This is a genomic window from Bacteroides bouchesdurhonensis, from assembly GCF_900155865.1.
GTDB lineage: Bacteria > Bacteroidota > Bacteroidia > Bacteroidales > Bacteroidaceae > Bacteroides > Bacteroides bouchesdurhonensis.
On the sequence record NZ_LT707006.1, the window covers coordinates 1,496,920 to 1,554,590 of the forward strand.

General features: G+C 39.8%; 42 protein-coding genes (2 of these 42 only partly in view). 20 read left to right on the top strand and 22 right to left on the bottom strand.

The features are described 5' to 3' along the window. The 9 genes from CZ225_RS06020 to CZ225_RS06060 all read left to right on the top strand — a co-directional run. Nucleotides 1-2,015, top strand: partial view of a PEP/pyruvate-binding domain-containing protein gene (locus CZ225_RS06020; RefSeq protein WP_077153362.1) — the 3' portion only. Its footprint begins 961 nt before the window's first position; the window shows 2,015 of its 2,976 coding nt (coding positions 962-2,976); the start codon falls outside the window, past its left edge; its stop codon occupies nucleotides 2,013-2,015. A 264-nt stretch (nucleotides 2,016-2,279) separates the two neighbouring features. Continuing rightward, nucleotides 2,280-3,104 (top strand): DUF4493 domain-containing protein, encoded by an 825-nt coding sequence (locus tag CZ225_RS06025; RefSeq protein ID WP_077153363.1) that lies wholly within the window; start codon nucleotides 2,280-2,282, stop codon nucleotides 3,102-3,104. An 11-nt stretch (nucleotides 3,105-3,115) separates the two neighbouring features. Beyond that, nucleotides 3,116-4,435, top strand: coding sequence for a DUF4493 domain-containing protein (locus CZ225_RS06030; RefSeq protein WP_077153364.1), 1,320 nt, complete (start codon nucleotides 3,116-3,118; stop codon nucleotides 4,433-4,435). Nucleotides 4,436-4,452: 17 nt separating this feature from the next. Beyond that, the gene (locus tag CZ225_RS06035) at nucleotides 4,453-6,123 is read left to right on the top strand and encodes a DUF4493 domain-containing protein (protein WP_077153365.1); all 1,671 of its coding nucleotides are present in this window, start codon (nucleotides 4,453-4,455) and stop codon (nucleotides 6,121-6,123) included. A gap of 8 nt (nucleotides 6,124-6,131) precedes the next feature. Further along, on the top strand, nucleotides 6,132-6,863 hold the full coding sequence (locus tag CZ225_RS06040) for a hypothetical protein (RefSeq protein WP_025075173.1): 732 nt from the start codon (nucleotides 6,132-6,134) through the stop codon (nucleotides 6,861-6,863). Nucleotides 6,864-6,880: 17 nt separating this feature from the next. Further along, nucleotides 6,881-8,494: a PCMD domain-containing protein gene (locus tag CZ225_RS06045; RefSeq protein ID WP_083714594.1), complete on the top strand. Its 1,614-nt coding sequence runs from the start codon at nucleotides 6,881-6,883 to the stop codon at nucleotides 8,492-8,494. After that, the gene (locus tag CZ225_RS06050) at nucleotides 8,487-10,634 is read left to right on the top strand and encodes a DUF4493 domain-containing protein (protein WP_077155721.1); all 2,148 of its coding nucleotides are present in this window, start codon (nucleotides 8,487-8,489) and stop codon (nucleotides 10,632-10,634) included. The genes CZ225_RS06045 and CZ225_RS06050 overlap by 8 nt, the downstream gene beginning before the upstream one ends. Nucleotides 10,635-10,636: 2 nt before the next feature. Continuing rightward, on the top strand, nucleotides 10,637-11,311 hold the full coding sequence (locus CZ225_RS06055) for a DUF4493 domain-containing protein (protein WP_025075174.1): 675 nt from the start codon (nucleotides 10,637-10,639) through the stop codon (nucleotides 11,309-11,311). Between the two features lie 418 nt (nucleotides 11,312-11,729). Next, a complete protein-coding gene (locus CZ225_RS06060; RefSeq protein ID WP_083564689.1) occupies nucleotides 11,730-12,611 on the top strand; it encodes a M48 family metallopeptidase in 882 nt (293 codons plus the stop codon). 82 nt (nucleotides 12,612-12,693) lie between these two features. On the opposite strand, the gene CZ225_RS06065 is transcribed toward CZ225_RS06060, so the two are convergent. The 7 genes from CZ225_RS06065 to CZ225_RS06090 all read right to left on the bottom strand — a co-directional run bounded on the left by CZ225_RS06065 (nucleotide 12,694) and on the right by CZ225_RS06090 (nucleotide 22,245). Then, on the bottom strand, nucleotides 12,694-14,028 hold the full coding sequence (locus CZ225_RS06065) for an NADP-specific glutamate dehydrogenase (RefSeq protein WP_025075175.1): 1,335 nt from the start codon (nucleotides 14,026-14,028) through the stop codon (nucleotides 12,694-12,696). A gap of 163 nt (nucleotides 14,029-14,191) precedes the next feature. Continuing rightward, nucleotides 14,192-14,368, bottom strand: coding sequence for a hypothetical protein (locus CZ225_RS23250; protein WP_129585754.1), 177 nt, complete (start codon nucleotides 14,366-14,368; stop codon nucleotides 14,192-14,194). Beyond that, the gene (locus CZ225_RS06070) at nucleotides 14,365-16,656 is read right to left on the bottom strand and encodes an NADP-dependent malic enzyme (protein WP_077153367.1); all 2,292 of its coding nucleotides are present in this window, start codon (nucleotides 16,654-16,656) and stop codon (nucleotides 14,365-14,367) included. The genes CZ225_RS23250 and CZ225_RS06070 overlap by 4 nt, the downstream gene beginning before the upstream one ends. 94 nt (nucleotides 16,657-16,750) lie before the next feature. Continuing rightward, complete coding sequence (locus CZ225_RS06075; protein ID WP_077153368.1) at nucleotides 16,751-18,361, bottom strand: hypothetical protein; 1,611 nt, start codon at nucleotides 18,359-18,361, stop codon at nucleotides 16,751-16,753. A 3-nt stretch (nucleotides 18,362-18,364) separates the two neighbouring features. Then, the gene (locus tag CZ225_RS06080; RefSeq protein WP_077153369.1) at nucleotides 18,365-19,399 is read right to left on the bottom strand and encodes an HlyD family secretion protein; all 1,035 of its coding nucleotides are present in this window, start codon (nucleotides 19,397-19,399) and stop codon (nucleotides 18,365-18,367) included. A gap of 13 nt (nucleotides 19,400-19,412) precedes the next feature. Further along, on the bottom strand, nucleotides 19,413-20,732 hold the full coding sequence (locus tag CZ225_RS06085) for a TolC family protein (protein WP_077153370.1): 1,320 nt from the start codon (nucleotides 20,730-20,732) through the stop codon (nucleotides 19,413-19,415). 664 nt (nucleotides 20,733-21,396) lie between these two features. Next, nucleotides 21,397-22,245, bottom strand: a complete 849-nt coding sequence (locus CZ225_RS06090; protein WP_077153371.1) for a helix-turn-helix domain-containing protein — start codon at nucleotides 22,243-22,245, stop codon at nucleotides 21,397-21,399. A gap of 157 nt (nucleotides 22,246-22,402) precedes the next feature. Here CZ225_RS06090 and CZ225_RS06100 point away from each other — a divergent pair, with 157 nt between their 5' ends. The 4 genes from CZ225_RS06100 to CZ225_RS06115 are packed head-to-tail and all read left to right on the top strand — an operon-like array spanning nucleotide 22,403 to nucleotide 28,787. Further along, nucleotides 22,403-23,560, top strand: coding sequence for an efflux RND transporter periplasmic adaptor subunit (locus tag CZ225_RS06100; RefSeq protein WP_125040265.1), 1,158 nt, complete (start codon nucleotides 22,403-22,405; stop codon nucleotides 23,558-23,560). 3 nt (nucleotides 23,561-23,563) lie between these two features. Next, nucleotides 23,564-26,770 (top strand): efflux RND transporter permease subunit, encoded by a 3,207-nt coding sequence (locus CZ225_RS06105; protein WP_077153374.1) that lies wholly within the window; start codon nucleotides 23,564-23,566, stop codon nucleotides 26,768-26,770. A gap of 34 nt (nucleotides 26,771-26,804) precedes the next feature. After that, nucleotides 26,805-28,169, top strand: a complete 1,365-nt coding sequence (locus CZ225_RS06110) for a TolC family protein (RefSeq protein WP_077153375.1) — start codon at nucleotides 26,805-26,807, stop codon at nucleotides 28,167-28,169. A 9-nt stretch (nucleotides 28,170-28,178) separates the two neighbouring features. Then, nucleotides 28,179-28,787, top strand: coding sequence for a TetR/AcrR family transcriptional regulator (locus CZ225_RS06115; RefSeq protein WP_077153376.1), 609 nt, complete (start codon nucleotides 28,179-28,181; stop codon nucleotides 28,785-28,787). An 82-nt stretch (nucleotides 28,788-28,869) separates the two neighbouring features. Here the strand turns inward: CZ225_RS06115 and CZ225_RS06120 are convergent, their stop codons facing one another. Continuing rightward, complete coding sequence (locus CZ225_RS06120; protein WP_077153377.1) at nucleotides 28,870-29,838, bottom strand: hypothetical protein; 969 nt, start codon at nucleotides 29,836-29,838, stop codon at nucleotides 28,870-28,872. A gap of 621 nt (nucleotides 29,839-30,459) precedes the next feature. Between CZ225_RS06120 and CZ225_RS06125 the strand changes: the two genes are divergently transcribed. Both CZ225_RS06125 and CZ225_RS06130 read left to right on the top strand, forming a co-directional pair. Further along, entirely contained in the window at nucleotides 30,460-31,098 is a 639-nt protein-coding gene (locus CZ225_RS06125; RefSeq protein ID WP_077153378.1) for an HU family DNA-binding protein, read from the top strand. Between the two features lie 645 nt (nucleotides 31,099-31,743). Further along, nucleotides 31,744-34,404 carry an AAA family ATPase gene (locus tag CZ225_RS06130; RefSeq protein WP_159441753.1) on the top strand — a complete coding sequence of 887 codons (2,661 nt, stop codon included), beginning with the start codon at nucleotides 31,744-31,746 and terminating at the stop codon, nucleotides 34,402-34,404. 80 nt (nucleotides 34,405-34,484) lie between these two features. Here CZ225_RS06130 and CZ225_RS06135 read toward each other — a convergent pair whose 3' ends face one another. After that, a complete protein-coding gene (locus CZ225_RS06135) occupies nucleotides 34,485-35,762 on the bottom strand; it encodes an O-acetylhomoserine aminocarboxypropyltransferase/cysteine synthase family protein (RefSeq protein ID WP_077153380.1) in 1,278 nt (425 codons plus the stop codon). A gap of 186 nt (nucleotides 35,763-35,948) precedes the next feature. Between CZ225_RS06135 and CZ225_RS06140 the strand changes: the two genes are divergently transcribed. Then, complete coding sequence (locus tag CZ225_RS06140; protein ID WP_077153381.1) at nucleotides 35,949-37,019, top strand: N-acetylmuramoyl-L-alanine amidase family protein; 1,071 nt, start codon at nucleotides 35,949-35,951, stop codon at nucleotides 37,017-37,019. A gap of 534 nt (nucleotides 37,020-37,553) precedes the next feature. Then, nucleotides 37,554-37,877, top strand: coding sequence for a thioredoxin family protein (locus tag CZ225_RS06145; protein WP_077153382.1), 324 nt, complete (start codon nucleotides 37,554-37,556; stop codon nucleotides 37,875-37,877). 289 nt (nucleotides 37,878-38,166) lie between these two features. On the opposite strand, the gene pncB is transcribed toward CZ225_RS06145, so the two are convergent. The 3 genes from pncB to CZ225_RS06160 form a co-directional block, all read right to left on the bottom strand. After that, nucleotides 38,167-39,336 (bottom strand): nicotinate phosphoribosyltransferase, encoded by a 1,170-nt coding sequence (pncB, locus tag CZ225_RS06150; RefSeq protein WP_077153383.1) that lies wholly within the window; start codon nucleotides 39,334-39,336, stop codon nucleotides 38,167-38,169. Between the two features lie 249 nt (nucleotides 39,337-39,585). Beyond that, nucleotides 39,586-40,365, bottom strand: coding sequence for a 7alpha-hydroxysteroid dehydrogenase (hdhA, locus tag CZ225_RS06155; protein ID WP_077153384.1), 780 nt, complete (start codon nucleotides 40,363-40,365; stop codon nucleotides 39,586-39,588). Nucleotides 40,366-41,065: 700 nt separating this feature from the next. Next, complete coding sequence (locus CZ225_RS06160) at nucleotides 41,066-41,392, bottom strand: cupin domain-containing protein (protein WP_077153385.1); 327 nt, start codon at nucleotides 41,390-41,392, stop codon at nucleotides 41,066-41,068. A 233-nt stretch (nucleotides 41,393-41,625) separates the two neighbouring features. Here CZ225_RS06160 and CZ225_RS06165 point away from each other — a divergent pair, with 233 nt between their 5' ends. Further along, a complete protein-coding gene (locus CZ225_RS06165) occupies nucleotides 41,626-42,495 on the top strand; it encodes a DUF6845 domain-containing protein (protein ID WP_077153386.1) in 870 nt (289 codons plus the stop codon). 290 nt (nucleotides 42,496-42,785) lie between these two features. On the opposite strand, the gene CZ225_RS06170 is transcribed toward CZ225_RS06165, so the two are convergent. From CZ225_RS06170 to CZ225_RS06195, 6 genes are all read right to left on the bottom strand, one after another. After that, nucleotides 42,786-43,643, bottom strand: a complete 858-nt coding sequence (locus CZ225_RS06170) for an AraC family transcriptional regulator (RefSeq protein WP_077153387.1) — start codon at nucleotides 43,641-43,643, stop codon at nucleotides 42,786-42,788. A 335-nt stretch (nucleotides 43,644-43,978) separates the two neighbouring features. Then, complete coding sequence (locus CZ225_RS06180) at nucleotides 43,979-45,901, bottom strand: BACON domain-containing protein (protein ID WP_234983007.1); 1,923 nt, start codon at nucleotides 45,899-45,901, stop codon at nucleotides 43,979-43,981. A 51-nt stretch (nucleotides 45,902-45,952) separates the two neighbouring features. After that, nucleotides 45,953-47,152, bottom strand: coding sequence for a hypothetical protein (locus CZ225_RS06185; RefSeq protein ID WP_234983008.1), 1,200 nt, complete (start codon nucleotides 47,150-47,152; stop codon nucleotides 45,953-45,955). After that, nucleotides 47,085-47,438, bottom strand: coding sequence for a hypothetical protein (locus tag CZ225_RS24245; protein ID WP_234983009.1), 354 nt, complete (start codon nucleotides 47,436-47,438; stop codon nucleotides 47,085-47,087). Before CZ225_RS24245 ends, CZ225_RS06185 begins: the two co-directional genes overlap by 68 nt. A gap of 27 nt (nucleotides 47,439-47,465) precedes the next feature. Next, nucleotides 47,466-48,341, bottom strand: coding sequence for a hypothetical protein (locus tag CZ225_RS06190; protein WP_077153389.1), 876 nt, complete (start codon nucleotides 48,339-48,341; stop codon nucleotides 47,466-47,468). 244 nt (nucleotides 48,342-48,585) lie between these two features. Then, nucleotides 48,586-49,230 carry a hypothetical protein gene (locus tag CZ225_RS06195; RefSeq protein ID WP_077153390.1) on the bottom strand — a complete coding sequence of 215 codons (645 nt, stop codon included), beginning with the start codon at nucleotides 49,228-49,230 and terminating at the stop codon, nucleotides 48,586-48,588. A gap of 642 nt (nucleotides 49,231-49,872) precedes the next feature. Here CZ225_RS06195 and CZ225_RS06200 point away from each other — a divergent pair. Further along, the gene (locus CZ225_RS06200) at nucleotides 49,873-50,580 is read left to right on the top strand and encodes a TIGR02757 family protein (protein WP_077153391.1); all 708 of its coding nucleotides are present in this window, start codon (nucleotides 49,873-49,875) and stop codon (nucleotides 50,578-50,580) included. Nucleotides 50,581-50,852: 272 nt separating this feature from the next. On the opposite strand, the gene CZ225_RS06205 is transcribed toward CZ225_RS06200, so the two are convergent. Continuing rightward, nucleotides 50,853-51,425: a phosphatase PAP2 family protein gene (locus tag CZ225_RS06205; protein WP_077153392.1), complete on the bottom strand. Its 573-nt coding sequence runs from the start codon at nucleotides 51,423-51,425 to the stop codon at nucleotides 50,853-50,855. A gap of 188 nt (nucleotides 51,426-51,613) precedes the next feature. On the opposite strand from CZ225_RS06205, the gene CZ225_RS06210 reads away from it, so the two are divergent. Then, on the top strand, nucleotides 51,614-52,441 hold the full coding sequence (locus tag CZ225_RS06210; RefSeq protein WP_077153393.1) for a MerR family transcriptional regulator: 828 nt from the start codon (nucleotides 51,614-51,616) through the stop codon (nucleotides 52,439-52,441). Nucleotides 52,442-52,522: 81 nt separating this feature from the next. Here the strand turns inward: CZ225_RS06210 and ung are convergent, their stop codons facing one another. The 3 genes from ung to CZ225_RS06225 all read right to left on the bottom strand — a co-directional run. Then, the gene (gene ung, locus CZ225_RS06215) at nucleotides 52,523-53,185 is read right to left on the bottom strand and encodes a uracil-DNA glycosylase (RefSeq protein WP_077153394.1); all 663 of its coding nucleotides are present in this window, start codon (nucleotides 53,183-53,185) and stop codon (nucleotides 52,523-52,525) included. A 390-nt stretch (nucleotides 53,186-53,575) separates the two neighbouring features. Next, on the bottom strand, nucleotides 53,576-54,970 hold the full coding sequence (locus CZ225_RS06220; protein WP_077153395.1) for a glycoside hydrolase family 28 protein: 1,395 nt from the start codon (nucleotides 54,968-54,970) through the stop codon (nucleotides 53,576-53,578). 339 nt (nucleotides 54,971-55,309) lie between these two features. Then, nucleotides 55,310-57,671, bottom strand: the 3' portion of a protein-coding gene (locus CZ225_RS06225) for a hybrid sensor histidine kinase/response regulator transcription factor (RefSeq protein WP_077153396.1). 1,703 nt of this gene lie beyond the right edge of the window; the window shows 2,362 of its 4,065 coding nt (coding positions 1,704-4,065); its start codon lies beyond the right edge, outside the window; the stop codon is at nucleotides 55,310-55,312.

Genomic DNA, 57,671 nt, shown 5'->3' on the forward strand with positions numbered 1-57,671 from the left:
TCGGTGATTTCGTTTTCCGTAATCCGGAGACAGGAGAGGAGATTGCCCGCGTACGGAACTTGAAGGAACTCCAAAATATTCTGTTTGCTGTTCCTGCAGAGTCCTTTTTATACCATATCAGTCGTAATCACGTTTCCCGTTGGTTTTATTCGCGGGCTATGTTTCCTGTGGCGGAATTTCTTAAGCCGATCACCTGGAGTAGCCTTCAGGATGTAGATGCTCACCGAAAGATCATTTTCGAAGCCATTGTGAAATATCGCAAGATGAAGAATCAGGGAGTGGTGGCAGTATTCAAACGTGACCGTTTTGACCGTTATTCAAACTTTGCCCGTATTGGTGACGGTTCGCTGGGAGGAAAAGGACGTGGCTTGGCTTTCATCGATAATATGGTGAAACGCCATCCTGAGTTTGAGGAGTTTGAAAATGCGTCTATAGCTATTCCGAAAACGGTGGTTTTGTGTACGGATGTGTTCGATGAATTTATGGATACGAACAATCTGTATCAGATAGCTTTGTCGGACGCAGATGATGATCTGATCTTGAAATATTTTTTGAAGGCAAAGTTGCCGGACCGTTTGGTAGAGGACTTTTTTACTTTCTTTGATGTGGTGAAATCTCCCATTGCCATTCGTTCTTCTTCATTGCTGGAAGATTCGCATTATCAACCCTTTGCGGGAATATATAGTACATATATGATTCCTTATCTGGATGATAAGTATGAAATGCTCCGTATGCTTTCCGATGCGATTAAAGGAGTATATGCTTCTGTGTATTTCCGGGACAGTAAAGCCTATATGCAGGCCACATCAAATGTGATTGATCAGGAAAAGATGGCGGTTATCTTGCAGGAGGTGGTTGGAAATCAGTATGGCGATCGTTACTATCCTTCAATGTCGGGTGTGGCACGTTCGTTGAATTACTATCCGTTGGGTGACGAGAAAGCGGAAGAAGGTACTGTAAATCTGGCTTTAGGACTTGGCAAATATATTGTGGATGGGGGAATGACTCTTCGTTTCTCTCCTTATCATCCGAATCAGGTGCTTCAGACGAGTGAAATGGAAATTGCTCTTAAAGAGACTCAGACCCGTTTCTATGCGTTGGATTTGAAAAATGTCGGTCAGGACTTCTCAATAGACGATGGCTTTAACTTGCTGAAACTCCATGTGAAAGAGGCTGAAAGTGATGGTTCGTTGCGTTACATTGCTTCTACCTATGATCCATATGACCAGATAATTCGTGACGGTCTGTATCCGGGTGGACGTAAAGTGATCACTTTCGCAAATATTCTGCAACACGACGTTTTTCCATTAGCACGTATTCTGCAACTTGTATTGAAATATAGTGAACAGGAAATGCGTCGTCCGGTTGAAATTGAATTTGCTGCGACTTTGAGTCGCGATCAGGATAAAACAGGTACTTTCTACTTGCTGCAAATTCGTCCGATTGTGGACAGCAAAGAGATGTTGGATGAAGATCTGTCTTTGATTTCAGATGAAGAAGTGATTCTCCGTTCTGACAATTCATTAGGTCATGGTATTATGAATGAGATTTATGATATTGTTTATGTCAAGACGGATGGGTATAGCGCTTCTAACAATCAGGCGATTGCATGGGAAATTGAGAAGATGAATCAGAATTTTCTGAATGAAGGAAGAAATTATGTGTTGGTTGGTCCGGGACGCTGGGGAAGCAGTGATACATGGCTGGGCATTCCTGTGAAGTGGCCTCACATCTCTGCTGCTCGCGTGATTGTGGAAGCCGGATTAACGAACTACCGGATAGATCCAAGTCAGGGAACACATTTCTTCCAGAATCTGACTTCATTTGGTGTCGGTTATTTCACAATTAATGCTTTTATGAATGATGGGGTCTATAATCAGGACTTCCTGAACGGACTTCCTGCTGTGGAAGAGACGAAGTTTCTCCGTCATGTACGCTTCGAAAAACCTATTGTCGTCAAGATGGATGGCAAGAAAAAATTGGGAATAGTATTGATGCCGGGAGAGGATAAGTAGGTTCTAATTTTAATACCAGTAATGACAAAAAAAAGTACTGTTTTTCATATGAAAGACAGAATTTTTTTGTTATTATCATTATAGATGGTCTATTTTTAATATCTTAAAAACTATTTATGGCCTTATTTTCAGATTTTGAGGAATAAAAGGTGAAGGCTTATTTATTAAATATTGAAAACTATTATATTTGCCTGAGTTTTGTATAAAATATTAGTGGTTAAGTTATATAGTGTATAACTTTATATTAAATAATGAGAGGTTATTATGAAGAAAAGTTTTATTTTATGCTTCACGTTTTTCTCTTCTTTGTTTTTTATCGCTTGTGAAAGTAGTGAGGGGAACGATGCTTCAGCAGCAAAGGGAAAAATGATGATTGACTTAAATTCTGACGTGTCATATGCTTCAAAAGGGAGTAAGGCACGAGCTATGGATCTGACCCCGTATAAAAATGTAGCGAATTATACGGTGGAGTTGAAAGACGCTTCGGGAAATGTTCTTCAGTCAAAACTTTATTCCGAAATGGAATTGACTCAGGAAGTGACTCCCGGTACTTATACAGTACGTGCGTATTATGGTGAAAACGTAAATGCCGGATATGATAAGCTGTATATGGAAGGTGCACAAACCATTACGGTAGTGAAAGGAGATAATAAAACTGTTTCTTTTGCTTGTACTCCGGCAAATGTTAAAGTGAATCTGAAATATTCTGATGACTTCTACACATTCTATTCTGATTGTACGGTGGGATTGAAAACCCAATATCTGACGGAAGCTTTTGAGATGTCGCAGGCTGATGTAGATAAAGATTTGTTTTTGAAGGCAGTCGGTAACGAAAATCTTTCTTTGACTTTTGCTTTGAAGGATAAAAATGGTATTACCGTTACGCCTGCTAATTTCGGTGCTCAGACTGTGACCATCAAACCACGTGATTTTCTGACTATTACAGTAAAACCTAAATTGATAGATATTGAGGGTGGAAAAATCAGTGGTATCACTGTAACAATAGATAATGGAGTGCAAGAGGAGAATATAGATGTTACTCTACCAGATGAGTTTATGCCGGGCGAGGATATCACTGTTAATAATTAAAAGATTGCAGCATGAAACAAATTACCTATATATTGACGGGAATTAGTCTCGTGATTGGATTGAGCGCTTGTGAAATGCGCGATGAATTGAAAGGAAAAAATGCATTGAATGATAATGAAGGGTTAGTAAGTCTGGATTTATTGGCTCAGGACTATTCTAATATCATAACTTCTCGTGGAGCTTTTCCTGACGAGGAAGTGAATGTGGAAAATTATACGGTTCAAATTGTTAATGCATCTACTGACGGTGTGGTAAAAGAGACTTCCTATGGCGATTTAAGAGCAGAGGGAGGTTCAGTGAAGCTGACTGCCGGGAAGTATCGTGTGAGGGCTTACAATTATAATGGTGAAAATGTAGGTGCCTCGGAACGTCCGTATTTTAAAGGACAGACTGATTTTCAGATATTGCCGGGAAAGACAACAACGGTTAATACTACTTGTCGTTTAAGTTGTGTGGAGGTGAATCTGATTCTGGCTAAGAGTTTCGAAGAATACTTCAAAGATGATTATACGATCACCATTACGAACGGTGGTGCGGGCAACTACGTTTTTAAAAAGGAGAACGTGGGTAAGAAAATCTATTTTAATGTACCGGAAAATGCATCTAGCATATTGATGAGTGTGAAAGCGACTACTTCTACAGATGGTACGGATATTGCACAGTCTTATACAATTACTAAACCGGAGAACTCTGAAAATAGTAGCAAGTTGGAAAACGGGGACTCGTTTAAAGTGACAATCAATCCGGGAGATAATCCGGTCATTGATCCTGTGACGAAGATAAATCTGGGGATTACCGTTGATTTAACTTGGACTGAGACCGGAACGACTGTGGAGATTCCAACGGAAAATATTGTATTTAATCCCGGAGGAGATTCAGAAGGAGGAGATACAAATAAAGGAGAAATGAATGTTGTCGGCTTAGATAAAACATATTCATTTGTAGCTTTGTCAGAAGATGTTCCTACTGTAAAAGTTGATTTCTCGGTTCCTAATGGAATTAAGAAGCTGTTGGTAAGGATTAATTCTGATAACGAAGGCTTTATGGGGACTTTAGAAGGCTTTGGCTTAGGTGGTGAATTCGATTTGGCCAATCCGGGTGATTTACTGGGAGTATTGTCCGGCTCTTTGGAGACACAGGAAGGAATAGGATTAATTGATGCTAATGACCCTATCAAAGATAAAACAAGTTATTCGTTTGATGTTACTTCTTTTATGTCCTTATTGGGATTGTACGGTGCAAGTGAGAATACTTTTACTATTACTGTATCTGATGGTATCAATTCGGATATCCAAGGTGATTTGAAAGTGAATGTAACAGCGCAAGAATAACCTAAACTATAATCATAATGAGACGATTTATTTTTAGCACATTTACTTTGTGCTTGTTAGCTATTATGATAGCTTGTCAGGATGAGACTTCTTTGAGTGATGGTTACGGTTATCTTCAGGTTTCTTCTGTGGGATTAGATAAAAATGTAATACCACAGGCAAGAGCTGTAGAGAAGATGGGACTGGACATTTTGCAAGAGGGAACAGTAGTGAAGCACGTAGATGACTGGACGCTATTACAAAGTGAAAGTCTGTTGCTTCCTGTAGGCAATTATTTTTTGCGGGCATATTCAATGGATAAGGATTCCACGCAGCAAGGATTTGAGGTTACACCCTATTATCTCGGTGAAACACTTGTGAAGATAGAGAAAGACATTTCTCGCTCGGTGGAAATTGTTTGTTCTATGGTTCAAAGCATGGTAGCTGTCAGCTATTCACAAAACTTTAAAAATGCTTTCTCTTCATATGACTGTGTGGTTTCCAATGAATATGGAAGCATAGATTTTACATCTCAGGAAACACGTCCTGCTTATTGTCGTACTGGGAAATCTTTGAATGCTGTTTTGAAAGTGATAAATACCGATGGAAATTCCTTTACTTTTAATAAAGTGATAACAGAAAAGGCTGAAAAACGTTATTATTATAAGGTTAAGTACGATGTTACTAATGAAGGTAATGGTAGCTTTAATTTTACAGTAGATGAAACGACTCATGAGTATGAGGTAAATATAACTGTTCCTATGACATCTGATGCCGATCCGAATTTAAAGGTGACAGGTTCAAACGCATTTGGTAAGTTTGCTTATATGTATGGGGCTTCCACTTTGACCGGAGAAACTGAACCTATTGTTTTTCAGTATAAAAAATCATCAGAAGGAGTTTGGAAAAGTGTAAGTACAACAGTAGAGAACGGAGTATATAGCGCGAAAACTGAAGAATTGGAATTCGGAACGAGCTATGTTTATCGCCTTGCTTGTGGTACAAAGGTAGGAGCTACCGATATGTTCACTACCGAGGTGTATCAGGAAATACCGAATTTAAACTTTGATACCTGGTCGCAAAGTGGAAAGAACTATTTTGCAAACGCAGATGCCAGTGACTCATATTGGGCTACGGGCAATACCGGTGTTACTTCTTTCTTGGCAGGTTCTAAAGATCCAATTACTGTTTTTGTAGAAGGAGATGATGCTTATTCGGGTAAAGCCGCCAAATTGAGAACGATAACAGGGGTTACTTTAGTAAAATCTGCTGCTGGTAATTTATTTATCGGAAGTTATAAAACGAATATGTCTAATCCTTCTGCCAGTGTTACGTTCGGCCGTCCTTATACGGGAGCTCGTCCTGTTTCACTTTCAGGATATTATAAGTATAGTCCGCAGCCTATTAACGAAGGTTCCAAGCCGGGTACATTGACTACCGATGAATGCAATATTTATGTAAAACTGTGGGATGCTTCCGGTAACCAGATTGGTTTTGGAGAGTTTGTCGGAACAGAGACAGTTACATCTTATACGAGATTTTCTTTTGATATTACCTATACGGATATGACGGCAAAACCGGCAACGATTACAATTGTTGCAACGTCAAGTCATTATGGTGGAGATTTTAGCGGCTCTGCTGTTGTAGGGCAGGTTGGAAATGGTAGTACACTCTGGATAGATGAGTTTGAGTTGTCATACTATAAATAATTAACTGAATGAAGAAAAGATATGTCATCTTTTTCATTTCCCTATTGTGCGTGGCAACCGTCTGCGCACAACGGGGATTTGACCGTAAAATAAAATCCTCTCTTTTTGTTCCTAAAGGCACTTGGATGGGTGGCTGCTCCTTTTCCTATTCTGAGCAAACAAATGACAATTACAAGTTCTTAGTTCTGGATAATGTCAAAGCAAGCGGATATAATTTCAAAGTCAGCCCGTATGCCGGATATTTCTTTGCTGATAATATGGCGGCAGGAGCACGACTCAATTATTCACGCTCTTACATTGACATCGGCAATCTCGATTTGGATCTGGGAGACGATCTTACCTTTGATATAAAAGATTATAAATATTTGGAACATACTGTCTATGCTTCCGGATTTCTGCGTACCTATATGGGGTTGGGAAACAGCAAAATTTTCGGCTTCTTCAATGAACTTCGTTTGTCATATGGTTACGGACAAGGGAAAAACACTTCCGGAGTAGAGAATGATCTGACAGGTACATATCAGTATATACATCGCTTGCAGTTGGGCTCTGCCCCCGGATTAACAGCTTTTGTAACAAATAATATAGCAGTAGAAGTTTCCATCGGTCTTGTTGGACTTGATTTTAAATGGATAAACCAGAAAACCAATCAGGTAGAGAGTGGATATCGCAGGAATAGTTCTGCGAATTTTAAGATTGATATATTTTCGCTGAATATCGGAATGTGTTTTTATCTTTAATTCAAATGAGGAAAAAAATGAGAATACATATTTTGGGCATCGGTTTACTAGCTTTTCTATTGGGAGCTTGTATTGAAAATGATATTCCTTATCCCTATATTCCGGGTGAAATTCAAGAGTTTGAAATAGAAGGGCAGACTGAGGATACAAAGATTGATGCAACCAAACGTACCGTTGTACTTACTGTGGACGAGTTGGTGGAACTGGAAGAATTGAAAGTCACAAAGTTGGTGGCTAATTCTGAAGCAAAAATTCTTCCGGATGAAGCTGTTTGCGCTTCTGCCAAGCAGTTTCCTGATTTTAGTTTTACCTCTTTGAGTGATTTGCCCAGTAATGCCAATACAAAGATAAACTTCACGAATCCGGTTAAGATTCTATTACGTACTTATCAGGATTATCCGTGGACTGTTACGGTCAATCAAGTGATTAACCGTACTATAAATGTAGAAAATCAGGTAGGACAGCCAGTTATAGATGAACTGAACCATATTGTCTTGATCTATGTGTCAGCTTCTCAATCGCTGAAAGATGTGAAGATTAACGCATTGGAATTAGGAGGACGCAATGGGAGATTAGTGCCTGACCCAAGCGGTGTGAAGGATTTCAGACGTCCGCAACAGTTTGCTGTTTATCGCGGAGAAAAATATCTTGGTTTGTGGACTGTGGATGTTGTCCAAACTGAGACTACTTCTTCTGTTGGAGAGGTGGAGATCTGGGCGAAAAAAGCAATTGTGAGCGGTGGAGTGAAAGCTGGGAGTACGCCTATCATTGAATATAAGAAAGCGTTGGATAGCAGTTGGAGTCAGTTAGACGCATCTGCTGTAAATATGTTAAGTGCTACTTCCTTTAAAGCAACAATTGCAGGTTTGGAGGACGGTACGGTTTATCAGTGGCGCATTTTAGTAGATGGTGCTGCCGGCAGTGTGGCATCTTTTACTACAGAGAAGATAACAGTGGTTCCCAATCTAAACTTCGATACTTGGATACAGAGTGGAAAGAACTGGTTTGCAAATTCGATTGCTGATGATTATGAAGCTGCCGGAGCCTATTGGGCTACGGGAAATGAGGGTGTTACTTCTTCTTTGGCTGGTGGCAATGATCCTATTACTGTTCCGGTAGAAGGAAGTGACGCTTACAAAGGAAAAGCTGCCCGTTTACGTAGTATTACCGGAGTTACCTTGGTTGGTGCTGCAGCAGGTAATCTATTTATTGGGAAGTATAAAACGAATATGATGAAACCTTCTGCCAGTGTCACTTTTGGACGGCCTTATACGGGTGCGCGTCCCACAAAGATGACGGGATATTATAAGTATAAGCCTGAACCGATAAATAATGGAGGAAGCATTCCGGGTACTTTGACCAAAGACCAATGCCATATATATATAAAATTATGGGATACTGCGGGCAATGAATTTGCTTATGGGGAGTTTGTTGGTTCGGTAGAAGTAACATCATATACTAAATTTACAATTGATATTGATTATAAGAATTTGAATGCTCGTCCTGCTGCCATGACTATTGTAGCTACATCCAGTCGTTACGGTGGAGAATTTGAAGGAGCTAAAGTCGTTGGGCAAGTTGGGCACGGCAGTACTCTTTATGTAGATGAATTTGAATTGTTATATGAATAGAAGAATAAGGATAAAAGCTTTACATATAAGTTGTTTAGTCATTTTGTTTTTCGTGATTTCATGTCAGAGGGAGGAATTGATTTCTGAAAGCGGAAATCTGTCTATTACTCTAACGGATGGAGAAGCAGCTCTAAAAGTTCGTTCTTTACCGGATTTATCAGTTGAGACGGCAGGGCAATTTATTATTAAGATGCAAAATCTCGAGAAAGATAAAGTTGTTTTTGATAATACTCTTTCTGCTTTTAACGTTTCTGCACCTCATTTGTTTATGGCGGGGCAGTATGAAGTGGTAGCTTCGTATGGGACAAATCCGGAACTTGCATTGGATGCTCCTTATTATACGTCGAAAACGATTGCGTTTGATATAGAATCCGGTAAGACGAAGGAATTGACGATTCCTTGTTTTGTTGGCAATTCTTTAGCTTCTTTCAAATTTGGAAATCAGGATAAACTTGAGAAAGTTTTGAAGGATTATTATATAGAATTAGTGGTAGGTGACCAATCTGTGGTTTGGCATCCGGGTGATATAGAGAATCCTTATTTCAAGGCAGGTTCCACGGTTGAACTTTATTTGAAAGGAACGTGGATAGAGAATAATAAAGGGTATAGCAAGAACTTTGCTGTAATCATGCCGGCGCAGAAAGGTAAAAACTATGTGTATACGCTCAATATAGATACATCCAATATGACAGGTGTGATTTTTGATTTACAGATTGAAACCTCTGTTGAAACGGTTACGGTGAATGAAACTGTCCCCCAAGAGTGGTTACCAAAGCCTAAAGTAGAAGCAATCGGATTTGATGATTCTAATACATTGACATATGTAGAAACGGCTGATGCAGCTACTGCTAAAATTGCCTATAAAGCTGTACGTCCGGTAGAAGATGTTGAGTTTACTTTGAATTTTGAAGATGAGAAGCTTTCTTCACTGAATAAAACGTATTTATTGTCTACGCTTACAATAGACGAACGTACTTCATTGGAAGCTGTGAATATTATTTTGCCAACTTTGAATATGGTAGAGGGTGTATTGGATTTATCTGCAATGACTGCTAACTTACTGGCAAAGAATGAAGGCGATGTAAATAACCTAATTGGTGTAAAGGTAAAGGCCAACGGAAGATGGAGTGAAGAAAAAACGTATACAATAAGGACTTTAAAACCTGAGTTTGCAGTATCAGTTTATCCGGGCAATATCTGGACTAAAGAATTAACGGCTAATCCACTTATGGCAACCGATATAAAAACAGGAAATATTGATAAAATTGTAACTGACGTTCAATATCAATTTAGTACAGATGGTAATTCATGGATTCCTTTGCTTTCAGATTTGCGTAAAGAGGGACTTGCTTCCGGAACAACATACTATGTACGGGCTTTGTATCGTGATGAATTAACTAGTGGTGTTACAGAGGTAAGGACATATGAGGCTCTTACTATACCCAATGCTTCTTTGGATGATGGGTATGATACTACCAATCCTAAAAGTAAAAATCCGCTTTATACATTTCAGGGTGGATGGATTGGAACCAGAAATCCATTGACTTGTCATACTAACGGTGCGAATGCTTTTTATGTTTCAAAATCGAGTACTCTTCCTATTTCTGATAATGGAAGTACGGTAGCACACATGATGACAATAGGGTGGGGAGCCGGAAACTCTTGTAGTTTTGGGAACAAAAGTGGTAGTATCATAAATAACATTTCAGCTGGTATTGTTTGTGTGGGAGAATATAGCGCTTCTGAAGATTCTGTTTATGGTAAAGCGGCATATATCCGTCCTACCAGTCTATCTTTTGTATATAAAGCCTCTCCCTACAATGGAGATGAATATCAGGTAGAGGCTTATTTGGAGAATATAACTGATGGTAAGGTTGTAGTGATAGGAAAAGCCTTTCTGAAATCCGGCATTGCTTATTCTTCTTATCAAACAGAAACTCTGTCTTTTGATTATGATCCGACTCAGGAACGTTTACCGATCTCTCATTTGAGAATAATATTTAAAGCGGGAACGAAAGAAGATAAGGATCATTTGGAAGACAAGTTTACTAAGGAAGGAAGTGGATTTGTCTATTCTAACTATTATATCAGAGGTAGCCAATTTTGGCTCGATTCTTTTGAATTGCATTACGATAAATAAATATGAAACAGATTTATATTATTATAATCTTCTTATTGGTAAGTTTTTCTTTTGTATCTTGTAGTGAAGAGCAACATTATACCAATAAGTCTTTCGGATATTTTTCTATTTCGAACCTTTTCTTGAGTTGCGATGAAGAGGTTCATCCTTTGGTTCGTGCCGTGGATACATCTCTTCAGTTACAGATCTGTCAAGGGGGAGAAATCATAAAGGATTATGCTCCTGGAGAAGATTTATCGAAACGTATTGTGCTTCCAGTAGGGGAGTATACATTAAAAACTTTTACTCCAGATCAATCGGAGGCGGTTAATGGTCAAATAGGTGTACCTGTTTATGAAATAATTTCTTCCTTTGAAGTAAGGGAAGGAGATATAACTAGTATTTCTTTGGTTGTTCCACAAGTCAATGTAGGAGTTTGTGTTAATGTATCAGATGAATTTAAGGTGAATTTTCATAATTTATCTGTTACCATAGCTTCTGTGACTGGACGTTCGATTGTTATTTCAGATATAGATACTTTGTCTCCGTATTATTATTTTGCTATTCCTTCTGACGGAAAACTAAAATATACTGTAACGGCTTACAATGCAGATGAAGAAGAAATGACTTTAACAAAAGAAATAGTGGATATTGTTTCGGCTAAGAATTACTCCATTCATCTGGATTTGTCTAATTGAATTTGATTATTACAGGAGTAAAAGAAATACAGATTATAGAAAAATAAAGATTTGTTGTAATCTAAACAGTGTTAGCAAAGTAAGTGAAATTATTCTTTGTTGACACTGTTTTTTTATATTTCCGAATTCTTAGAAAAACAGTTGGTTTATTTAATTCTAATATGTTGCTTTGTCAATAGTTGTATATCTGTAATAAATAACTGTTTTATTTAGGTTTGCAATTACCGGAATATCTCTTGACCGACTATTGCACTTCTTTTTTCTAATTGATTATCATTTTATATCCAGAGACTTAAGGTTTCCGAAGTGAACTAAATATTTTGGATCTATTAAATCAAAATAAATTCCTGATTGTTCATTATTATAAAAGTGCTATTTTTGTTTAATGAAAAAAGGGTATTACTATAATAATATAATTATGAAAAAAGGAATTGTTGCTGTTTCTATGCTTTTGTTATTATCCGGATGCAGTAGCGTTGCTTTGACAGGACGTAAACAACTGCTACTGGTCTCTGATTCTGAAGTCATGAGCTTGAGTAATTCAAGTTTTCAGGATTATATGAAAACTGCGAAAGCCTCTACAAATGTGGCAAATACTGCGATGGTTGTCCGGGTAGGTAAGCGAATAGCCAATGCAGTAGAGACATATCTGCGTAATAACGGTATGGCTGATCAGATTCAGAATTTTGCCTGGGAGTTTCATCTGGTGCAAGATAAAGAACCGAATGCTTTCTGTATGCCGGGTGGGAAGATTGTGGTAAATGAAGGTATTTTGCCTTATACCCAAACAGAAGAAGGACTTGCCATTGTCTTGGGGCATGAAGTTGGTCATGCTGTAGCCAAACATTCTGCTGAACGGCTGAGCCAGCAAATGGTGGCTTCTTATGGCGGGCAAATATTAAATGGAGTGCTTTCTAGCAAATCTACTGCTACACAAGTTTTGGCACAACAGGTTTACGGATTGGGAGCACAATATGGAGTGATGTTGCCCTATTCTCGTAAAAATGAAAGTGAGGCTGATCATCTAGGGTTGGTGTTTGCTGCAATGGCAGGATATAATCCGGAAGCAGCTATAGGTTTTTGGCAACGTATGGCTTCAGCGGGAGCACAAAAAATACCGGAGTTTATGAGTACTCACCCTTCGGATGTATCTCGTATCAACAATATAAAGAAATTAATACCAGAGGCAATGAAATATTACAAAACGGGGCAAACACAACTGCCGGGGCAGTCACAAAAGCAAACTTCCGGAAAATCTTCCGATCAACAGCCCTATCGCTTTGAGAAAGTAACGAAATAAGAGATATGAAAATCCCCGCCTTCCTAAAAAGAAAGAACGGGGATTTATTAACTATAGCTTACTAAATTTGTATTGCGGCTGATTATAAAATACCTTGTGCCATCATTGCTTTTGCAACCTTCATGAAGCCGGCTACGTTAGCACCCTTCACATAGTTTACATATCCGTTAGCTTCTGTACCATATTGAACACAAGCTGCATGGATATTCTTCATGATGCTCTTCAGTTTTTCGTCTACTTCTTCAGAGCTCCAGCTCAGTTTGATTGAGTTCTGAGTCATTTCCAGACCAGATACTGATACACCACCGGCATTTGCAGCTTTACCCGGAGCGTAAAGGATTTGAGCTTCCTGGAATATACGGATAGCCTCAGGAGTAGAAGGCATGTTTGCACCTTCAGAAACAGCTATCACACCGTTAGCAATCAACTTCTTAGCGTCGTCGCCGTTGATTTCGTTCTGAGTTGCAGAAGGAAGAGCGATATCAGCTTTTTCTCCCCAAGGACGAGCTCCTTCTACATATTTGCAACCATATTTTTCAGCATATTCGCGAATACGTCCACGATACAGGTTTTTAAGTTCCATGATGTAATCCAGCTTTTCGCGGTCGATACCTTCCGGATCGTAGATATAGCCGTCAGAGTCGGACATGGTAACAACCTTGCCACCCAATTCGAGTACTTTTTCTACTGTGTATTGAGCAACGTTACCAGAACCGGATACCAGACAAGTTTTGCCTTTCAAATCCATGCCCTTAGTTTTCAGCATTTCCATCAAGAAATAGATGTTACCGTAACCAGTAGCTTCCGGACGAATCAATGAACCACCGAATTCGCGGCCTTTACCTGTGAATGTTCCGGTAAATTCGTGAGCTAACTTCTTGTACATACCGAACATGAAACCTACTTCACGACCACCAACACCGATATCACCGGCAGGAACGTCAGTTTCAGGACCAATGTGGCGCCACAATTCCAGCATGAATGCTTGTACGAAACGCATTACTTCAGCGTTTGACTTTCCACGTGGAGAGAAGTCGGAACCACCTTTACCACCACCCATGGGCAATGTAGTCAATGAGTTTTTGAATGTCTGCTCAAATGCAAGGAATTTCAGAATTGAAAGGTTTACAGATGAGTGGAAACGGATACCGCCTTTGTATGGGCCAATCGCGTTGTTGTGCTGAACACGGTAACCCATGTTAGTCTGCACGTTACCTTTATCATCTACCCAAGTTACGCGGAACTGGAATACTCTATCAGGAATACACAAACGTTCAATCAAGTTTGCTTTGTCGAACTCAGGATGTTTGTTGTATTCTTCTTCAATAGTTGAAAGAACTTCTTCTACTGCCTGATGATACTCCGGTTCATTGGGAAACCGTCTTTTCAAATCGTCTAATACCTTAGCTGCATTCATAATCTTTTTGTCTTTTATTGGTTGTTATAAATTCGATTATCTATTTCTCTAATGCGGTTGCAAAAGTAAAGATAAAAATTAAACTGGCAAACATTTTATAAAGAAAAATGCGATAAAATATCAAATTTGATATTTTATCGCATAAAAAATGGGAAAAAAGATATTATTTATTCTTTTTGATAGACTTATAGACAGGAATAAAAACTAATGCTGCCGAAATGATAAGCATTACTATTGTCATTCCGTCAATACGTTCGGCTTTTGTTAGAACCAAATAGCAAAGCGCCAGCCAAAGGAGGCTGACGCAAACTATTTGTGATTTGGATAATGGTTTTCTCATTGATCTCCTTTTTTCTTCTTTTCAACAATGGCATCGATCACTGCTACGGCAGTAATATTAACGATATCACGAACAGAACTTTCGAAGTCGGTGAAGTGAATCGGCTTGTTCAATCCCATTTGGATAGGACCGATAAATTCTGTATCAGGATCCATTGCTTGAAGCAATTTGTAACCTATGTTTGCCGAACTCAGGTTAGGGAAAACCAGCGTATTTACATCTTTACCTTTCAGACGTGTAAACGGATATTTAGCGTCACGAAGTTCACGATTGAGAGCAAAGTTTACTTGCATTTCACCATCAATGGCAAGATCAGGAAATTCCTTCTGCATAGAGTTGATTGCTTCGTGCACTTTTACAGGACTACCTGAGGTATCAGCTCCAAAATTGGAATAAGAGAGCATAGCCATAACAGGGATATGATTGAAAAAACGTACTGTTTTGTCAGCAAGTTTGGCTATATCAGTCAGAGTTTCTGTGTCTGGGTGACGGTTGATTAGCGTATCGGCAAGGAAGAAAGTACCTTTCTTTGAGTTGAGGATATGCATCGTACCGAAGTGTTTGAATCCGGACTGGATACCAATAACCTCTTTTGCTACCTTGATGGTGTTACTGTATTTGGTATAAATTCCGGTGATAAAAGCATCTGCATCACCAGTTTCAACCATCATCATTCCGAAGTAGTTGCGTTCGAACATTTTGTCATTGGCTTCTTCATAGGTAAAACCTTCGCGAGCACGTTTTTCTGTTAGAATACGAGCGTAGCGTTCACGACGTTCCAATTCGTTCGGATGACGGAGATTTACGATTTCAATACCTTCCAAGCTAAGGTCTAATTGCTGAGCCATTTTGGCGATCACTTCGTCATTACCTAATAATATAGGATGACAGATGCCTTCGGATTTGGCTTCGACTGCAGCTTTCAGCATATTGGGATGGCCACCTTCGGCAAATACAACGCGTTGTGGATTACGGCGAGCTGTGTCGTGCAATTGACGGGTTAATTCTGATTCATATCCCATCAATTCGCGGAGATGGACACGATAAGCGTCCCAGTCTTCGATTTCTATACGTGCTACTCCACTTTCCATGGCAGCTTTGGCTACGGCACAGGAAACTTCTGTGATGAGGCGCGGGTCTACCGGTTTCGGAATAAAGTATTCAGGACCGAATGAGAAATTGTTTACATGATATGCTGCATTTACCACATCAGGTACAGGTTGTTTTGCCAAATTAGCAATAGCGTGTACAGCTGCAATCTTCATTTCTTCATTGATTGCTTTGGCGTGTGTATCCAATGCACCGCGGAAAATATAAGGGAATCCGATTACATTATTAATCTGGTTCGGATAGTCGGAACGTCCGGTTGCCATCAATACGTCTGGGCGGGCAGCCATGGCGTCTTCGTAAGAAATTTCCGGTGTCGGATTCGCTAATGCAAATACGATCGGCATGGGAGCCATACTACGTACCATATCCTGATTCAGCACATTTCCTTTTGACAAGCCGAGGAATACGTCAGCACCTTTAATGGCTTCTTCCAAAGTATGAATGTCAGTACGGTCCGTTGCAAAATATCTCTTTTGTTCGTTCAGGTCAGTACGTGCTTTACTGATGACTCCTTTGCTATCCAACATCACGATGTTTTCCAGACGTGCACCCAGAGATACATATAATTTAGTACAGGAGACAGCAGAGGCCCCGGCACCGTTCACTACGATTTTCACGTCTGCAATGTTTTTGCCGGCCACTTGCAGTGCATTTACCAATCCTGCACTGGAGATAATGGCAGTTCCATGTTGGTCATCGTGCATGACGGGAATATCGAGTTCCTCTTTCAGACGGCGTTCGATTTCAAAACATTCCGGAGCTTTTATATCTTCCAGATTGATACCACCGAAAGTGGGAGCAATTGCTTTAACAGCTTCGATAAATTTATCCGGGTCTTTTTCGTCTACTTCAATATCGAATACATCAATTCCTGCATAAATTTTGAAAAGTAAACCTTTACCTTCCATTACGGGTTTACCGCTAAGAGCACCTATATTACCTAAACCAAGTACTGCTGTACCGTTAGAGATTACAGCTACTAGATTTCCTTTGGCTGTATATTTGTAAGCATCCTGTGGATTCTTCTCTATTTCGAGGCATGGTTCTGCCACGCCGGGAGAATAAGCGAGTGATAAGTCTGTCTGTGTACTATAAGGTTTGGTAGGAACTACCTCAATCTTGCCGGGCTTGCCTTGTGAATGATAGAGCAGAGCGGCTTCTTTGGTTATCTTAGCCATACTAGTTGTATTTTTTGTAAATTATCAATTGGCTGCAAATGTAGGAATAAAAGTTTGGAATTGTAGCTTTATGGCAAAATTATATGTTATTTTATTATCTTTTATTGGATGGAGCATGTGATGTGCGCCAGAATGTATTTTTAACTTCCCGGGCCACATTTTTCCAATTGGGCATACGTTTTAAGGAACGGCGTATCGGGAAGTCGTAGAGTAATAACAACAGAAAGAGGAAAATACATGCATAGGCCACCCAACCGTAAATTTGCTTGATACTTACTTCCATCATTTGACTAATAAACTCTTCCATATAATGACCAAGATGGAATGGATTGCTGCTGAAAGATACATGATCGATTGCCGATCCGTAGCGTCCCAGATTATCGGGTACGTAATAAGCCAGTCCTTGCGAATAGACCGCACAACCTAGTACTCCACCGACTACCATATGAAGCATATTGAATACGCTTAATCCCTGAAAGAAATGTTGGAAGGTCATAATCTCTTCCAGACATACCATGAAAGTGGCACTTAATACAGCATAAGCAAAACCTCTGCAAATCGTTGGCAGATAGAGTTGGGAGATATGAATGTCGGTGGAGAGAGTCAGATAATATCCGATTAAGTAACCTATTAGTCCGGCAAATCCGACAATGATAAGACGTACATAATTATATTGTTTGACGTGCATCCACCAGTAAGAAAACAGGCAACCACCTACAATACCGATGATAGTAAACCAATCTAATTGTACACTGGTCATTTCTTCATATTTCATCACTTCTTCATAGAAGACTTCTTCTAATACGTGTTCTGTTGCCAGAAATGCTTCTACTATCGTAATCAGTCCTAGTAACGGCCAATAAAACCGGTAAGTCCACATCTTAGGTTCAAGAAACGGGTGACGGATGGTCATCATACGCCAAATGCAAAATACTAGGGTGATGATGATTGCTACCGATAATTGCCGGATAACAGGACTGTTCCACCAATCGTACCAATCACCATAATTAAATAGGAAAGTGATTTCGGCTAATAAAGCTGTCCATAAAGCTGCGCCTAGCCAATCAATACCAAATAGTGGGAACTTACGCATGAAACGGAAATGTTTAACGCAAGTAAACTGTATAAATAAGACTATTAACATTAATCCTACGATAAAGAGGTGCATATAGGTCCAGTTGTAGTGGTACATTAAATAAGTCGTTATCAAGTCAGACAACTGAATGCTGCCTAAAATAACAATATGAAGCCATGGAAAGAATACGGTGAAATCTCGTGTTGGTGTCATCCACAATTGGATATTAGACATACATTCAAAAGTTCCCTGAATTTTGCACATACCTTCAATGAAGCATACCAACCACAGAAGTGGAAGAAAGCTAATGGATGGTGCTATCAAATTGCAAATCAAAACTCCCAATGCTGCCGATGTAAGCAGAGTTTTATTGGTAAAGCGGAACTTCATTCGGAATAACAACGGAAAGTAGATCGCCATTCCCGCCAGATTGGCGTACATGCACATGAGGATATCTTCACGCATCAGCACTTTGCCACCGATTATTTGATTCAATGCTCCCAAATAAACCCCTCCCGATAATTGGAAGGTAACAGCAATGAACAGGTAAATCCATGGTTGTATTTTCCGTGGCACAAAGCTACGGAACATCGGCATCGTAAAAGGACCGTTTAAAATAGGTGCTCCCATACATTAATATTTTACTTCACATTCTACATTGAACCCTGCCCGTAAACGCTTCAACTCTTCGGGCTTGTTTCCTTTCAGGCTGATGCGAACGGGGATACGTTGCTCTACTTTTACGAAATTTCCCGTTGCATTATCTTGTGGAATCATAGAGAAAGCTGCTCCTGTTGCATCCGATATGGATTCTACAGTTCCTTTGAAAATTATATTCGGCACTGCGTCTGCAGTCATTTCTACTTCGGCTCCTTCTTTAATATGAGGTAATTGGGTTTCGCGATAGTTAGCTATGATCCATAGGTCACTATTATCTACAATATCAACCATTGTTTGTCCCGGTTGTACCAGTTGTCCTTCCTGTATTTCTTTTCGCCCTGTAGTTCCATCGCATGGAGCAATGATAACTGTATAAGAAAGGTTCAGGCGAGCAAGTTCGAGAGCAGCTTCTGCCAGGCGGACTCCTGCTTCATTTTGTCCTAAGCGGTGAGTCTGTTCACTTTTAACTAATGATGTAGACTGTTTGGCACGTGATACTTGTTCGTAACGTGCTTTTGCTGCTTCGTATGCCGTATGTATATTATCATATTGTTGTTTGGTAACTGCATCGTCTTTCAGTAGTTTCTCAAAACGATCCAGTTCACGTTTGGCATTTTCCATTTGTACGCGAACTTCTTCTATACTTGCATCATTTACACTCAGATTGTTTTGAGTGGTGGCAATACCAATGGTAGTAGCTTGCTTTCCTGCCGTAGCATTTGCCAAATCTGCTTCCGCCTGAGCAACGCGAAGGCGAAACTCCATATCTTCGATGATAAGCAATGTATCACCTTTGTGTACCGGCTGATATTCTTCAAAACAGATTCTTTTTATAAATCCCGGTACGCGGGTATTGATCGGAGTAATGTGCTGTTTAACTTGTGCGTTATCAGTATATTCTATACTTCCCAAATGAAGAAAACGGGAACAAACATAGGCTACACCGCCGATGAGGAAACAAAGAATCAGAATATTATATATAATCTTTTGAGTTTTTCTAGCTATCATAATCTATTGTATTTTAAAGGGTATGTGTGATATATTTCATTTTGTAGTAACTGTAGATCACGTTGATACGTGCATTAACCAGAGCGAGATCAGCACTTAGCTTCATATTACTGGCGTCAAGCATATCGGTAAGTAACACCAGATCGTTTTTGTAACGGTTGCTGGTTACACTGTAGTTTTGATCGGCCAGTTCCACGCTTTTCTCTTGTGTGCGTAAGTCGGTGAAAGAGGTAAGGAAATTAACGTAATTGGCTTGAACACCATTCTCAACTTGTTCTTGTGCAAGAGTATATTCCTCTTGTGATTTTCGTATATTCAATTTTGCCTGACGGACTTTCTTATTGTTTTTGAACAATGAAGAAAGATCGTATTTGATTCCTACCCCTACATACCAATAATTAAAATTGTTATTCAATACCGGAACTTCAATGGTGATGGGACCATCCAAATGTTCTCCTGCAACAAGAGCAATTTTGGGAAGGAGCTCCGAACGTTCCAGTTTAGCCTTCTGTTCGTTCATTTTCACCGCTAGCTGTGCTTGCTGCAAACCTACATTGCTTTGAGTAGCCAATTGCTGCCAGTCATTTTCTGCCAGTGCTTTCACTTCTTTTTCTAGTAAGGTTGGATCAGGAATGATTTCTGTTCCGGCAGGTAAGTGAAGAGTAGTCACTAATTGATGGTTCATGATTTTGCAAGCATCTTGAACTTTGGCAAGCTGTAATTTCAAAGTCTCTTTTTGTAATTCATAGCGGGTAATATCATTTTTCAAAGCCGTTCCTTGTGTGCGTCGTACTTTCATGTTACGTATTACTTGTTCTGTCAAATCGAGATTTTTCTGTAGCACTTGCATCTGATTGCTCAGTTTATACAGATCTAGGTAATAACCGGTCAGAAGAAAGCGTATTTCCTGACGGTTCTTCTGCCAATCTAATTCACTCATCTTTTGCCCGAGTTCAGCCAGAGCGATTCCGCTGTTGATTGCTCCACCTGCATAGATTACTTGCTGTGCTTCCAGGGCGAAGTTATTGCCGAAATGAGGCATCGGGATATTCTGACCATTTGTGAAGTCACGATCCCATAAATATCCATCACCAAGATAACTGAACGACAGTGAAACGCCTATATCCGGCAACCGTTCTGATTTGGCGGCTTTTACAGCTTCATCAGCTGCCTCTTTCCCGGTTTTGTATGTTCGGATACTCTGGCTATTTTCATCAGCCAGACGAAAGATATCATTAATGCCCAACACCTGTTTTGATGACGTCTGGGCAAACAAACCCTGACTGCATAGTGCCACGCATAGCGGTACTATGAGCCTTCTTTTTTTGCTCATAAAGTAAAATAAATAATTAATGTGATTAAAATATACGCTCTTATATCATGCTTTCTTTCTCTAAGGTCAGCGTTTTGCGTCGTGATGAGTCATTAAAATGAGAATTATCAAATTTGTGCAGCTACTCCCCAACCGTGGAAATCGTGCATTTTGTTCTTATAGCGAATGGAAATTTGATAATACTTAAGTTTCATATTGATACTTGCTTTCTATTTTGATTTGCAAAATTATAAAAAATAATAGGTAAGTTGTGACTTTATATAGCTACAAATATAATGTTTTTTAACGAATTCCCTTTCTCTTTTTATTATTGGATGATGCTTGATCAAATTATTTAATTTGTGGTTTTATAAAGTAAGTAGTATATCAGTTTCGGTACAATTGTCTGTAATGGTTGTTCTATGCTTTATACAGTCAATGCAACTTCCGGACGTATGAGTGGCTAATGTTTACATTATTATTTATGATGGGATTGACTTTTACAACCTCCACTACTTTGGCGATGGACTATGAATGCTAATATTCCGGGACAGCCTCCGCTTTGCTGGGTGCACTGTGTTTTGGAATAACATTCATAATTTGTGCTATTTGCTCATTGCTATGTGCATTAGGAGCACTCAAACGAACCATAGTCAAGGTAGAAGTGAGCCGGATTTAGTCCGGCTTACATCGAATATTTACTTTGATATTCTTTGGGTGACATTCCTTCGTGCCGTTTGAAATATCTTCCTAAATACGATTGGTCCGGGAAACCGAGTCGGTCGGCTATCTCTTGTATGGTTAGTCCGGTGGATTGGAGTAACACTTTTATCTCCAGAATAGCAAAGTCGTCAATAATCTTTTTAGCAGAATAACCGGTTACACTTCTACAGATACCTGTTAGATATTTGGTAGAGATACAGAGCTTACTGGCGTAAAAATTCACTTCCCGTTGAGAAATACAGTTTTCGTGAACTAAAGCGGCGAAATGCTTAAAGATTTCATCCTGCCGGCTTCCACCCTCAATTTCACGCCGGTCGAAATAACGGTAACACTTATCATAAATGTCCAGCATGAAGGATTGAAGATGATTTTTGGCTATTTGGTTTCGAAAACGATTTTCACGATCTTTATAGATTGCCGTTGTCGCACGTATTAATCCATTAATGGCTTCAGTATTTTCTTCGGAAAGGGTATAACAAGGATGCTCTTTGAGGAACTGGAAGAAAAATGGTTCGAATCGGAGACAAGCCTCCCGGAACATATCTTGTGGAAATCCGAAAAAAGAAGCGGTAAAATCACTACTGCTGCCATTAATGCGTATGATAGTTCCCGGTAACAATACTATTTGGGTATTTTCAATAATTTCATGATCTTTCAGGTCAATCGTTACATGTGCCCATCCACTTCGGCAGAAATAGATGGCACCACCTTCCAGTTTCCACAGGTGGTGCATGATTGGTGACAAATCCTCGTCTGTGCCAGCCACAAAGGGTTCACGAAGTACAGTAAGTATAGATTCTCTTTCTTTCATATAAGTTCTTTTTTGGATGGCAAAAATAGGATTTTTTTGCTAAATATTAGCTTTAATGTTCCGAAAATGAACAAAACCGGAAACACTATGCCTAGTTTTCTATCATAGAATCCATTTACCTTTGCCGCAGTAATTTTTTTAACTAGGTAACAACAAAATGAGTAAAAAGGTATGTAAAATGAAGCAGGCATTAATGTTGCTTTGCTCTTTAGCTGCTGTAGGATGTAAACAAGCACCACCGGCACAAATGGAAACAGGATACGAAGTGATGACCCTTTCTCCGGCAGACCGGATGATATCAAGCACCTATTCGGCGACTATTCGCGGACGTCAGGATATTGATATTTATCCTCAGGTAAGTGGTACACTGACTAAAGTAAGTGTGACTGAAGGTCAGCGTGTGAAGAAGGGACAAACATTGTTCATCATCGATCAAGTACCTTATGAGGCTGCGTTACAGACTGCATTGGCTAATGTGGAATCTGCTAAAGCGTCTCAGGCTACGGCAAAACTGACTTACGAAAGCAAAGAGGAACTGCATAAAGAGAATGTAGTTTCCGATTTTGACTTGAGCACAGCAAGAAACTCTCTTTTGGCAGCTAATGCGCAACTGGCACAGGCAAAAGCTCAGGAAGTAAGTGCTCGTAATAACCTTTCTTATACGGTGGTGAAAAGTCCGGCAGATGGAGTGATCGGTACATTGCCTTATCGTGTAGGTGCTTTGGTTAGTTCTAATCTTGCCGAACCTTTGACTACAGTTTCTGATAACTCGGATATGTATGTTTACTTTTCGATGACAGAAAAGCAACTGTTAAACTTGATTCGTCAATATGGTTCTAAGGAAGAAGCATTGAAGAATATGCCGGCGATTGATTTGCTGTTGAATGATAAGTCTGCTTATCCACAACAGGGACAGATCGAGACTATCAGCGGAGTGATCGACCGTTCGACGGGAACCGTTAGCTTGCGTGCTGTATTTCCTAATAAGGATGGTCTGTTGCATAGTGGTGGTACAGGTAATGTGGTTATTCCGGTGCATAGAACAGAAGCACTGGTTATTCCGCAAGCAGCTACATTTGAAATTCAGGATAAGAGATATGCATATAAGGTAGTAGACGGTAAAGCGCAATCAAGCCAGATACAGGTAACCCGGGTGAATGGAGGTAAGGAATTTATCGTGGATGAAGGCCTGGCTTCGGGAGACGTAATCGTGAAGGAAGGTGTAGGATTACTTCGTGAAGGTACTCCTATTAAGGCGAAGACGGCACAACCTACGATGACAACTACTGAAAATCAAACAACAAAGGAGGATTAATCCATGAATTTAAGAACCTTTATTGAACGCCCTGTATTATCGGCAGTCATTTCTATTACGATTGTCGTTGTGGGTATCATCGGGTTGTTCAGTCTACCCGTAGAGCAGTATCCGGATATTGCTCCCCCTACTATTATGGTGAGTACCACCTATTATGGTGCCAGTGCAGAAACTTTGCAGAAAAGTGTAGTTGCTCCTTTGGAAGAAGCTATCAATGGTGTGGAGGATATGACATACATGACTTCTTCGGCTACTAATTCCGGTTCAGTGAGTATTACCGTTTACTTTAAACAGGGAACAGATCCGGATATGGCGGCTGTCAATGTGCAGAATCGTGTATCAAGAGCTACGGGACAGCTTCCGGCAGAAGTAACCCAGGTGGGTGTAACTACTTCCAAACGTCAAACTAGTATTTTGCAGATGTTCTCATTATACAGCCCGGACGATAGCTATGACGAAAACTTCCTTTCCAACTATATTAGTATTAACCTGAAACCGCAGATACTGCGTATTTCCGGTGTAGGTGACCTGATGATTATGGGAGGTGAGTATAGTATGCGTGTGTGGATGAAGCCTGATATAATGGCACAGTATAAACTGATCCCATCGGATATCACTGCAGTACTTTCCGAACAGAATATTGAATCTGCAACCGGTTCGTTTGGTGAGAATTCTAACGAAACCTATCAGTATACAATGAAGTATAAAGGACGTCTGATTACTCCGGAAGAATTTGGAGAGATTGTCATTCGTTCTACAGACAATGGCGAGGTTTTGAAACTGAAAGACATTGCCGAGATACAGCTTGGTCAGGATAGTTATGCGTATCATGGTGGTATGGACGGTCATCCGGGTATTTCGTGTATGGTTTTCCAGACGGCAGGTTCTAATGCTACCCAAGTAAACCAGCAGATTGATGACTTACTTGAAGAAGTAAGTAAAGATCTTCCGCGTGGTGTGGAACTGACACAGATGATGAGTTCGAATGACTTCCTGTTCGCTTCCATCCATGAAGTAGTGAAGACGTTGATTGAAGCTATCATTCTGGTGATTCTTGTGGTATATGTCTTCTTGCAGGATTTCCGTTCTACGTTAATTCCTTTGGTGGGAATTGTTGTTTCATTGGTCGGTACATTCGCATTTATGGCTTTGGCAGGATTCAGTATCAATTTGCTTACTTTGTTTGCGTTGGTGCTTGTGATTGGTACGGTGGTGGATGATGCCATTATTGTCGTTGAGGCGGTGCAGGCGAGGTTTGATGTGGGATATAGATCATCGTATATGGCAAGTATTGATGCGATGAAAGGAATCAGTAATGCTGTCATTACTTCTTCACTTGTGTTTATGGCAGTATTTATTCCGGTATCATTTATGGGAGGTACTTCCGGTACGTTCTATACTCAGTTTGGTCTGACAATGGCGGTGGCTGTCGGTATATCAGCTGTCAATGCATTAACATTAAGTCCGGCATTGTGTGCTTTGTTACTGAAGCCTTATATTAATGAAGACGGGACACAGAAGAATAATTTTGCGGCGCGATTCCGTAAGGCATTCAATTCGGCTTTTGATATAATGGTTGAAAAATATAAGAATATCGTATTGTTCTTTATCAAGCGTAAGTGGCTGACTTGGTCGTTGCTGGCATGTTCTATAGTACTATTGGTTTTTCTGATGAACACTACTAAGACCAGTCTGGTTCCTGACGAAGATCAGGGTGTGGTATTCGTCAATGTAAGTACAGCGTCGGGCAGTTCATTGACGACGACTGACGAAGTGATGGAACGTGTTGAAAAGCGTATGATGGAAATTCCTCAGATTGCTCACGTACAGAAAGTTTCCGGTTACGGATTATTGGCAGGACAGGGAAGTTCGTTTGGTATGTTGATTTTGAAGTTGAAACCCTGGGGTGAACGTCCGAATGATGAAGATAATGTACAGGCTGTAATTGGTCAGGTGTACGTTCGTACGGCTGATATTAAAGATGCCAGTGTCTTTGCTATATCTCCAGGTATGATTCCGGGTTATGGTATGGGTAATGCATTGGAACTTCATATGCAGGATAAGATGGGTGGTAATATCAATGAATTCTTTACGACTACCCAGCAATATTTGGGAGCATTGAATCAGCGTCCTGAGATTTCGATGGCATATTCTACGTTTGACGTTCGTTATCCACAATGGACCGTAGATGTGGACGCTGCTAAATGTAAACGTGCCGGTATTACTCCTGACGCAGTGTTGAGTACCCTTTCCGGTTATTATGGAGGTCAGTATGTATCCAACTTCAATCGTTTCTCTAAAGTGTATAGAGTAATGATTCAGGCAGATCCGTTATTCCGCTTGGATGAGACCTCTCTTGATAATGCTTTTGTACGTATGTCGAATGGTGAGATGGCTCCGTTAAGCCAGTTTGTTACATTAACACGTAGCTATGGTGCAGAATCATTGAGTCGTTTTAATATGTATAACTCTATTGCGGTAAATGCAATGCCGGCAGATGGTTACAGTACCGGAGATGCAATCAAAGCAGTGCAGGAAACTGCGGAACAAGCTCTTCCCAAAGGATATGGTTATGATTACGGAGGTATTACTCGTGAGGAAAATCAGCAAAGTGGTACGACGATTATCATTTTCGGTATATGCTTCCTGATGATTTACTTGATTCTGAGTGCATTATACGAGAGTTTTCTCATTCCGTTTGCTGTTCTTTTGAGCGTACCTAGCGGATTGATGGGAAGTTTCCTTTTTGCCAGGATGTTCGGATTAGAGAACAATATCTATCTGCAAACGGGATTGATCATGTTGATTGGTTTGCTGGCGAAGACGGCTATCTTGCTGACAGAGTATGCTGCCGAACGTCGTAAGGCAGGAATGGGACTGGTTGCTTCTGCGGTAAGTGCTGCTAAAGCTCGTCTTCGTCCGATTCTGATGACAGCATTGACGATGATCTTCGGTCTGTTCCCTTTGATGTTGTCTAGTGGGGTAGGTGCGAATGGTAACCGTTCATTGGGTACAGGTGTAGTCGGTGGTATGACCATCGGTACGTTAGTTTTACTTTTCATTGTTCCGACTTTGTTCATAGCTTTCCAATGGTTGCAGGAACGTTTCCGCCCTGTGCAAAGTGTACCTACGGAGGATTGGCAGATCGAAGAAGAAATTAAGATAAGTAACGAAGAAAAGGCTGAAGCAGGAAAAAATGATTCACTATAGAGTGACACAGAGTTTTCAATTATAAAAAAGAAATATGAGAAAAATAATACTATTATCCGCAGTGACAGTCATGTTGAGTAGTTGCGGTATTTATAATAAATACAAGTCGGTTTCGGAAGTTCCCGAGGGACTTTATGGCAGTGAGTCAGTCGCTGCCACCGATACGACGAATTTTGGGAATCTTTCTTGGCGGGAAGTATTTACCGATCCACATCTACAAGTACTGATAGATTCGGTCCTGGTGAAGAATACGGATATGCAGACGGCTCATTTGCGTGTGAAAGAAGCGGAAGCTTCTTTGATGACGGCGAAGTTATCCTATTTACCTTCTTTGTTTCTTTCACCGGAAGGAACAGCCAGTAGTTTTGATAAGGGAAAGGCTACACAAACTTATTCATTGCCTGTGACTGCTTCTTGGGAACTGGATATTTTTGGCCGTACCACGAATACGAAACGTAGTGCAAAAGCAGCTTACCAACAAAGTAAGGAATATGAGCAAGCTGTAAAAACGCAATTAGTATCTGCCGTAGCCAACAATTATTATACTTTGTTGATGCTCGATGCCCAATACGATATTGCCGTAGCTACGGAAAAAGCATGGCAGGAAACGGTAAGAGCTTCACGTGCCATGAAGAAAGCAGGTATGATGAATGAAGCCGGATTGGCTCAGACAGAGGCTAACTATTATACAATTCGTACGACAGTACTCGATTTGAAAGAGCAAATCAATCAGGTAGAAAACTCCATGAGTCTATTGCTGGCAGAAGTTCCCCATACTGTTCAGCGTGGTAAATTGAACAATCAACAGTTGCCTGAAAACTTCTCCATAGGAGTTCCTTTGCAAATGCTTTCCAATCGTCCGGATGTACGTAGTGCCGAATATTCTTTGGCACAGGCTTTCTATTCGACAAACTCCGCGCGTGCTTCTTTCTATCCTTCTATCACTTTGAGCGGTAGTGCCGGATGGACGAATAATGCCGGAAGTATGATTCTGAATCCGGGTAAGTTTCTTGCTTCGGCAGTAGCTTCATTGACGCAACCTCTATTTAATAAAGGTACAAATATCGCCCGATTGAAAATAGCGAAAGCTCAACAGGAAGAAGCCCGCCTCAATTTTGAACAAGCATTATTGAATGCAGGTGTGGAGGTAAACGAAGCATTGGTGCAGTATCAGACTGCTCGCGAGAAAGCTGCTTTCTATGAGAAACAGGTTGCTTCCTTGCAGACAGCTGTCAAGAGTACCCATCTTTTAATGAGACATAGCGATACAACTTATCTGGAAGTCCTGACCGCACAGCAAACGTTGCTGAACGCTCAGCTTTCTCAAGTGGCAAACCGCTTTACCGAAATCCAGGGAATGATTACTCTATATCAGTCGCTGGGTGGGGGTAGGATGTAGGAGGATAATATGAATCCTGATACGCTACGGAGTCGGATACTCGATTACACGAAACGTGAAATGTCTCTGCATGGAACTAACAGATTGACTATGGACGACATAGCCAAGGGGATGAAGATGTCGAAGCGTACGCTTTATAAACTTTTTCCCAGCAAGGTTTGTCTGTTTCGTGTTTGCCTTTCTGATTTAGCCAATGAAATCAGAAGAAGTGTACAACAGAAGCAAATACGCATGGATAGTTCGTGCATGGGTCATCTTTTCATAATTGTAAACGGGTATCTCACTTTGTTACATTCGATGGGGAAGACTTTACTGTTGGATATTGCCGAAGATGATGAGTACCGTTCTTCATTTGAACGGGAAAATACGTTCTGGTTACAACAGTTCATTGATATACTGACACATTGTAAAATCTGTGGCTTTCTACTTCCTGAAGTCGATACGGATCTCTTTGCAGCGGAATTGCGGGAAGCAATTTATCAGAGTTGCCTGCAAGGCACTCCGTATATAGTGCAACGGGTGCTGAATTATATGCTTTTACGAGGACTTTTTAAGATGGATGGGATTCGTTATATTGATGAACATCTGGCATACGATAAGTTAAATGTTTGTGTTTGAAGAGAGAAAGCGTATCTGGGTAAAACCGGATACGCTTTTTCAGTTGAAAGAGCCTTCTATTTCTCAGGGCTCAGGTATTCTTTTACTTGTCTGTCACCTTCAAGCTCATATTTCTTACACTGACGGCTGTATCAAATGTACCGGGCACTTCCCATCCGAAGTTCATCCCGCAGATTTCCATATCCTCCCAAGCCGTATCCTTAAAAAAGCCTTTTGATTTCATTTTCTCAATAGCTTCTTTAATCAGAGGCAGCACATCTACTTTAGCCTGATGCCATTGTTTGTCATTAAAATTTATATCTCCCCATACAGGCAACTGAGGTACATTATAAATATATGTAGCAGTTTCTATATCCCACGAAATTGTTTCTTTGTCAGACATCTGCTGATATCTATAATCATAGGACGGGATACCCAACCAAATGAAGGAGTTAAAGTCCGGAGCCTTACTATTCACATTTCTCAAAACAAAGTAAAAGGGAGTTTGAGCTGTATGTAATTCCGGGTTATACTCACTGTCGGACATCTTCCGCTCACATTTCTCCAACTTTATTTCCATCGAAAAATTCAATTGTTTCACTTTGCCTATATTCGGCTGACGTTTGAAGTTCTGCTCAATCAAAAGATGAGGCCATGGCTCATTCTCTTTCCGTGGCTTATCATACTCTTGACTTGTATTGATCTCCAACCATAAGCTACCATCTTGATGCCAAACAACTTTTTTCCCTTGATTAGTATAAGTGATAGAGCCATCTTGATTTCTTACCGGCAGTGTATTTCCCAAGTCATGTTTACTGTTCCATTGGGCTATTTTCCAAATAGGCTTTTTATCCTGTTTCTCAACATAGAGCGTATCTACGCAGGCTTTTTCCCATCCACCTTTTTCTTCCACTATTTTAGTATTCAGAGGGCTGAGTGCGAATCCATCTTCAAATGCAGTGTCTCCGAAAGCTTCCCATTCGTCTACAGGCGAGGCAAAGCTGAAACAAATACATAGATTCAACAGTAGGCCACTCCACACCGGCAACTTTATAATACTTCTTTTTTTCATATCTGTGATACTTTTAAGAGGCTATTTACGATTAGTTGAAATAAGATTCTAAGAAAGTTTCCGTATCAGTCGAAATATCAGTTTATTGGGAGTGCATAGACTTTTCCTCAAAATGTATTAGACTGGTTTAACGAAAGCCAATTTCCAAATATAAAGTAAAACGCCCGGACTTGCAAGAAAGAAACAGAAAATATAATTTGTGTATGTTCGGCAATACAGTTTTTATTCAGTTAAGCTTCGTTACTAATAATGTATGTATTTCTCTAAGTATTATTCATAAACATTAGAATAGGGAAAGAAGGTATTAATGGCATACATAAGAATTTATTTCTTATCTTTGTAATGCGTAAATTACTTTTAATAGGAAGGAAACTTGTTCTTTCAAGATATAAAGTATACTTTTGCAGGGAAGAAACTATAACCGCAAGTTCTGATTATGAAACCGGAGCTTTTGATTATATAATCAAAAGTTTCAGTTATATAACCGGAGCTTGCGGTTATAGTTTTATATAAAGAAAAAGAATGTTTTCTATTAATACAGAGTAAGTTATCTCTTAGTGGAGAATAAGTTTTCTATTAATGGCCAACAGCATATCTAATAATGAACTAAAAACAAGAACTATGGCAAGGTACATCATGGAAGAAATGCCCGACATACAAGGAACGGGCGAACGGATACTTTATCCGAAACTGGCAAGGATCGAACAAGCTTCTACCGAAGACTTGATAAACGAAATAACATCCTGTAGCGGATTTAACAGAGGAGTTGTAGAAGGAGTACTTGCGGAAGTAGCTATCGAAATGGCACATCTGATGGCAAATGGCAAATCTGTGAAGTTGGACGGTATCGGGACGTTTACGCCATCTCTCACATTGTGCGATGATAAGGAACGCGAGAAGCCGGGTGAAGGAGAAACTCACCGCAACGCACGAAGCATTGTGGTAGGAAATGTAAATTTTCGTGTGGAAAAGACAATGATACGGCGCATCAATGGACGGTGTAATTTGGAAAGGGCTCCATGGAAACCACGACGTTCCTCACAAAAGTATACGCCTGAACAACGGTTGGCTTTGGCAGTGAAGTATCTGGAGCAGCATCCTTACCTGACAGTTCGTGAATATCAGAAACTCACAGGGTTATTGCGTACGGCAGCTACCGAAGAGTTACGCCAGTGGGCACAACAACCGGATTCCGGTATCGGAATTGACGGGTGGGGAACGCACCGGATTTATATAAAGAAAGTGGTCGCTTCTCTTTAAAAACTGTTGTGCTACTTTCTTGAATCCGAAGTTAAAAAGCACTTCTGAAAGGAGCGTAGGACCTGCTCCAATTCTTTTTGTAGAAGATATAACTGATATTCGACCGGTGACATCCGTCCAATTGCCCGAAAATAGCAGGGTGCTTTATGTCTTTTATTCGAGTCTGATGCAAATAAGACCGTTATGAATTCAATAAATCATGATTTTATTGTAGGCAGCAAGTAATGTTGCAAATAAATATTTTACTAAAATAGTTGGATCATATTTATTTTCCAACTATTTTTGTCTCCGTACTTTAAAAGCACTATATGTTCTAATGAAACGGAACCGCTTACAAAAACAAATATCAAAGAATTACAATGAAACGATGACTGCGAGGCTCATGGAGGAGCTTTGCATGCATTAACATTGTGTTCTTTGACAGATTGGACACCCGTCCGGCATTTTGTAGCCGATTACAAAATGAGAGGTCCGGAATATCTGCAAAAGTGGTAGTTTCCTAATCCCTTTTATTATTTGTGGATCTTTTCAGCCTGTATGCATCTTTATCGATTCGTACAGATTACTCTCGTATTGCCCTTCTTCAAGGGTGATTTGATTGACCGTTTTTTATTATTCAATTTTTATATTAAAACTTATAGTGCTATGACAAAAAAGAAAGATACAACTATTGATGAAAATTTAAATGATTTGGACGAACAAATCAAAGCTTTTTTAGATGATAATTCCGGATATGTAAGAGAAGGCCGCTATGTGGATAAAGGAGTGACCTATTTCATTCCGATCAATCCCAAACCGGAGGGTGAATATAAATTGGAAGAATTAGTAGTCTTTGCCAATGAAGAGGATACTTATCATGAAAGGAGAAAAAAGAAACTTTATTTTAAAACGAATACTAAAAAGGTGCTTCGAATAACGATGTGGATGCGGAAGGTTGCAGAAAATGAACCATCGAACGGCGTTCTGTTTTCCTTGTATCGAGAGGGGTGCCGAGTTCCGATTTTCAGGCGAACAGAGCAAATTGATCCGGATGGATTCGAATACTCTTTTACGTATGAAGATGCCGGTAAACTATTGCCGGGACGTTACTTTTTGTTGGTCGGTAATATGGAGAATGATTCGGAAGCAAAGTCACCGTTGGAAACAATGGGAACACAGTTATGCCACCGTTTCCAAATACTGACTGAAGGAATATATCTACCTAAGCCAAGAGTGCGAAGAGTGTCTGTGTCCCGTCCTGTTGTGCAGGAAACGGTTTGCGGAACTTCCGGAAAATTGGATGTAAAAGTAGCTTTGAGAGGACACATCGAAGATACGTATGACTTTTGTGCTTATTGTTATAATTCTGACCATCAGCTGATAGGTAAAGTGGAGACCGACGGAAAACTAATATCGAAAGGATCGAATACTTGGCTAAAGTTTTCATTAGATTCATCGTTCATCTGGGTGGAAGGAGATTATTCATTGGTGTTTGTATATAATGAAGAGCCTGCATACGTGTTCTCTTTTCATCTTTCATCACGAGCTTGCGTGCAGTGTGAGGTTCGGGAGCTTCAACCGGATTCTTTTCATTATCTGATGGTTAAGTACTGTCAGAAGAAATTTGTATGGCAAGGGAGAATCTGTAAGCTACCGGGCATGCGGAATGTTCGGGAACAATTTGTTTCTTTGATAGAAGAGACTATGTTTGATGAGCTGCGTCGGCGGAAAGGAGTGGAGATTACCAGGAAAAATAAGCATTTTGTAATGATAGGAACAGAATCTTTGATCCAATCACAGGTGGTTAGTTGTCTTTCTTCCTTGTTTTCATTGGGGAATAATCATGTGGATAGAGTGGATGCTACATCGTTGATTGTATCCAAAAACTCATTGAATCCTTATGAGGAAATAGATGCTTTGATGAATAATCGTCTGGATAGTATGGTCTGCCTGAAACAGTTTTCTGTGTTACTTTCTCCCAATGGATTGCCGGTGTTACGTAAAATCACGAATGCTTTAAATGATCAGGAATATTCTTGGTCCTTAGTGCTTTGTGGGACAGAGAGCGAGGTTGAACAGCTTTTTGAGGCGGTTCCTGAATGGAGAGCTTATTTTCCTAAGGAATGTTGGTTGGAGTTTGGAAATTATTCTTTACCGGATATATTATATAGGTTGATATATCAGTTAGAGCAACATAAATACAAGCTTTCTCCGGATGCAGAGCTATGTTTGTATAATGCGGCTAAACAATCATGGGATAATGGACAACTAATGTATTGGGGCGAGAAAGAAATTATCGATTTTGCAGAGAATTCCTTGTTGCCTGTTATTAGAAAACGCTTAATGAAGAGGGTATTAAAATCAGCTTCGCCGGATATACAGGTCTTGCAAACCTTGTATGCGGATGATCTGGAACTATCTTTTGGAAGTAACCGGATGAATAGTTTTGAGGAAAACATGAAACCCCTTCTCGCAATGGTCGGGCTAACGGAAGTGAAAGAACGGTTGACTGAGCATTTCAACTTGTCCTGTTTGCAAAAGATGCGGCAACAAGTCGGTCTTCCGGTAAGCGATATAGGCCCGTATCACATGATATTTACAGGAAATCCGGGAACCGGCAAAACAACGGTGGCAAAATTGATCGGGAAGATCTATCATTCTTTAGGAATACTATCGAAGGGAGATGTAGTAGTGACAGATCGTTCGCATATCGTAGGACAATATCTCGGAGATACGGAAAAGAACATGCTCAATATTCTGGAAAAGTCTCATGGTAATGTGCTATTTATTGATGAAGCTTATACGCTGTACTGCGGAAAAGATGACCGGAGTGATTTCGGGTTGCGTGCTATTGAAGTGTTGCTTCCTGTATTGGCACAGAAAAATCCGGATATGCTTGTCATTATGGCTGGCTATGAGAAAGAGATGGAATTGATGATGAATGGGAATCAGGGATTGGCAGGACGTTTCCCTCATAAACTTCATTTTAGCGATTATACGGTAGATGAACTATTCCAGATCGGACAGAATTTGCTGGATAAAGGCGAATATGGGTTACCGGAAGCAACAGAGGGTATTTTCAGAAGACTTATTGCTGAAGCTGTAGCGAATAAAGATGCTTTATTCAGTAATGCACGGTGGGTGGAACAAGTAATTACTACGGGAATCCTCCCTGCTATGGCGAAGAGATTAATGCGTAACCGTGAGATGCTTTCTAAAGAAATGCTTCGGACAATAGAACCGGGTGATGTAGAAGAAGGAATGCTTCGTTTTATCAATGTATGGGCGGACAAGCCTCAAAGAAACCCTATCGGGTTCAGAGCGTAGATAAATGAAGAAGAATGAAGAACTTCCCGTGCGTTAACTACGCTGAGAGCTAATTCTTCATTCTTCATTTTAGTTCTTCATTACCCAAGTGCTTGTTCTATGTCAGCGATGATATCGTCTGCATTCTCAATTCCTACTGACAGGCGGATTAAATCCGGGCGTACACCTGCTTCAATCAATTGCTCGTCGGTTAGCTGACGGTGTGTATGGCTTGCCGGGTGAAGTACGCAGCTACGTGCATCGGCAACGTGGGTGACGATGGCGATCACTTCCAGAGAATCCATGAATTTGATGGAAACATCGCGTCCACCTTTCAGACCGAAGGAGATAACGCCGCATGAACCGTTCGGCATGTATTTCTGTGCAAGTGCATAATACTTGTTATCCGGAAGCCCGCAGTAATTTACCCAAGCTACTTTATCATTTTTTGATAAGTATTCGGCAACCTTCTGTGCGTTGCGGCAATGCTGCGGCATACGCAGGTGCAGAGTCTCCAAACCTAAGTTCAGCAAGAAAGAGTTTTGCGGGCTTTGGATACTTCCAAGATCACGCATCAGCTGAGCTGTTGCTTTGGTGATATAGGCTCCCTTACCAAAAGCTTTGGTATAAGTCAGTCCATGATAAGATTCATCCGGAGTACAAAGCCCGGGGAACTTGTCAGCGTATGCCTCCCAATCGAAGTTACCACTGTCTACGATACAGCCACCTACACTGGTAGCGTGTCCATCCATGTATTTAGTGGTAGAATGAACTACGATATCTGCCCCCCATTCGAACGGACGACAGTTGATCGGAGTCGGGAAAGTATTGTCTACAATCAAAGGAACGCCATGACTGTGAGCAACGCGGGCAAACTTTTCAATGTCTAGCACTTCAAGAGAAGGATTGGAGATCGTTTCTCCAAACAATGCTTTAGTATTCGGTTGGAAAGCAGCGGCTATTTCTTCTTCGCTCGCATCCGGGCTGACAAAGGTAACGTCAATACCGAGCTTCTTCATCGTTACGCCGAACAGATTGAATGTTCCGCCGTAAATGGCTGAAGAGCAAACAAAATGGTCTCCTGCCTGACAGATATTGAATATGGCATAGAAATTGGCTGCCTGACCGCTGGAAGTCAGCATAGCGGCAACTCCACCTTCAAGAGCAGCAATCTTGGCAGCTACTGCATCATTTGTCGGGTTTTGCAGACGGGTATAAAAATAACCACTTTCTTCAAGATCAAAGAGACGTGCCATTTGCTCGCTGGTCTCATACTTGAAAGTTGTACTTTGATAAATGGGCAGCACACGCGGCTCGCCCTTTTTAGGAGTCCATCCTGCTTGTACACACAGGGTTTCGGGCTTGAATTGTTTTGCCATAATGTTATCGGATTTATTGTTTTATTGCCAAAAAAAGTTTTTATGGCGCAAAAGTAGGGAAAATAATTGTATTTTTGTTCCCTTCATAAGTATTTAGTTTACTATTGAGAATGCAGAATTTTCACGTTATTCGGAGTGGCAAATACTATAAAATAGATCGTGATGACAAACTAAGTCCCTATTGAAATGAGAAAGAGATTCTATATTCTTTTGTTATTTACTTGTTTTTCTTCAGTCACTGCTCTTTGGGCGCAACAGAAGGCAACTCCGAAAGCAGGTGAAGGCATTTCATCTTTTTTGTTGCGTCATAACCGTTCTCCCAAAAAGTATTACGATGATTTTGTAGAGCTGAATCAGAAGAAGTTAGGAAGAAATAAAGTATTGAAGATCGGGGTTAGTTATGTCATTCCTCCAGTGAAGAAATCTACATCTTCTTCGGCATCTGGAAAAGCGGCATCCGAAAGCGATACAAACAGTGGTATTGCATCACAACCGGCTAAAACTGCAAAAATAGGAACTGTAATAAATGAACCTTTGTTTGGCAAGGCATTGGCAAATGTAAAGGTCACTTCTAACAGGCTTGCAGGGGCATGCTTTTATATCGTCAGTGGCCATGGAGGTCCTGATCCCGGAGCTATCGGAAGAGCTGGAAGACATGAACTTCACGAAGACGAATATGCGTATGATATTGCACTTCGTCTGGCGCGAAATTTGATGGGGGAAGGGGCAAAAGTTCATATTATTATTCAAGACGCCAAAGACGGAATCAGAAATGATGCTTATCTTTCTAATAGTAAACGCGAAACCTGTATGGGGGCACCAATTCCGTTGAATCAGGTGCAACGTCTACAACAGCGTTGTAGTAAAATTAATGCGCTTTATCAAAAAGACCGTAAGAACTATAAATACTGCCGTGCTATCTTTATCCATGTGGACAGCCGTAGCAAGGGCAAACAGACGGATGTCTTTTTCTATCATACTCTTCAAAAAACGGAAAGCAAACGTTTGGCAAATAATATGAAGGATATGTTTGAAGCCAAGTATGATAAGCACCAGCCTAACCGGGGATTCTCGGGGACAGTGGGTGGACGTAATTTATATGTACTCTCGCATACCACTCCTGCTTCTGTTTTTGTGGAGCTAGGAAATATCCAGAACACTTTCGACCAACGTAGATTGGTGATGAGCTCTAATCGGCAGGCACTCTCTAAGTGGCTGATGGAAGGCTTTTTAAAAGATTATAAAGCAAAAAAATAAACTTTTTACTCTTGTCTCTTGAACAAAAGAAAGAGTAAGGATGTTATATATGTGCAAATCGCCTGATACACTACTTGTAGGTATGTGAATATATATGAGTCAGCAATATGCCTCCCCGGCATAACAGGAAGATTGCATAGTAGTTTTGTCGTGTTTTATTTTGTGTTTGTGTTGTGACGGTGCTGCGATGTGAATCGGGGTACCGTTTTTTATCATAGTTTTTTTTCGATAACTTATGAACAAAAAGAAAACAGTGTTGTTATATACAGTGCAAATCGCCTGGTACACTACTTGTAGGTATGCGAATATATATCAGTCAGTAATATGCCTCCCCGGCATAACAGGAAGATTGCATAGTAGTTTTGTCGTGTTTTATTTTGTGTTTGTGTTGTGACGGTGCTGCGATGTGAATCGAGGTACCGTTTTTTTGTGATTACTTGATAGTTTAATTTTTGTATATTATTGATTAATGGTTAAACCTTCTCTCTCTATCCATTGTTGGATTTATAATTATGAACTAAAATATCAATGAGTATGAAAGAGAAGAAGATTGCCCGAGAGGCGAGAAACAAAGAAAAGTTAGCTAATGACGATTGGGTAATGGCAGAATTTTACGCAACGTGGTGTCCGCATTGCAAACGTATGCAACCTGTGGTTGAAGAGTTTAAAAAGTTGATGGAAGGTACACTTGAAGTAGTGCAGATCGATGTGGACCAGGAAGACGCTCTCGCTGAATTCTATACTATTGAAGGGACTCCTACTTTTATTCTTTTTAGAAAAGGAGAACAGTTATGGAGACAGTCTGGTGAATTGAGTCTTGAAAGACTTGAGAGAGCCGTCAAAGAGTTTAAGTCTTGAAAAAATATTAATAAAAAGGTGTGTTTTATACCGTAAGTTTTAAATCGTGTTATAAAACATGCTTTTTTATTTGGATAATTTGCAGATATGTTGAAAGTCCGTATCTTTGCAATGTGTTTTTCATAGTATTAGATTTAAGGTTAACAAAGGTTGGAGCAAGGCGTTGCTCCTTTTTTTATGTCTATACTTTTAATATTCATAATATTTTGCGTTCAATTAGTCTTATTTGATCTGTTTGTTTTTTATTTACTCCCATATAATAAATGAGGTGGCTTCTTTTATATGTTGATCATTTATTTAATCTAAGTTCGTACAGACAGGCTTTGACTTCTTCCGGATTACCTGAATGTTTTCCCTCGTCATCCGATAGTTTGATACATTCTCTCCACTCTTGATTGACATTCATCTTACATTGAGTTAGCTTCATCACAATATTGGAAGGTTCGAAACCTGTATCATTGGTGAGATTAGTACCAATTCCGAAAGAACAACGGATTTTATTCTGGCAATATTCCTGAATTTCTAATGCTTTGGTAAAGTCGAGGGCGTTGCTGAAGACGATCACTTTAGTTGTAGCATCAATACCCAGCTCTTTGTAGCGGGCAATTAGTTTGTCGATAAATTTGAATTCATTGCCCGAATCACACCGTACTCCATCAAATAACTTTGCTTGCTTACGGCTTATGTTGCTGAGAAAAATATCGGAAGTATAGGTGTCGGATAGAGCGATCCCTAAATCTCCGTCGTATACATTGACCCAATTTTCAAGAGCCATGTAATTCGCATGTTTATATCCGAATTGTGCACCATGAAACATAAACCATTCATGAGGATGGGTACCCATCATTTTCATGTCATATTTCATTGCAAAATAACAGTTGGAAGTACCTGTGCAATAGTGGGCTGTTTCATTCAGTCTTTTGATAACGGCTTCTTGTACAGCTGTCGAGAATCTCCTGCGTGTACCGAACTCTGAAAAGCGAAGCCGATTATGATTGGATAATTCTACTTTTTCTGACAGTTTACAAAGGATATCACTCATATCCGCTCTATTACCTGAGAACTTGTTTTTTATTTCGGATACAATGGCTAGTAAAGGGACTTCATATAAAGTGGCTTTATAAAGAAAATCACTTACTTCAATGTGTAGATGGTGTTCCTCGTCCAGATGAATTCTAATTTTGTCTGGGTCGAAGCGGAAAGAGGATAACCATTCCCAATAGACTCTTGGAAGGAAGCGGCAATTGCGAGTCATATATTCCAGCTCTTTTTCCGTAAGTCTCAATTGGCTTAGATTATTGATTTCTTTTTTCAGTGTTTCCAGAAACTCTTCGGTGTATTCAGTCTCGTTTCTGTCATTGAAACTGAAGGTTCCCATGGCAGATGGAAACAGTTTGATATAAGCATACGAGGTGGTAAACTTATAAAGATCTGTATCTAGCAGTGTTCTGACAATCATTTTGGGCTCTTTTATGATAGAAAACGTTGCAGAGTTAGTTTTTGTTGGACAAACTTGGTGTCTAATTGCCAATAATTACCTCACTTGCTTTTTTCTAGGCGAATAAGGCATTGGTTGAGCATATCCTACTCGTAAAAGTAAGATGGGAATTTCTTCTCTGTTTTCTTTTAAATTGATTTATATATGTTACTGATTGGTCCACGAAAAAATGTTTCCTATCGGTAACATCAAAAGAAAAAGAGATTTATTTTATGATAATTCGACAGTAGGATTATGGATTGTCAATCCACCGTCTACAACAATCGTTTGCCCTGTGATGTAACGAGCATCGTTTGAAGCTAAAAAAGCAATCGTAGCTGCAATATCTTCGGGTTCTCCCAGATAAGGAGTGGCACATTGTCCCAGAAAGATATTTCTGACCTCTTCATTTAGATTGTTTAAAGCAGCAGGAGTGAGAATTAATCCTGGTGCCACAGCATTGCAACGAATATTTTTCTTTCCTACTTGAGTTGCGATATATTTGGTTAGGTTTATGACTCCCGCTTTGCTGGCACCATATAACGTTCCGTTAGTATCGGCTGTAATTCCACTGACAGAAGCAATATTTACAATGTTTCCTCCATTATGAGCAGTCATGATGGGGATAATTTGTTGAGAGAGATACATGGTACAACAAAGATTCAAGTGAAAAGCCTCGTCGAAATAATCAATATCCAGTTTTTCGATATTTAGGTCTTGTTTAGGATTGGTTCCCCCCACATTATTAACTAAAATATCTATTTGCCCATATTCCTTTTTTGCAAACTCAATCAATTGCTTGCAACTATGTAATTCTGTGGCAGAAAAATAGATAGAGCGTACATCGGCTCCCGACTGGGTAAGTTCGGTAGCAAGTTTATCTGCATTTTCTATAGAATGGTCGGCAATAACTACTTTGCCACCTTCTGATACAAACCTGCGTGTGGTTGCTTCGCCAATACCACTGGCCGCTCCGGTGATGATGGCTACTTTATTTTCAAATCTTTTCATTATGATGATTTTTAGATGGTTACCTTTCATCAATAACATATAGTCCCATTATTTGTTATGTCTGGTAAACCCTCTTTAATAAGATTCATTAGTTGGTTCGCAAACTTTAGCATCTCTTTTCGTCTGGAAGCTTTATCTATTTAAGAAAACTACAAAATGTTAATGATAACCCATTTTTTTGTTAATGTGATTACGATTCTATTAAACCATGTTATAAAACATCAGGATTTTCCGTAATAATTTGGAGATAAGTCAGAAACCCGTATCTTTGCAATGTGTTTTTCATAGTATTAGATTTAAGGTTAACAAAGATTGGCTGTCTGGGATAGATAGCCTTTTTTTATGCCCTTAAAAGAGTGAGAACTGGTCATAACTAGTGTAACAATGTTTTGGATGATATTAATGACAAGTCGAAACAAAGTGATTTGTAGATGATCAATAGTAATGTGATAAATGAATGTAAGTAGAATTGTGAATGAATGTGTTAATTGTTAATTTAAAAACTGTAGAATGTTAATGCGCTGTCGAGAACTTTAAACCATGTTATAATATAGCCGATTCTGACCTTGTAATTTGCTGTTTACCTTGAATTTGGTATCTTTGTACAGTGTTTTTTTCATAAGTATTAGATTTAAGGTTAACAAAAGATTGGTTGCTCGTGAGGAGTAGCCATTTTTTGTTTTTATACCATTGAAGTTGCTTATTCCTTAATCATCGTTAATAACATTTTAAATCTTTCAATAGCTGTTACAGCATGCGGAATGTTTGCCGGGAGTATAATACTTTCGCCTGCTTTTACCATAAAAGGTGTTCCATTGATAACGATGTTCGCTGATCCTTCCAGTATTTGTATGAGTGCATCGAATGGAGCCCGATGTTCACTTAATTCTTCTCCTTTGCCAAAAGAGAACAGAGTGATATTTCCCGAGGGAGTTTTGATCAATTGTTTGCTAATGATACCTCCATCTGAATATTCGATGAGAGATGTTAAATGGAGTATTGTTCCTTTTTGAAATGATTGTTCCATATCGATTTTATTTTTAATGAATATATGGACGATAACATTTGTGAAACCGGCATTGTTTACTAATCGTTCAAGAATAGATGATTGACATTTTTTTAAAGATAGAACTTTTATTTTGTGTTTTATAAATTATTAATCAGCAAAAATCAATTTCTATTGTTATAGTAAAAAGTAAGTTATTTCTATGGCTTGCTATAAACGAATCATTCTATCTACAATTTAGTAAAGAAAACATTATGAGAAAGAGTTTTTTATTTTTTGGAACACTATTAGGTGTTTTACTATTGGCTTCTTGTTCGGGAGGAAGCAAGAAACAGGCTACTGCTGCAAAGAATGCGGAAGAATTGGATAATGCAAGTAAAGTGATAAATTACTATCATACATCTCTTAGCGTATTAAAACATGTAGCTAACCCGAAGGATATCAATGCTGTGCTTGGCTATATGGAGCAGACTGGTAAAGTTCCCGAGGTTTCTCCGATTGCCCCTCCGGAACTTTCTGCACAAGATACTACGGAGTTGATGCATCCGGGAAACTATTTTAGTGAAGAAGTCCGTCAGCATTTGGAGCAAACTTATAGTGGACTGTTTGGGGTACGAAATCAATTTTATGAGAATTTTAATAAGTTCTTGACTTACAAAAAAGCAAAGGATACAGCAAAAACCAGCCAACTTTTGGATGAGAATTATCGGTTAAGTATAGAATTGTCCGAATATAAACAATTGATTTTTGATACATTGGCTCCTTTTGTGGAACAATCAGAGAAAGAGCTGTTGGCTGACGAACCGTTGAAAGATCAGGTAATGGCTATGCGAAAGATGTCCTCTACAGTACAAAGTATTCTGAACTTATATAGTCGTAAACACCTAATGGATGGTGCTCGAATTGACTTAAAAATGGCAGAGTTGAGGAAACAGCTAGAAGCTGCTAAAAAACTTCCGAGTGTTGCTGGCTATGATAAAGAGATGAAAACTTATCAGGATTTTCTGTCTACTGTAGAATCCTTTATGAAGGATATGCAGAAAGCCAGAGATAAGGGAAAATATTCTGATGAAGAGTATAGTTCTATGATGGATGCCTATGAATATGGACTTTCTGTCATTTAGTTGTTTTCTTTAATTTGATCAAGGTTTTTGTATTGGCTTTCTTTTATTTTTGCCATAACGAAAAACTTTAAACCTAAAGTTACAAGAACTTTGGGTAATAACAAAGCCCGAGCTTGAGAAAGCCTGGGCTTTGTGCATAAAACAAGGTTGTGTCAGCACTTTGACAACCTTATTTTATTATAGTACTGTCTTTTGGAAAGATGGCATTTTACGAGTTATTATGTGAATGTTTAGAGCACACTCGTTAAAATGGCTTTGATGATAATGACAGATTTCTGCAATTTATTCTTCTATTCTACTGGAATATAAATTTCAGTCAGTAAATCTTCAGGAGCAGTACAGCATGGGTCGTTCAAATATCGTTCCGCACTTGCCTCATCACGTATTGTACACTCCATTTCCGGTAGATATTTTCCATAAATGGTATCGTATACAGCTTGCAGGTACTCATAAGATCCTTTATAGATAAACGTTGCATAGCGACCGGCAGGAATTTGCTTGAATCCGATATCTCCTTTGGGAACAACTTTCTCGGGTATCACCATACATACGTCGGTACGTAATTTTTCTACTGGCGTCACTTTGGGGTCATCGTGATAAATACAAAGAGGAGCGGCTTCTCCCATCGGTAGTTTTTGTTCAAAAATGAACTGGCACAATCTTTCCCAAGTACCTCCATAGTCGTTAAGTTTGTAGTCTCCTGACAAACGGATATAAACAACATTTCGTTCAGGGATATTTCTGATTTCCTTTTTCAGTTCGAGATCAGGTCTGATAATCGCTGGTTTCATAATTACAAAATTTTTATTGTTTCTATATTCTAAAGGTGAAATACCATAAAATTGTTTAAACACTTTCGACAATGAAGAAGGGGATGAATATCCGATGCGATAAGCAATATCTGCAATCGGGATATCTGAGTAACGGAGTAGACGGGCAGCTGTTTCTGTTCGCGTCCGAACAATAAATGTGCCGATAGGCTCACCGAGGAAAGCTTTCATGATTCGGTGAAAGTAGAAAGGTGAAAAATTTGATATCCTGGCCAGCGATTTCAAATCAATCTCTTCTCCTAAATGTTGGTTAATGTATTCCACTACTACGTTTACACATCTCTGGTACTCTTCTTTCGTTGTTTTCTTTGGTTGCATAGTTTTATTGTTATTTCACTTTGCAAAAATACAGGTAAAAAAAAGAAAGGACTTTTCCAATGTTGCTGAAATGTTTCTTTTAGTTCTATTTTCTTCTGTTCTTTCTCCTTACATACGGTAACAAAATATGCTGGCAAAAAGAAAAAAATAGATTTTTGTACTTTTTGCCAGCATTCATATTTATTCTTAGGAAATAGAATCTCTTTTTCGGATATTTCGCTATTCAATAAGAAAAAGACTAACTACGAAATTATTCTAACTATAAAGGTAAGATGATTCCAAGTAACTAAGACCGTGTAAATCTAAAGGATAATCATGTTAGTCTATAACATCGGTTATTGTTTGGCATCATATATGTTTTTTATTTCAGTCACCGAAAGAAGGCGGGTGTCGTAGACACGAAAGTTGTCTACAATCATATTTGTTCCATTCAAAGTATTACTATTAGACAGTTTTACACTACCACCCAGTATAAACTTGGTTCCTGAACCATAACTGTTGTTTGACGTTTCGGCTTCGCCGAATGGATTGGCATCTTCTGTCACGGTATCCACGAGTTGGCCGTCCACATAGAGATTGGTCGTAATAGTGGCATACGTTGTTTTGTTGAAGTCCGAAGTCAGTGCCACGTGATGCCACTTGCCGTCCGTAAGTGTTGGGTGCGTGAATGTACCGGTCTTTGCATATTGGTAGCCGTTATTGTAACGCGTGACGACGAACTTCAAGGCATCTGCCTTCATGCTGAGTGTGAACATCGGGGCGTTTTGATGAGAGGAAACCATATAGAAGATGTTGCCGTCGCCGAAACCTTTGCCCCAGAAGCTGATAGTCATCTCACGAGAGTCGATAATAGGCTTGGCTACCACGAAGGAGCTGTTGTTGGTACGGTTGAACTTTACGGCCTTTGAACCTGCCGTAACACCCTCCACAAACGTAGGGGAGTTGGAACCGAAGCCGTGGACGGCGTTCTCGGTGGCATCGTTGAAGTCGTCATCGAACTTATAGTAGACGTACATGCCTTCGGGAATGACTATACCGGCTGTGGCACTGCCTTTCAGGGCGGTTACTGTTATTTTTTCTTCTTGTGTACCATCAGAAATTGTAATAGTGGCATTCAGCGTTTGTGGCACGATAGAGCGGTTCAATTTTACCGTTACTTCCGAAGAAGCTTGTGCAGGCACTTTGCCGGAAGTTGTGGAAACGGAGAGGCATTCATCAGACACATTTGTAATGCTCCAATTCAGTTCCGCATTTCCCGTGTTGCCGACGTTCAGTACCAATGCAGTCTGCTCTTCGCCAAAGTCCAGGGTTTTCGGAGAGAGGGAGAGTACAGCTTTTGCCTTGACTGCTTTTAACGTGATGGCTTCTTCTTTCGTGCCGTCCGAAATAATGAAGGAGGTGTTCAAGTCATTGTTCATCTTGCTTCTGTCTAGCTTCACCTGTACCACTTTGTTGCCGGCAGGGGATATTGTACCTTCGCTTTCGGAGACGGTGATGCAGTCTGAAGTGATGCTTTTAATTTTCCAGTCAAGGTTTGCCTCGCCCGTGTTCTTTATCTCCAATGTTTGCTCTTGCGCAGTATCGCCGAAGTCCAGTGTAGTAGGAGATACGCTCATTTTGGACTTTTTGTCGTCTTTGGGTGAGCATGAGATAGAGATGGGGAATGAATTGCCGAAAGCAGAGAGGTTTACCACTACGGACTTCGATTCTCCCAGCTTGTCGCGATTGACAGAAAAGACGATACTCTGTGTCTTGTTGCTGCCTATTCGTCCGGCTTTTGGGTTGGCAGACAACCAGCTGTTACTGCCCAATTCCAGTGACCATTCCGTTTCTGTGTTTCCGTTGTTGGTGATGGTGACGGACATCTCTTCTTGCGTAGTTCCAAAATTCAGCGAGGAGGGGGTTATTGTAATCTTCGCATCTTTTTCTTCGGGTGTAAGTCGTATGTCTCCGGAGGCAGCTTGTCCTACTAACACATTCACTGACTTGCTATTCGTTGTGTATCCTGTTTTCTGTGCTTGTACTTGATACTGTTGTGCTTCGAGGTCAGGGAATTCGTATGTGCCGTCACTTCCCGTGGTACGTGCCAGTCCGCCGGGCGTCAATGTAATAGTCACTCCTTGTATCACTTCGCCGTTTTTGCTGTTGGTCACTTTTCCATAGATGGAGCCGGTTGTCTTTTCTTCACTGCTGGTACATGCTCCTGCAGCTAACAAGAGGAACATTATTCCTGTCATTACAATTAATTTGTTCATCATAATTTTATTTTAATTGATATTACTATTTTAGAATAATATAATAGTTGTTTGTTATTTTAGTTTGATAATCTCTATCGGCATTCCTATCAGTTGTGGCATTCCCATTCCCAGATCGGCACCGATGTACGTGGGGTCGCAGAGCAGATACTTTGTGCCGTCTACGGTGACATAGTCGCCCGTTGTTTCGGGATTGCTGAAACGGATAGCTGTTGCCAGATGCCTGCCCGGATAATAGACAAGTACTACCGGCATCTTCAGCAGATGGCGTACCAGTTGGGCAAACAAGATGGAACGGTCTTCACAATCGGAGTATGACGAAGCGATAGTCTCTTCGGCAAAGAACCATTTTTCGCAGCCGAATTGTTCATCATCCGTTTTGTACTGAAACGCATATTGCACAAAGTGCAATAGATGATTGATGGCGGCTTCCTGCGTCATTCCCTGTAGGGAGGAAGCGAGTTGCTTTTCCACGCTTTCAAGAAATACGGGATCCAAGGCAGCATGTCCGTAGACTGCAAAGCTGACACAAGGCAATGTGGCATAAAAGTCCACTAAATTTTTATTATACGCCAGGCAGTAATCTCTCCGCCGGTCGTTCAGCATCTTAGTGTGTACGTTGGCAGCTAAGTGTGGAGATTCCGGTAGGGATACATCTGCCGGTCGGCGGGCAATGGCATGGTTCAGCGTGTAGCATTTTACCGATGAAAGAGAACGGTGCTTCCGGTCAATGACTGAATAGCGGATGCCCTGTTCGGTTGGGAAGGTAAAATAAAGGGCATTGTATGCCTCACAATTAAAGGCTATCAAAGGAAGCAACTCTTGTCCCGTCCGTCCGGTTTTAGCTTTGCAGCCCAATTGGTTGAGAGTAAATACAGAGAATACGACCTGTTCGTTTTCACTGCCTTGCGGGCAGTAAGCCTTGAAAACGTCACCGATGAGCAGATATAATCCCCAGTCATTCAGTCTTAATAGTGATTTCAGTTTTTCGATGTGGGTGGTCCACACTTCGTAGGGCATGACAGAGAGTGCTTTCCAGTAAGAGGCAACGTGCGGTTCATCTGCACCGGCCAGGCGAGGAAAGCTTGCTGTAATCTTAGGCAATGTGATGGTAGTCCCGAAAAAAGATGTTTCTACTTCCATCCCTTTATTGTGCTGGAAAGGACTTTGCAGTATAGGAGGCTTCTTAATGTTTGCTGGTAGTGGCAGAGGAGCCATGGGAAGTTCGATTTCTCCTTTTACCGGCTGTTTCACCGGGGGTAGGGTGTCGCTTGGACGGGTCGAAAGTTTCAGGGGGAATGGGATGCTTGATGGGCTGTTCGGGTTTCATCAGGGGACAGTCCGGCCACACTTCCGCCAAGTAGCGTCCGAATTCCTGATTGACAGAATCGGAATAAGCTTTGAAGTCGGTTTCCTCTTTGTCTGAATAGGTCTTGAACGCTGCTTCTTGTTCATGGACATATCGTTCAAAATCATCCTGCCCGCATATGTCGTTCCAAGCGGGGAGTAACACTACCAGCAGATACAATATTCTTCTCATGGCTTCAGTTTTAGATGTAAACTTGGTTTAGAAACAGATTGCCAAGGCAATTCCTCCGTTTTGGGGAGTCGCGTAAGGAGCCATCCGGAGTTGGGCATTCCCTAGGGCAATTCCTTTCTTCTTGCCTTTGGCAGCGATACCGTCTATCACATTCCATACGTAGAGTACGGCGGCCCCGGCAATGAATCCGTTACGTACATTGGCACAGTTATCGCGCTTGTCGGCGTAGTTGCGGATGCTTTCGGCATCGTGTGTGGATTTTATCTTGGAATCGTAGGAAGCGCGCATGCACTCCATTGCCACGATACCGCCCACACAAGCGGCTTCACTTATGATGAAGAAAAGTCCCTTTCCCGTACTGCCTTTGTGCAATTGTGCCATGCCGGGCACGAAGACGCGGGTTGAAAAAGGATAACGTCCGGTGAGCTGAGCGTTATAGTCTTTCATCTTTTTGTCGAATGATTTATCTTTGAAATTTGCGGTATTCAGTGAGTAGAAGTCATCTATGCCGTTCACATTGCGTTGTACTTGTATCAGGATGTATATCTTCACTCGGTTGGCGGACAAAGCGATGGGTTCTGTAGAGGTTACGATTCGTCTCTTCATGCGGTTGAACTTTACTACGGCATTGATACCGTTTGTTGCCACGACATTGATGTCCTGTGCCGTGATGCCTACTAGGCCTAGTTCATGTAGGGATTTTTGCAGGGCATCTGCCCAAGCCATGTTGATAGCTTCCGACTCTGTACGGCCTTCGCCTACACCCCAGTTCACAAAGTAATTGGCTCCTGTAGGTATGTGGGGCACTTGCTTTGCCCAAAATGGACGAAGTTCTGTTACAGCTTGGGGAAAAACATTCATGCCGACAAGCATGAGTGTCGTGAGTAATATAAGTTTTTTCATTATTCTTTTTTGTTTGTTGTACAATTAGATGATTTAAAGGTGGGAAATGTGTACATCATTGGCTCCTTGACGCACTATATAGACCTGAAAGCCGGATCGGTTGATGAGCGATTACTTTTGGTGAAAGCACTCTCCATGATGGCATGGCGAAAAAATTCCGTCGGTTTCTTTCTCCGTCAATCCCGTTCCTTGAAACACTCTGTAATAATAGGTATTTGTACGTGCGGGAGGTGTCTGTATCCCATCATTTTATTGCGTCCATTTCTTCCTTTTGCTTGGCCGCACTGGTAGCCAGCTCCTGATCTATTTTCTCGAAGAATTTTTTCTTGTCGTAGTCCACTTTGCGGATTTCCAACTCTTCGGCAAGTCCTTTCTTGGCATCTTCCAGCAATATATGCACTGCTACATAGCCCACATATCCGCCGGTGGCACTTTGCGTGAACTTGCGGCATACGGCATTGGCATATTTGTCTATTACTTTAGTACCTATGGCCTTGGCACCGCCTTCCAAAGAACTTTCATACATTTTCTTACCGGCAGGTACATTGGTGTCCTTACTATAATCTTCTATTGCATTCTTTATCATGCCCACGTAGCGGGAGGCAATGTCGGCGATAGCTATGCGGTTGGCATCGGTGATGGCTCTAGCACGGTCCGGACGGTCTTCAGCAATGCCAAGGCCTGCCATATATTCACCAGGTTTGTCGTAAGCGTCATCAATGCAGAATGTGGTGAGCTCTACTTCGCCATTGGGTAGTTTGGGGGTAATGGGAGCAGAAACAGTTGTGTTTTGGGCAGGTACATATACCTTTTTCGTGCAAGAAGTCATAAACATAGCCAAAGCACAAACGCAGCATGCAATTACTGTGAGTAAACCGTTGCTTTTCATCTTTTCCGGGGTTTAAAGTCCACCCTTTTGTAGACTGTTTTGAAGTGTGTTCAGAGCTTATAGTCTCCCCGGATTCGGCAATACATAAAAAAAGACGTGGGAGTCTGTACTTTTGCTTATCCCAAGCTCAGGCTCTCGCATTGCCCACCTTCAAGGATAAGCAACGCAGCTAGCCCACGCCAAGATGATATACATAACACTGCACAGTGTGCAATGTTTAGACACTACATCTTTAGTGGACGCTCCCGTTGCCATATCATCTTGAAGGTTTCAAAACTTTGCGAGATTTGAGCTTGAAAGATATCGTTTGGTAAACGCCTTTTAAAAAAAATCAAAATCCCACTAAACCCCACCGGGCTAGCTAGACGTTGCAAATATAATGTAAATTTCTTTAATGTATATGGAAAAAGTCTTTTTTTGCATTCGCATTTCAACGTTTTTCTCAAGCCACAACAGTAGCCCAAAATATTTTTATCTATTAATCAGGCATTTAGAAGATAATTTCATCAGTTTGGATAATAGAAGCAAGTGTGGTTGCATAGTAGTCGTTTATTTCTTTTATGATAAGTATGATGCCAAAGACATACCATTTCTGAGAAGAATATCTATTTTTGTACTTTCAATAATTGATATTGTCTCAAAATGACTGAAGATATAAAGAATAAACTCCTGATGTGTGCGGATGTATATCACTGTGCAGAATTTATAGTGAGTGATCCGGTACAATTTCCACGCCGTTATACAATGAAACAAGATATTGAGATCAGTGGTTTACTAACGGCTATTATGAGTTTTGGTAATCGTAAACAGATATTGAAAAAAGCAAATGAATTACATGATTTGATGGGGGATTCACCGTATCGATATGTGATGTCCCGACAGTGGGAAAAGGATTTTCCTGTGGAGGTGACCCGTAGCTTTTATAGAATGTTGTCCTATGCTGACTTTCATGGATATTTTCAGCGATTATATAAGTCGTATTCGGAATATGAAAGTTTGGAGGATGCTTTGAACAGATATACCGGAATCCCTATGGAGAGGTTGTGTTCATTTCTTGAAGTGTCTTCAAAAAGTCCGCAGAAGAAGTTGAACATGTTTTTGCGTTGGATGATTCGACGAGATTCAGAAGTTGATTTAGGCATTTGGGAGAGCTTTGACCAGGGAGATTTGATTGTACCTTTGGATACACATGTCTGTCGTGTTGCCTTTTTTTTCAAACTGACGGATACTGATACTTTTTCGTTAAAGAATGCACGCAATATCACTGCTGCATTGGCAGAAGTCTTCCCTAATGATCCATGTTTGGGAGACTTCGCTCTGTTTGGTTTAGGAGTCAATGGAGAAATATAAGATCTGAAGTCTAATGAAATAATTGTTCGGATAAAAAGGTTCGATTTTAGACGAAATGGTGGTTTATCATTGTTACGCTTAAAATTAATTCGTTTGCGCGTGTGAACTCTTTCGTTCTCACATGCCATCCCTTTCGTTTTCATATGTGAAAACGAAAAGATTTACGTGTGAAAATGAATATGGTTATTTAAAGGCATATCAAAACTGCTTGCTTTTCCGGCAATGACCAATATGAGAGACAGTAATATGGACATGCGAGAATATCTGAATGTTTAAAAATTCAAAGAAGCATATATTCCCCAATGCTCATTACCAAAAACTGCCGGAGATATCGTCAGATTATGTTTCTTGGCGAACGGACGAGTGAATATGTAACTACTTCCGACACCTATGGCAGCTCCGGCAAGTATATCCCAGCAGTCATGTCTTTTTGCATATACACGTCCCCATGCTACATATCCGGATACAAGATAAGCAGGAATTCCGTATTTCCATCCATATCTGCGTTGGATAAAAGAAGCTCCCTGAAATGACATGGCTGTATGGTTGGATGGGAATGCATGATTGTCACTGCCATCGGGACGCTGTTTCTTTATGCTGTATTTTAAAAGGTAAGAGGTTGCCAAACTGGTTGCACCTCCTAAAACCAATTGTTTGGTACCTTTATAGTCTTTCATAATAAGGGTGGTTATTAAACCGGCTGCCGGAGTTGCGAACATTAAAGCATCTGTTGATTTTTTCACGTTTTCACGAGACTGTGCTTGCACGGAGTTCAGAAAGCAAAAAAATAGTAGCCAAGTACAAATAACCATTTTGCTCCATCTATTTCTTGAAATTCGCTCCATTGGGTTTGGTCTGATTGCTAAAGTAGTGTTTATATACATTTAAAGCCTTTGTTATTACAACATCTTGAGTTGTATAAGTTAATTTTGCGTCAAAGGTATTATTTTTATTTGGATTTTATGTTAATCTCTTGACTCGTACCTTAGGGGAGGTCTTATCTTTGTGGCATAAACCAACTGCGCAGAAGTTTATGAAGAATAAAATTAAGTTTAAAATCGGAGAATTTTCCAAGCTTAGTCAGGTGACGGTCAAGACACTTCGTTATTATGAAGAGGTAGGTTTATTGGCACCTGTCGAGGTGGATGAGTGGACTGGCTATCGCTATTACGATATCAGCCAACTTCGAAGAATGAACCGGATTGTTTATTTAAAGCAATTAGGGTTTAGTCTTGAAGAGATAGGTGAATTGTTTGAGGATGGTAAGTATTATCCTAATCCTGATCAATTAGGGAGAAAGGTCGAAAGTTGTAAACAGGAGATAGAACATTTGAAATGGCGGCAGACTGAACTCTTAAAGCTTGAAAATATGCTCCATAAACAAGATCAAATTATGAAAAAAGTAGTTGAAAAATCGCTTCCGGCAAGAATATTTGCTACACATCGCCGTAAGATAGATTCTTATCAGGAATTGTTTAATCTTTGTCCGAATATTATCGGACCGGAGATGCAACGTTTAGGTTGTCAGTGTCCTCCACCTGAATATTGTTTTACGGTGGAATATAATGAAGAATATGGTGTGGATATTGACATTGAGTATTTTGAGGCAGTAGCAGAACGTGGTAAGGATTCAGATTTGATTAAGTTCAAAGAACTTCCTGAAGTACCTGTTGCTCTTTGTGTCAATCATTATGGAGCATACGAGAAAATGCCGGAAACTTTTGCTGAGTTATATGCTTATGCCGAAGCAAAAGGTTACGAAGTAAGCGAACAACCTCGTTTTTGTTATATAGATGGTATCTGGAATAAAGAATCTGTGGATGAATGGCTGACTGAAATTCAATTGCCTATAAAACGATAGTTGCTATATCCTGAAACGGAATTTCACAAATTACTTCATAGTAGTTTTCGTGAAATTCCGTTTGATCCACAACAATACTACTTACCAATCAATTTCTTTGATTCCTTTACTTTGTAAGAAAGTATTGGCTTTACTGAAATGCTTGCATCCTAAAAAGCCATATTCGGCAGACCGGGGAGATGGATGTGCTGCTGTTAAGACAAGATGTTTATTGGTGTCTATTAAAGCAATTTTTTCTTTTGCATAACTTCCCCATAACATGAATACTAAATGTTCCCGTTCATCACTTAACTTTTTAATGACTGCATCTGTAAATGTTTCCCAACCCATATTCCGATGTGAACCTGTTGCATAAGCTCGTACGGTGAGGACAGAATTCATTGGAAATACTCCTTGTTCTACCCAACGATTCAAATTTCCGGAAGTGGGTATTGGTTTTCCCAAATCCTGTTGTATTTCTCTAAAAATATTAATTAATGATCCGGGGATTGCCACTCCATCAGGCACAGAAAAACAAATTCCATAATATTGTCCGGGATTAGGGTAAGGATCTTGCCCGAGAATGACAACTTTTACTTTCTCGAAAGGACATGAGTTGAATACATGGAATATCTGATGCCCGGGTGGAAGAACTTGTGTTCGTCCATATTCACTCCTGATAAATGTTACCAACTTCTCAAAATATGGTTTGTCAAATTCTTCTTGGAGATGTGTACGCCAACTTTCTTCTATTTTCACATTCATAGGTTACTTCCGTATTCTGTTGTAACATCTTTGATCTAAAAGACGATATAAGATTATAGCATCCTTCATGCATGTAAAGAATTGTAATACATTAATAGCTGATATGCAAAGATACGACTACTCAATGTGCTACACTTTACAATAGCTCTTTTTTATATTTCTTTAATAGTTTTGGAAAATGTATTGGTAATACAGTTAAAATTGATCTCTTTGTGCTAGTTGAGATTATGATAAATTCTTTCTTTGACATATTGGATATTAGTTGTAGAATATTCGAAGAATATAAAATATGCCATATTATAAATATGTTATTCCTCTTTTTCCGGTTTTTGTATCTGAACTAAGGATGTTGTGCTTTATGCTATTCTCCAACTACCAATCTAATATCATTCATGGTACATATTGATTTATCTTTCCTTTTATGCTTCCGGAATCTGTGGATACGATAACATCCGTATCGTTGACTCTTTCACAAGCGACCTTATCAAATATAATATTCTTCACACTATCGAAATAAAATGTAGGACGAACTTCTTTTCCCGTATATTTTAATTCAACGTTTTGAAAAGTCAACTTCTTCACATTTTTCGCAAACCATCCCCAACAAGGAAGTTGGCGTGAATCCACATGGGGACGTTGAATTGTCATTTCTTTCAATTCCTTGTTCTCACAACCTATATATTCTACGGAAATATCTCTGAAAACTACTTCTTCGAAATATCCCCCGCACCAACTTTCCACAGACGATGCAGACCAGCCGATAGCTGAGGCTTTAACTTTTTCTACTAGTATGCGCCCCGCTTCATTCTCTTCATTTAAAACAATCATTAACGGGGTTGCTACCTTTTTTATCTCAACATCATGAATATGGATATCATCTATTCTTCCGGAGGCTTTTCCCCATCCTCCGGGTTGCAATAATATGGCGGAAAGCATATTATTCCTTTTTCGTTCCTTGGAAGTCCGGTGAGGATATTTGCCGGGACCTGTGAACGTACAATGGCTTATCGTCAAACCTGTTGCGGGCATAATCATACGAATTCCGTTACACGAGGAGTTTATATGGCACTCCGTTATAACCATATTTTTCCAATATCCTCCGGCTATAGCATCGTCTCCTGTGTAGAAAAAACTATTTCGTATGAGAATATTTTTACCTCCACGAATGTGAATTCCATCCCAACCTTCATTAAAAGTAAGATTCTGAAAAGTTGCGTTTTCTATGTCATAGGCCATAAAAGCATAATTAGCCGAGTTATTGATGGTAATCCCAGAAAGGGTGAAGTCATGAGACTCACCAAGTAAAATAGTATGCGGTCCACGCATTTTTTCTTCTCCTTCCGGATCAAAGACATGGTCTCCGTCAATAATTCCTGCTCCTGTAATGTGCACATTCTTCACTCCTTTTCCCAAGATCAACGCCCGATTCCAATTGTGCTGATCAGCTGTATCATTCTGATCCATTTCACGGGAAGCAATAAAAGGATAATAAGCTGATAAATCGGAAGTCCCCTTGATCACAGCCCCCTTTTTTAGCAAAAGAGAGACATCGCTCTTCAAAAAAATCGTTCCGGTAAGGTAAATACCTTGTGGTATTAATACGACCCCACCCCCTTTTTTCGAACACGTTTGGATAGCCTTGTTAATGGCATTTGTGTTCAACGTTTTTCCATCTCCTTTCGCGCCGTATTTGCGGATATCAAATGTTTTTGCCGCAGTTACCGATGAAGCAAAAACAAAAAGAATCACCCCAATAATACTAAAGAATCGTAGTTTGCTTTCCATATGCGTTTAATTAAAAATACCTGCTTGTATAGCTGTTACTTATTCTTTCATCTTAATCTCCAGCAATACCAACTCGGAACCTGTATCGAATGTGAATTCTTTTTGATTGATGAAAGTTTGCTGTTTATCAATAGATATATTCGGTACGTAGACATTTATTTCTTTTGCTTTTTTGCCTGTAGTTACCGAAGAGCCGAAGTCTCTTTAAATTCTTTTTTTAACAATTTAAAATAATGAAAAATAAGTGATTAAAGCAAATGGTTGCTTCAAAATTTAATATTATTTACTACTATTATAATAGTAGCAAAGTTTTAGTATATGCCTCCAATCTAAATTCTTCTAATTTAAAGAATTATCTTTTTGTTTATTGCTGTCTCTGTATTCTTTAGGTGTTTGGTTATATCTTTTGGCAAACTCCTTATAAAAATGCGAACGATTGAGAAAAGCAGTTTTATACATAATCTCTTGAATGGTTAATTGGGTAGTCAGCAACAGTTTGGCCGCGTGGCTAATCCTCTGTTCTTTAATAAAATCTTTCGGAGGTAACTGATCCAAAGCTTTGAATTTGCGATATAAATTTCGGCTACTGGTTTGTAAAACTGCTGCCAATTCATCCGGACCAAACGAAGCATCATCTATGTTCTTTTCGATCATCTGAATAGCGTTTTGTAGAAACTCCTTATCTTCTTTCTGAATTAATTGTCCACCACTGAACTCAAAGATGCTGGCGGATGAGTTGTAGTATTCTTCCATTTCTTTTTGCTTTTTTATTAAATGGCGGACTACTGTTTTCAGGTATTGAGAATTGAATGGTTTAGGGATATAAGCATCAGCACCACACTCTATTCCTTCTATTTTTTCATCGGTTGTGTTCTTGACCGACAAAATTATTAAAGGAATATGTAGCGTGTGTTTATTTCCTTTCAGTAGTCTGGTTAAGGTGATACCGTCCACTTTGGGCATCATAATATCTGTGATGATTAACTCCGGAGTTTGTTGTTTTAGTAAGTTTAGTCCCTCTTCACCATTTGCGGCTGTTAATACCCTATATTCATCAGAAAGAATGTCTTTCAACATCCACAATAATTCTTTATTGTCTTCAATAGCTAAAATAGTGGCTGAGGTTGAAGAAGACTTATTGCCTTCGGAAAGAGACATTGGTTGCTCTGACTTTTTTAATGAATAAGGTTGTATTTGACCAACTTGAATGTTATTTTTTTCTTCTTCCTTTTCAGAAGTAGAAAGACTTATTTCAAGTAGAGGTAATGTTACAATAAATTCCGCATATTTGTCCACTTCACTTTCAATCTGAATTTCTCCTTGTAATAGCTTCACCATACTTTGACAAATAGCCAGTCCAAGGCCATTTCGTGATGAAAGTCCTTTGATACTGTTTTCTTTAATGTTATCGAGTACAATATACCGGTTAAATATAAGAGGAATGCTTTCTTGACAAATACCTTTTCCTGTATTATATACTTTGATTTGCAGATTTGAATCGATTTGCCTTACAGAGATGCGAATTACCCCTTTTTTAGGTGTATATTTAAAAGCATTGGAAATCAGATTGTTTAATACTTTACTAAAACAATTATTGTCACTATTCCAAATCAGCTCGCGTTCAACTTCTGTTTGAAGAAAAATATTGTTTTGTTCCGCTAACTCGCTGAATGAATCGATAATTTCGTTAGAAAGTACACTTATGTCTAATTTCTGAATATGGCATATCTGATTACCTGTTTCCATACGTCGGAAATCAATCACTTCCTGGATAAGGCTATTTAGTCGTTCAGAGTTTGACTTTATAATCTGAATGTATTTATTGATGAATGAATCAGTGTGCTCATAGTTCAGAATTCGTTCGCATGGACCATAAATTAGGGTTAATGGGGTACAAAACTCATGAGTGATATTGGTAAAGAAACGTAGTTTTTCTTCATACATCTCTTCCTTATATTTGGCATCAAGTTTTTGGGTGATCTTATTTTTTCGTTGTTCATATTTCCACCTGATATATCGGATCATACCTAAAATACAGCCGATAATGATCAATGAATAAAAAATATAAGCATAGATTGTTTGATACCAGGGAGGACGTACAAAGATATGGATACTTTTGGCTAGTTGATGGCTATTGTTAATTCCATCATTGTATTTTACTTTTAGAATATAGTGTCCGGGAGGGATATTAGTAAATTGTGCTTCATGTGACCGGGTATCCATCCATACATTATTGAAGTTCTCTAGCTTATATGAATATTGGCTGTTTTCTCCATTAATATAATCGACTGCCACAAATGATACGGCAAAGAAGTTTTGATGGTGATTAAGAACAATTGTTTTTTCATCTTTTCTCTCCTCAAGAAATTCGGAAATGTTATATTCCTGATTGAATATTCGTAGTTGAGTAAAATAAATCTCCGGTAAGAATCTTTTTTTCTCTTTAGGATTGTTTTTAATCCAAACAAGTCCGTCTACTCCCCCGAAAAAGCATCTTTTTTTAGTAGGATCCCAATAATAAGCATTATCGCTAAATTCAATTGTTTTCAGTCCTGTTTTATGATTTAAATTCTGAAAGGTGTTTTGGTATGGATTAAAAAGAATAATACCGGTATTGCTGCTAAGCCATAAATTGCCTAAATCATCCTCTAAAATTCCATGTATGGTATTATTAGGCAGCCCTTCATTTTCACTATAATTT

Excerpts from the sequence above, each read along its gene's own strand:
- CZ225_RS06180 (WP_234983007.1), bottom strand. The coding sequence starts at position 45,901 with ATGATGAACAAATTAATTGTAATGACAGGAATAATGTTCCTCTTGTTA.
- CZ225_RS06135 (WP_077153380.1), bottom strand. The coding sequence starts at position 35,762 with ATGGCAAAACAATTCAAGCCCGAAACCCTGTGTGTACAAGCAGGATGG.
- ung (WP_077153394.1), bottom strand. The coding sequence starts at position 53,185 with ATGAATGTGAAAATAGAAGAAAGTTGGCGTACACATCTCCAAGAAGAA.
- CZ225_RS06085 (WP_077153370.1), bottom strand. The coding sequence starts at position 20,732 with ATGAGCAAAAAAAGAAGGCTCATAGTACCGCTATGCGTGGCACTATGC.
- CZ225_RS06075 (WP_077153368.1), bottom strand. The coding sequence starts at position 18,361 with ATGGGAGCACCTATTTTAAACGGTCCTTTTACGATGCCGATGTTCCGT.
- CZ225_RS06100 (WP_125040265.1), top strand. The coding sequence starts at position 22,403 with ATGAGTAAAAAGGTATGTAAAATGAAGCAGGCATTAATGTTGCTTTGC.
- CZ225_RS06210 (WP_077153393.1), top strand. The coding sequence starts at position 51,614 with ATGAAGAATAAAATTAAGTTTAAAATCGGAGAATTTTCCAAGCTTAGT.
- CZ225_RS06190 (WP_077153389.1), bottom strand. The coding sequence starts at position 48,341 with ATGAAAAAACTTATATTACTCACGACACTCATGCTTGTCGGCATGAAT.
- CZ225_RS06105 (WP_077153374.1), top strand. The coding sequence starts at position 23,564 with ATGAATTTAAGAACCTTTATTGAACGCCCTGTATTATCGGCAGTCATT.
- hdhA (WP_077153384.1), bottom strand. The coding sequence starts at position 40,365 with ATGAAAAGATTTGAAAATAAAGTAGCCATCATCACCGGAGCGGCCAGT.
- CZ225_RS06070 (WP_077153367.1), bottom strand. The coding sequence starts at position 16,656 with ATGGCTAAGATAACCAAAGAAGCCGCTCTGCTCTATCATTCACAAGGC.
- CZ225_RS06055 (WP_025075174.1), top strand. The coding sequence starts at position 10,637 with ATGAAACAGATTTATATTATTATAATCTTCTTATTGGTAAGTTTTTCT.
- CZ225_RS06160 (WP_077153385.1), bottom strand. The coding sequence starts at position 41,392 with ATGGAACAATCATTTCAAAAAGGAACAATACTCCATTTAACATCTCTC.
- CZ225_RS06165 (WP_077153386.1), top strand. The coding sequence starts at position 41,626 with ATGAGAAAGAGTTTTTTATTTTTTGGAACACTATTAGGTGTTTTACTA.
- CZ225_RS06060 (WP_083564689.1), top strand. The coding sequence starts at position 11,730 with ATGAAAAAAGGAATTGTTGCTGTTTCTATGCTTTTGTTATTATCCGGA.
- CZ225_RS06065 (WP_025075175.1), bottom strand. The coding sequence starts at position 14,028 with ATGAATGCAGCTAAGGTATTAGACGATTTGAAAAGACGGTTTCCCAAT.
- CZ225_RS06050 (WP_077155721.1), top strand. The coding sequence starts at position 8,487 with ATGAATAGAAGAATAAGGATAAAAGCTTTACATATAAGTTGTTTAGTC.
- CZ225_RS06120 (WP_077153377.1), bottom strand. The coding sequence starts at position 29,838 with ATGAAAAAAAGAAGTATTATAAAGTTGCCGGTGTGGAGTGGCCTACTG.
- CZ225_RS06025 (WP_077153363.1), top strand. The coding sequence starts at position 2,280 with ATGAAGAAAAGTTTTATTTTATGCTTCACGTTTTTCTCTTCTTTGTTT.
- CZ225_RS06145 (WP_077153382.1), top strand. The coding sequence starts at position 37,554 with ATGAAAGAGAAGAAGATTGCCCGAGAGGCGAGAAACAAAGAAAAGTTA.
- CZ225_RS06045 (WP_083714594.1), top strand. The coding sequence starts at position 6,881 with ATGAGAATACATATTTTGGGCATCGGTTTACTAGCTTTTCTATTGGGA.
- CZ225_RS06170 (WP_077153387.1), bottom strand. The coding sequence starts at position 43,643 with ATGCAACCAAAGAAAACAACGAAAGAAGAGTACCAGAGATGTGTAAAC.
- pncB (WP_077153383.1), bottom strand. The coding sequence starts at position 39,336 with ATGATTGTCAGAACACTGCTAGATACAGATCTTTATAAGTTTACCACC.
- CZ225_RS06110 (WP_077153375.1), top strand. The coding sequence starts at position 26,805 with ATGAGAAAAATAATACTATTATCCGCAGTGACAGTCATGTTGAGTAGT.
- CZ225_RS06205 (WP_077153392.1), bottom strand. The coding sequence starts at position 51,425 with ATGGAGCGAATTTCAAGAAATAGATGGAGCAAAATGGTTATTTGTACT.
- CZ225_RS06130 (WP_159441753.1), top strand. The coding sequence starts at position 31,744 with ATGACAAAAAAGAAAGATACAACTATTGATGAAAATTTAAATGATTTG.
- CZ225_RS06080 (WP_077153369.1), bottom strand. The coding sequence starts at position 19,399 with ATGATAGCTAGAAAAACTCAAAAGATTATATATAATATTCTGATTCTT.
- CZ225_RS06140 (WP_077153381.1), top strand. The coding sequence starts at position 35,949 with ATGAGAAAGAGATTCTATATTCTTTTGTTATTTACTTGTTTTTCTTCA.
- CZ225_RS06035 (WP_077153365.1), top strand. The coding sequence starts at position 4,453 with ATGAGACGATTTATTTTTAGCACATTTACTTTGTGCTTGTTAGCTATT.
- CZ225_RS06200 (WP_077153391.1), top strand. The coding sequence starts at position 49,873 with ATGACTGAAGATATAAAGAATAAACTCCTGATGTGTGCGGATGTATAT.
- CZ225_RS23250 (WP_129585754.1), bottom strand. The coding sequence starts at position 14,368 with ATGAGAAAACCATTATCCAAATCACAAATAGTTTGCGTCAGCCTCCTT.
- CZ225_RS06125 (WP_077153378.1), top strand. The coding sequence starts at position 30,460 with ATGGCAAGGTACATCATGGAAGAAATGCCCGACATACAAGGAACGGGC.
- CZ225_RS06030 (WP_077153364.1), top strand. The coding sequence starts at position 3,116 with ATGAAACAAATTACCTATATATTGACGGGAATTAGTCTCGTGATTGGA.
- CZ225_RS06115 (WP_077153376.1), top strand. The coding sequence starts at position 28,179 with ATGAATCCTGATACGCTACGGAGTCGGATACTCGATTACACGAAACGT.
- CZ225_RS24245 (WP_234983009.1), bottom strand. The coding sequence starts at position 47,438 with ATGAGAAGAATATTGTATCTGCTGGTAGTGTTACTCCCCGCTTGGAAC.
- CZ225_RS06195 (WP_077153390.1), bottom strand. The coding sequence starts at position 49,230 with ATGAAAAGCAACGGTTTACTCACAGTAATTGCATGCTGCGTTTGTGCT.
- CZ225_RS06220 (WP_077153395.1), bottom strand. The coding sequence starts at position 54,970 with ATGGAAAGCAAACTACGATTCTTTAGTATTATTGGGGTGATTCTTTTT.
- CZ225_RS06090 (WP_077153371.1), bottom strand. The coding sequence starts at position 22,245 with ATGAAAGAAAGAGAATCTATACTTACTGTACTTCGTGAACCCTTTGTG.
- CZ225_RS06040 (WP_025075173.1), top strand. The coding sequence starts at position 6,132 with ATGAAGAAAAGATATGTCATCTTTTTCATTTCCCTATTGTGCGTGGCA.